Below are 57,671 nucleotides of genomic sequence, written 5' to 3'. Positions count from 1 at the left end.
GATCGATACAGGAAGACATATATTCCACAAGCACGTACTCCAGCGAAACCATCTGCTCCTGCAGTGAATGTTGGTAAAGCTCATCTAGATTCATACAGGCATACATATGTTATACCACCAGGTACTCCAGCGAAACCACCTGCTCCTGCAGTGAATGTTGGTAACCCTCATCTAGATTTATTCAGGCATACATATGTTACACTACCACGTACTCCATCGAAATCACCTGCTTCACCGAAATCACCTGCTACACCAGCAGAATATCTGGAGCTTATTAAGCTATTAAAAAAAGAGGAAATTATTGAGCTCTTAACAAAACAGCTTGAGNATAATTACACACAACGTACTTTACTTTATGTTCAAAATAATAATAATGACAACAAATATCAGGATGTATATAACAATAAAAAAGAGTTATATTAAAATGAAGTCGATCATTCTTATAATTTTGATTGCAAACNTATTCTTGTAATTTTGATTGCAAACCTTTTATCGGCTTGTGCATTAGCACCAAAGCTAAAACAGCCAAATGATAGGAACCGGGTGCCTATTAATAAAACAATCCCTGCCGAAATTAAGCGAGGAGACAGATGAAAAAGCGATTTATTATAACAGGAATGATTACCCTTTGGGGAATGCTGAATCTAGCTCCAGCATATGCAAATAGCAAAGATGTGGTGTATGATAGAAATAACGCAGACACCTACCGAACAAAAGACGGTCGAATGTATACTACATATCATGGCTTGTCAGATTCAACACGCACTAGAGATGTTAAAATTAGACGTAAAACAAAGCCAAAATCACCTAAAAAGTCGCGACCTGCTTCACCGCCACAACCTGCTTCACCGCCACAACCTGCTTCAACGCCACAACCTGCTCTATCAGCAGAATATTCGGAAATCCTTCAGCTTTTAAAAAAAGAGGAAATTATTGAGCTCTTAACAAAACAGCTTGAGTTGAAAAAAAAACAAGTTTCACAAATAGAAAAAGCCTATCAAGCTATAACAAAGAATCAGAAAACTGAACCTAAAAAAATTGAATTTTCTAGTTTTTTTCTCAAAGAACCAGAATCGCTCTATAAGAAAGATAAGCTTTCAAGNTCATTCTTGTAATTTTGATTGCAAACCTTTTATCGGCTTGTGCATTAGCACCAAAGCTAAAACAGCCAAATGATAGGAACCGAGTGCCTATTAATAAAACAATCCCTGCCGAAATCAAGCGAGGAGACAGATGAAAAAGCGATTTATTATAACAGGAATGATCACCCTTTTGGGAATGATAAATTTAACTCTAACGTCTAACTTTAGTTGGGGTTCTGGAACTCAAGGTTCAACTGTCCAAACTCCTCCCCCTTTTCCAGAAGCAGAATATTTGAAAATTATTAATTTGTTAAAACAACAAATTAAAGCAAACGAAGACCAGATCGAAAACACGAAAAAAGTCTATCAGTCTATAACAGGAAATAAACAAATAACAAAAGAAAAGTTATCGAAATTTTTATTAAAATATTCGCCTTTTTACCCATCTACCCACAAAACATACAAGGGTTTATATGAGAAAAACTTCGAAGGTCATATTTATTTCGAACGGCTTATAACTCAAATTAAAGGAGAGGAGTGGAGAGCCCTCCTCCCGGAGACACAACATAAGATAATATACGATATACTTAATGCGCGTCTTCAATATAGTGGAGTTATCGATAAAGCTGTAAGTTTGCAAGCTTTCCAAGATGCAGAGAACCGCTTTACACAAATTGCCGATTTCTTAAAAGATATAGATAAAACAAAAGATCTGAGAGAAGTTTTCGAGCTGCAAACACGTATCAGAAACATGTCAGCGGTACTCCAAAATGAATATACAAAGCTACAAATGGTCAGAAATTTAAGCAGTAATGAAGAGTTTCTTATCGAAATGCAAAAACGTATATTGTATAAAAGAGTTATGAACAATGCCCTCAAAAATGTGCCTCAAATAAGATTTTAGCCACTAAAGCTCTTTACAAGATTTGCTTTTTTTTCATGAAAACAAAAGCCAATGTAGAAGGTTCAGTACTATCCGAACAATTCAAAGAGGCACAGAGATTTTATCAAAGCCAAGATATCGTAATNGCTAAAACAGCCAAATGATAGGAACCGTGTGCCTATTAATAAAACAATCCCTGCCGAAATTAAGCGAGGAGACAGATGAAAAAGCGATTTATTATAACAGGAATGATTACCCTTTTGGGAATGCAGAATCTAGCTCCAGCAAATGCAAATCAAACAGGTACAAGCGTATCTTTCGAACCCTCATCACCAGCTGCAGTCTCACCACCTGCTCCACCAGCAGAATATCTGGAGCTTATTAAGCTTTTAAAAAAAGGAGAAATTATTGAGCTCTTAACAAAACAGCTTGAATTGAAAAAAAAACAACTTTCGCAAACAGAAACAACCTATCAAGCTATAACAAAGAATCAGAAAACTGAACCTAAAACAATTGACGTTTCTAGTTTTTTTCTCAAAGAGCCTGAACTGCTCTATAAGAAAGATAAGCTTTCAAAGGAATCATATCAAAAGGTATTAGAGGAAGAAAACAAAATTTCTGGGACTTTTGATCAAGTAGGTAACTCTATTTTTGCCCGTTTAGAATTTATATCGGTTCTAGATAAAGCTATAACTTTAAGAACTTTTGAAAACGTAGAAGATCGTTTTAAATACCTCCAATATCTATTCGATAAACTTCAAACAAAAGAAAACCTGAAAGAAATTGCAGATCTTCAAGCACATATCGATGGTTCATTAGCCATGATCCAAAATGAATCTATAAAGATGCAAATGGTAGCGCATTTACGTAATGCCGAGCGNGCGTTTACAATTTGCATCGATACAAGATAAAGCTGTAAGTTTAGAAACTTTTGAAAACGTAGAAAATCGTTTTAAATACCTCCAACATCTATTAGATGAAATTCAAACAAAAGAAAACCTGAAAGATATTGCAGATCTTCAAGCACATATCGATGGTTCGNGCGTTTACAATTTGCATCGATACAAGATAAAGCTGTAAGTTTAGAAACTTTTGAAAACGTAGAAAATCGTTTTAAATACCTCGAACATCTATTAGATGAAATTCAAAAAAAAGAAAACCTGAAAGAAATTGCAGATCTTCAAGCACATATCGATGGTTCATTAGCCATGATCCAAAATGAATTTATAAAGATGGAAATGGTAGCGCATTTACGTAATGCTGAGCAATCACTTATCAAAAGGAAAAGACGCGAACTTGATATGAAAATTTTTGACCATGAAAAAAACGGGATGCCTACCATACGATAAAAACAAAAGCCAATGTAGAAGGTTCAGTACTATCCGAACAATTCAGAGANGATGGAAATGGTAGCGCATTTACGTAATGCTGAGCAATCACTTATCAAAAGGAAAAGACGCGAACTTGATATGAAAATTTTTAACCATGAAACAAACGGGATGCCTACCATACGATAAAAACAAAAGCCAATGTAGAAGGTTCAGTACTCTCTGAACAATTAAGAGGNTAGCCATGATCCAAAATGAATTTATAAAGATGGAAATGGTAGCGCATTTACGTAATGCTGAGCAATCACTTATCAAAAGGAAAAGACGCGAACTTGATATGAAAATTTTTGACCATGAAAAAAACGGGATGCCTACCATACGATAAAAACAAAAGCCAATGTAGAAGGTTCAGTACTATCCGAACAATTCAGAGAGGCAGAAAGCTTTTATCAAAGCCAAGATATCGTAATGAAAACACTTAGGTAATGTATAAATGCGAATAACGCGTTTAGCATGTATCTATGTTTCAAGGTGATAAAAAGTTGAAAATTCGTTAAAGAGGAATTCCATGGACTTTACAGTGTTCACGCAACTTTTCAATAAAATTGATCAGATAACAAAAACATATGTCACGGATCTTTCCTCAAAAACAATAGCTACAATTACACCCTTTGTTTCAATCGGTATCACAATCGCTTTCATCATCTATGGTTGGCTCATCATTCGGGGCGCTATAGATATGCCTCTCTCCGGATTTGTAAATCGTTTCCTACGGATAAGTATTATTACTTCAATAGCTCTTACCACAGGACTTTATCAAAATGAAATTGCGAGTTTGATAACACAAATGCCCTATGAGTTATCAAAAGCGCTCATAACAAATCCACTCGATAATACACAATTAATGAAATTACTGGACACAACAGCAACCAAAGGATTTNCATTCGGGGCGCTATAGATATGCCTCTCTCCGGATTTGTAAATCGTTTCCTACGGATAAGTATTATTACTTCAATAGCTCTTACCACAGGACTTTATCAAAATGAAATTGCGGATTTGATAACACAAATGCCCTATGAGTTATCAAAAGCACTCATAACAAATCCACTCAATGATACACAATTAATGAATTTACTGGATAANAGGACTTTATCAAAATGAAATTGCGAGTTTGATAACACAAATGCCCTATGAGTTATCAAAAGCGCTCATAACAAATCCACTCAATGATACACAATTAATGAATTTACTTGATACAGCAGCAACCAAAGGATTCCAATATGCAGGACGTCTTTTCCAAGAAACCGTCTTCTTCGAAGGCAATGGTCTGCTTTACAGTCTCTTAGGCATCATCATCTTGCTGGCAACAAGCCTCGTAGTCGCAATCGGTGGTGGTCTCGTGCTCCTAACAAAAATCGCTATTACACTTCTCGTAGGATGGGGACCTCTCTTCATCATTGCTTTGCTCTGGCAACCAACTCATCGCCTTTTCGAGCAATGGATAATCCAAGTCGTCAATTATATAATCCTCTTTCTACTCTTAGCAACTGTATTTAATCTGATGATGAATATCTTTGCAAACTATTTGAGCGATATGAAACTCGATTACGACCAGAATATAAGCTTCATGTTTGGGGGAGCTCTCATCTTGTCCATTATATCCATCATGCTGTTACTCAAACTATCAAGCGTTGCCAATTCTCTCGCAAAAGGCATTACATTTGGACATCTATGGAGACATAGAAACTAGATGAGATAAAAAGCAATGGTTCCCGTAACAAACGCCCTTAATACCCATATGACAAAATAACAAGAATATCCAATCCTACAGTAAAAAATATTCGCACTGAAATTGAGCTGTTTTTATAAATTAAAATGGAATAAAAAAGTAAAATAATTACACACAACGTACTTTACTTTATGTTCAAAATAATAATAATGACAACAAATATCAGGATGTATATAACAATAAAAAGAGTCATATTAAAATGAAGTCGATCATTCTTGTAATTTTGATTGCAAATCTTTTATCGGCTTGTGCATTAGCACCAAAGCTAAAACAGCCAAATGATAGGAACCGTGTGCCTATTAATAAAACAATCCCTGCCGAAATTAAGCGAGGAGACAGATGAAAACAAAACAAGCAAAACCAGTGAAAGCCGAACAACTTAGAAGTTATTATGAAGAAAGCCGTGGCTTAGAACGTGATCTTATCAATGAATTTATAAGGTCGCGCAGAACGGCATGGCGTGTCGCGAGTACTGTGGGTCTTTTTGGCTTATTCGGTATGATATGTGGAGTTGTTGGATTTTCTCAACCAGCTCCAACTCCCTTAGTATTGCGCGTTGATAATACGACGGGTGCAGTTGATGTTATCTCAATCATGCGTGAACACGAAGAAAGCTATGGTGAAGTTGTAGATAGGTATTGGCTAAACCAATATGTGCTTAACCGCGAAACTTACGACTACGATACCATTCAACTGAACTATGACACAACCGCACTTTTAAGTGCGGCATCTGTTCAACAAGAATATTATAAAATCTATGATGGAGAAAATGCACGGGACAAAGTGCTTTCCAACAAAGCACGTATCACAGTTAAAGTACGATCAATCCAGCCTAATGGACTCGGTCAAGCAACTGTACGTTTTACGACTCAGCAACTTGACAGCAACGGTGCTGCTACTGGACCAAAACAGCACCAGATTGCAACAATTGGTTACACCTATATCGGTGCACCCATGAAATCATCTGATCGATTGCTTAACCCCCTTGGTTTTCAAGTAACAAGTTACCGTTCTGACCCAGAAATACTGTTGAATGATTAAGGAATTGATTGTTATGAAAAAACTTGCGTTCGTTGTTCTATTGTCTTCGTTTTCTTCTCTTTATACGGTACCTGTGCAGGCGCTCAAAAGTCCATCAAATTCACAATATGATCACCGCATTCGCTATATAACATATAACGAAGCCGATGTGGTTCAAATTGAAACAGTTCTTGGTGTGGCAACACATATTATTCTTGAAGAAGGTGAACAGTACATAACTCATGCCTTTGGCGATTCTGAAGCCTATGCCTTTGCTCATAAAGGGCGGCATATTTTTATTAAACCAAAAGCAGAGCTTGCCAATACCAATCTCATCGTTGTAACTGACAAACGGAGTTACAAATTCCGACTACAGTTTCGGAATGACCGTGCGGGATCAACTTATGAATTGGCTTTCCATTATCCCGATTCAAACGATGAAAAGTCAGAAGAAAACAATCGACGCCTTGCGATTGAACGTGGTTTTCACCAAAGCGTCAACGGCTATAATCTCAGTTATACCATGAGCGGTCACCAAGATATTGCTCCGATAAATGCTTGGGACAATGGGCGTATTACTTATTTCAAATTTCCCGCTAACATGGATATGCCATCGATTTATGTCGTAGATGCTGAAGGAAATGAAAGCTTAATACCACGCACCGTTATCGGCAGTTCTAATGATATTATCGCCGTTCATAAGGTCAATCCTAAATGGCTCATACGGCTTGGTAAACGCGCTCTAGCTGTTTTTAATGAAGCCTATGACCCCAATGGCGGCGTACCAAACACAACAGGGACAGTATCTTCGGTGGTTTATCGTATCAATAAAGGAGGAAAATGATGTTTGACAATAAGGAAGGAGAGGGAAAAGGTACAAAACTGGATAACGTCGAGCAAAAACATATTGAAGGTACCTATGGAGGGTCGGAACTAGGTTCTGAACGTCGTCCGACAGTTCCAGGTACCCGTGCATTGTTAATGGTAGGACTTGTTGTCATAGTAGCGATACCGATTGCCTTGACTTGGAAAGCTTTTAAAATGCGTAATACCGTGGAAGTTGAGGAAGAAAAACCACAACAAATAGTACAGCAAATTATACCAAACTATGTCCCTCGGATTATAGAAGAGCCAAAAATTGTAGAAGAAGCAGAAAAATCAACACAAATAGAAGATTCAAGCCTAGATATTCCACCGGCCTTGAGTAAACTTCTTCAAACAGCCATTCCTCCACATATGCTCCAAGATTCTGAAGAATTAGCACGCAAACGTATGCTCAGTTCTAGCCTTAACAACGGTGGTAGCGAAGGATCTACAGATACCAATAATAAAGCATCGAATAATGATACAGGTAATGGCGCATTATTCGATAACCTTCAGCCCGTGCGTTTAGGTCAATCACATGCGATGCAACTTCGTAACCGTGACTTTTTGATTACACAAGGAACGCAAATAGATTGTACGTTAGAAACAAAGATCATTACATCACAACCCGGAATGACGACGTGCTATTTAACACGCGATATTTATTCCACAAGTGGACGTGTTGTTTTGCTTGACCGTGGTTCTAAAGTCGTTGGTTTTTACCAAAGTGGCATACAACAAGGACAAACGCGCGTGTTTGTCCAATGGTTACGCATCGAAACGCCTTCTGGTGTTGTTGTCAATCTTGACTCACCAGGCACAGGTCCTCTGGGTGAAGCGGGTATTGGTGGCTGGGTTGACAGACATTTTTGGGAGAGATTTGGTAGTGCAATTATGGTAAGCATTATCGGTGATTTAGGAGAATGGGTAAGAGGAAAAGTTAATAAAAGCAGTAAAGAAAATAAAGAGAATTCACAAAATAAAGATGCTCAGAATGCTGAATCTATAGCAATCGATGTTCTTCAAAATTCCATCAATATCACACCAACACTTTACAAAAACCAAGGCGAACGAGTAAATATTTTTGTTGCTCGTGATCTGGATTTCAGCAATGTCTACAGTCTCGTCACACGTTAACCCGATACAGAAAGATCAAGCAGTTTTTCAGCTTCTGCAACCGCTTGATTGTTTCTTAGAAGATCCCACGATCACTGAATTATCGATTTGCCGCCCCTGTGAAGTATGGACGAAAAGCTTTAAGGGTTGGCAAGTACATAGCGTACCAGAGTTAACAACCACTTTTTTGCAAACGCTTATTACAGCTATTATCGTTTATAACGATATGGCTCCCAGAAGTATTAATTATGTGCTCTTGCCTGGTGGACAACGTGGTACAATTATACAAACACCAGCTGTTGTTGATGGTGCTCTTTCCTTTGTAATTCGTAAACATTCTCTTATAGTTAAGACGTTAGAAGAACTCAAAGAAGAAGGGGCATTTGACGATTTTTCTGATGTAAGTTTTAATAAGCCTTCAGCAAAAGAAGCCAATAACTTGTTATCGAAGCAGGACTTCACACGGTTGGAACCATTTGAAATTCAACTTTTGCAACATAAACGTGATGGAAAAATTCTTGAATTTTTACAAGAATGCGTCCTTCACAAACGCAACATTATTATTGCGGGTAAAACAGGATCTGGTAAAACAACATTTGCCCGCTCTTTAATTGAAAAGGTTCCTGTAGAGGAGCGTATTATCACAATTGAAGATGTTCATGAGCTTTTTCTACCCAATCATCCCAATCATGTACATATGATTTATGGTAACAATGTAGGCCGTGTTTCAGCTGAAGAGTGTCTAGATGCGTGTATGCGTCAGTCGCCCGACCGAATTTTTCTCGCTGAATTGCGAGGCAATGAAGCATGGGAATATCTCAATTCGCTCAACACTGGCCATCCCGGATCGATTACAACGACGCATGCCAACAGCGCTTTGCAGACATTTGAACGATGTGCCACCTTGATTAAGAGATCAGAAGTTGGCCGGCAACTCGAGTTAGAAATGATAAAAATCGTTCTCTATACAACAGTTGACGTAGTGTTGTTCTTTAAAGATAGAAAACTCTCTGAAGTCTTTTACGACCCAATTTTTGCTAAATCAAAAATCGCTTAAGGGGAGCTTCCTCTCTCGGTAATATGATACAAACAAACAATAGCCGTAACTAATTGTTACGGCTATTTATTTAACTTTTCCTATTCTCTTTTCTTTTCCAATGGATCTTCTACACTCTTCATGAATAAAAGAAGAAAAAAGTTAATAGACAACAACTCTACGAGAAAACCAAATTATACATAAGGCTCTCTCTATTCTCTTACCTTTGATCATTCTTCCCATTTATCTTTTGAAAAAGTATGTTTAATGCAAAAAAAATAGCTATAAAATACATATTTCAACAAAAGAAAAGAAGAAATTTTGATTCGCATATCAATGAAAGCTTCGTAAAACAGGTCCTTTCAATCATCATAAATAATTATCGTCATCAAGACCAAAACTTACCGTTTAAAAATTCTAAGTGCTATTTTCAAGTGATTAATAAATATGTTTTTTCACCAAACAATCTCCAGATACGGAAAACCTCATACGAAATAAACTATCATTTCGATTTAGCATCCATAAACCACATTCTATTTGGTAATAAAAAGTATAGTCGCATATCGACGTCTTCTTCGGACGAAGAAAGATTCTTAACCTGCGGCTGTTCGTAAACAACTAAATTTCTCTTAAGCAAGCTTTGCTAACCATATCACGTGGCTTATGTCCCCATCCTAAAGAGGATATCCATAGACTACACAGGTAAGCTCTACTCTCTGAATATTCCTGCTCTCTTCTCTGCACCTCAAAAGCAAAAATTCCTAAAAGCACAGATATACAATCCCTCTTCTTAAGCCACGTCACATTGATTTATAAAGAGTGTTCATTATTTTGCGTGTTGGATAAAAGATCTTAGTACCGTAAGATTCTCTCATTTCAAAGCTGTCTACTAACCAAAACCATGCTCTTGCACATTACAAGCGAATAAAGCCGTATAGAATGAAACTGTACAAAAAAGCACTAAAAATACCTTTTATAAACCATCCACAATGCCAAAAACTGTCGCAACATTGGGAGTTTGCAAAGTGTCTAATGGCACCCAACTTGCTCTTTTATGAAGTGTAAAAATGGAGATGCTCTATAAATTTTATATTATTCATCGGAGCTTTACCATTATACCATCCACGAGCACTGTCGCGAAATGAGCTGGGGCTCCTTAAAGAAAGGTTTCTTTAAAACAAGCGCATAAATTGACAAGCCAGGTGTATTTGGGTTGGGGCGTTCTGTTTTGTATAAGGATTGTGATCTTATTAAAAAACGAGAGAAACAAAAGCGTGAAGCAATGCATAATCTCTATTATTTAAAAGACATTACTCTAGATACTTTTGAAAGTCATAAAACTGAACTAAAAAATGACGGCAAAATAGAAACTGGTTTGCACCTTTACAGCTTCATATTCTCCTCAAATTAGGAGGCTGTATACCGATTTCAAAGATTACGCCAACGAGAGATACGTAATACTCTTAACTCCCATCTGGTAAGTAAAAGCTGCAACAGCAAAAGCTTTTTTAGAAAAACAACGCCATAAAGTCATTAATGAACAGGCAATGAATTGGAGAAATGTTCCAGATTTTTATCAAACACTCTGCAAAGCAACAATAATGATACAACTGGCTTTGCGTCTGCTTATTCTTACAGAGGTTTCTACCATCCCTTGCATCAATTCGTGAAAATCAGATTGAAGGGGATATATGGACAATTCTTGGCTTGAGAATATAAAAGGTCTGCGTAATACTACAGGAGATTTCAGCATACCCTTATGATCAGAAGCATTAAAAATTTTAAAACAAGCGTGCTTGTTTTTTCGCAATGATTTCTTTTTTCTGCAACCGGTCGTGGTCCTTATTAATGTGAGTTTCCTATCACAATATATAAGAGAGATTAGTCTGAAAACCTGTCCACGTAAATTTCGCTCTAGTTTACGTAATTGGCTAACAGACTCCACCTATCACACCTCAAAGGGCGAAGCTTTTTACATGCACTGATCTGCAAATTATCCGCCTCCTCGCCTAGCAGATTTCACCTTCTAACCACTTTAATTACCACATCCTAAATAAGATAGTGTTTTACAGCACAACAGAATAAATATCAAAACAATGACCGATTATACCGTTAATACTTGGACACCTCTCTTTCATGTTAAGAAATATCTTTTATGCTAAAAAATAAAATAAAAAACACTTTTACTGCTTAAATAACTTTCTTCAGCATATATACAAGAAAAAATGAAATCCCCTAACATAATAAATGAGACCTAAACCTAGAAACCTCTATTTTTTATAGATAAAAACATATAAAATCAAAACCTATGAAACTCATAAAAACACAACATGTTTTCTTTGATGATTGAATTCATTCAACTCAAACGAACCTATAAACATCCCTATTCCACATTCGCAACACGTGTTCTTAGAATTCTCACTAGCGTTTTCTAAATTTTTGGAAAAAACTATAAATTTGATATTTTTTAAAAACGTCTTATTTTCTCTTTAATGAATTTAAATCTATGACGTTACAATAGTTTTAAATTACAGCCCCCTTGACTGTATGATTATCTCTACACAAAAGAGAGGGATTTTACGTTCTCCATTTTGAGAACTATAAATTTTGTTTTTTAATGCGATTAACAATAAAATCTTTAAAATAAAAAATATGACCTTTATATATAATGCTTTTATCAAAAATTCCTAATCCATGAATATTAGCAATGTTTTCGATATTATAATAAATGTGTCGTAAAATGACGAACTGTCATAATAATCACTCCTGTGTATTTCATTTAAATAATTTACATGCGTTTAATATTTGTATCAGCATTTATTTTTTGTTCTATATTTATACAGAGTTATCATTTTTTATAAAAAATGATTAATTGAATCTGCATCAAAATATAAATTATGATAATAATTTAATAAAAATAAAAACACATAGCATATTGATTTTATTGTTTTTACATAGAACGCTATTTAAAGTATAGTCTACCCAAAAGACTATTGCCTTTTTAAAGGCAATAATAACTATGCTAACCGCCTCATAGAAGCCAATAAATTTTTAGATATTAAGCCTCAAAGAGGCACAAAAAACACGCACAATTTTCTATTTTTCTTTTTACTGTTCGTTAAAAGGTCAGTTTTCAAAGATAATATTCAACTATGAGTTTTCTGCTCAGCCATTGCAAGAATTGCTTAACTTTTTAGGGATTACTTCACTTTTAGAATGATTATAGCTACTGCGCCCCCATAAGCAGCCGATCTTCTTTTAGAGATTTAATTGCTAAAAGGAGATACAATTTTCCACCTTGCGCTTTATTTTCATCAATCAGTAAATTTTCAAAGGCGGCGTTCAACCATGAGTTTTTTAATTTCAGCAATCGCTTTCGCTGGATTTAATCCCTTTGGACAAGTTTGCGCACAATTCATAATCGTATGGCAACGATAAAGGCGGAAAGGATCTTCTAAATTATCAAGACGTTCACCACACATCTCATCACGTGAATCCGCAATCCAGCGATAAGCTTGAAGCAAAACAGCGGGACCCAAATAACGATCACCGTTCCACCAATAACTTGGACATGAAGTCTGACAACACGCACACAAAATACACTCATAAAGACCATCGATTTTTTGGCGATCGGAGTGACTTTGTAACCATTCTTTTGCAGGTTCAGGAGAAACTGTTTGTAACCAAGGCTCAATAACTCGGTGTTGCGCATAAAAGCGATTCAAGTCAGGAACCAAATCTTTAACAACCGGCATGGAAGGCAAAGGATAGACTTTAATGGGGTGTTTTACATCATCCATACCTTTGGTACAAGCCAATGTATTGGTTCCATCAATATTCATCGCACATGAACCACAGATGCCTTCACGGCAAGATCGACGAAGTGTCAAAGTTGGATCAATGTGGTTTTTAATAAACAAAAGCCCATCAAGAATCATAGGACCACAAGCAGAACGATCCACATAATAAGTATCTAGATGAGGATTTTCCTCATCATCAGGCGACCAACGATACACGTGAAATTCCGTCAGCTTTGTAGCACCTTCAGGTTTAGGCCAAACCTTTCCCGGTTTTACTTGAGAGTTTTTGGGAAGCTTAATTTGTACCATATTTCATTCTCCCCTTAATAAACCCGTTTTTTAGGTGCAATGCGCTTTAAATCGATCCCACCATCAGCTTCAGATGTTAATGGGTCCACATGGACAGGTCGATATGATAATGTCACCTTACCCTCTTTTGACAAATGTGAAAGCGTATGTTTACGCCAGTTTTTATCATCACGCTCTGGATAATCTTCACGAGCATGAGCGCCACGGCTTTCTAAACGTGCTTCGGCAGAATGAACAGTCATGATTGCATTCGCCATGAGATTTTCAAGCTCTAATGTTTCAACCAAATCAGAATTCCATATCAGAGAACGATCTGTGACTTTGAGATCCGACAATTCCCCCCAGATTTTATTCATCCGCTGACATCCTTGTTGCAAAGAATCTTCTGTACGGAATACTGCCGCATCTTCTTGCATCGTGCGCTGCATTTTTTCACGCAATAGAGCTGTTGGTATCGCCCCTTGTGCAAAACGTAAACGATCAAAACGCGCTATAATTTCGTCAACAGCTTCTTCATTGAGGGGTGGAATTTCTGCATTCCGATCAATAACTTCCCCCGCGCGAATGGCAGCAGCACGACCAAACACCACAAGATCAATTAATGAATTTGACCCCAAGCGATTAGCCCCATGAACAGAAGCACATCCTGCTTCTCCTACCGCCATCAGCCCTGGTTGAATACGATCAGGCGAATCAGCCGTTGGATTGAGAACTTCCCCGTAGTAATTGGTAGGAATCCCACCCATATTATAATGGACCGTTGGCAAGATGGGGATAGGCTCTTTTGTTACATCCACACCTGCAAAAATCCGAGCTGATTCCGAAATTCCCGGTAAACGCTCGTGCAAGATTGCAGGATCAATATGGTTGAGAACCAAATGAATATGGTCCTTCTTAGGTCCAACACCACGTCCTTCACGAATTTCAAGTGTGATACAACGCGAAACCAAATCACGTGAAGCCAAATCCTTAAAGGAAGGTGCATAGCGCTCCATAAAGCGTTCGCCTTCAGAATTGATTAAATAGCCTCCTTCACCACGAGCTCCTTCTGTAATTAAGCAGCCAGAACCGTAAATCCCTGTCGGATGGAATTGCACAAACTCCATATCCTGAAGTGGCAATCCAGCACGTGCGATCATTCCACCACCATCACCCGTACAGGTATGCGCCGATGTCGCGGAAAAATAAGCGCGTCCATAACCACCGGTTGCAAGAACAACCATTTTAGCAGAAAAACGATGTATTGTACCATCATCGAGATTCCATGCCACAACCCCCGTACAAACCCCATCCGTCATGATGAGATCGAGTGCAAAATATTCAATAAAAAATTGCGCATTATGCTTTAAGCTTTGTCCATAAAGCGTATGCAAAATGGCGTGGCCTGTACGATCAGCGGCTGCGCAAGTACGCTGAACAGGTGGACCTTCACCAAATTGTGTCGTATGTCCACCAAAAGGACGCTGATAAATTTTGCCTTCTTGCGTCCGCGAAAAAGGAACGCCATAATGTTCTAATTCATACACAGCAGCAGGAGCATTACGCACCAAATATTCCATTGCATCGGTATCACCCAACCAATCAGAACCTTTCACGGTATCATATAAATGCCACTGCCAATTATCAGGTCCCATATTTGAAAGCGATGCAGCAATTCCCCCTTGTGCTGCAACCGTGTGTGAGCGCGTTGGAAAAACCTTCGTAATACAAGCTGTCTTTAATCCTTGTTCCGCCATACCCAATGTTGCACGTAATCCTGCACCACCTGCCCCAACAACAACAACATCAAATTTATGATCTACAGTGCGATAAGGGGCGTTACCTGCTTTAGCGCCCAGAGATGATCCTGTACCCGCCATATTTGTTTAACCCCCTAATGCAATTTTCAAAAGAGAAAAAATAATGATACCACCTATGAGAAAACAAAATAAAATATTTAACGTCAAAAAGAATATCCGGAAACCTTCACGTGGAATATAATCTTCAATCACCACTTGCATACCAAGTTTCATATAATAAAGGACCGAAAAAGTCATCAATCCCATCAAAATAGCAACAATAGGATGTGCAAGTCTTGCACGCACAATGCTATAGTCCTTTCCCACAAGCGAAAGAATAAGAACAATAAAAAATATCAAAAGTGGTAGATTGATAAACCCTGTCAAACGTTCTAGCCAAAAATGCTCTGTTCCTTCATGAGCACTGCCACGCCCCCGTACTTTTCCAAGTTCCGTTCGAAAATCTTTTTTCATATCTCTTTTCACCCCCAGCTAAACAACGGTATATCCAATAATCCAAATCGCAAAAGTAACAATAAGAGAAATAAACACTGTCGCCCAAGCAGTGACTGTTGCCTTTTCTTTTGCCAAAAGGCAAGGTTTCAGATCCCAAACAATGTGGCGAACACCACCAACCATGTGATGAACCCCTGCCAAAGTATAAAGAAACAAAATACACAATCCAAACCAAGAACTATAAATCTCGTGAACCGTTCTGAATGCCTCCTCCCCGCACGCAATAGCAATTAACCAAACAGCAAGAAAAACCGTTCCAACATAAAGTGCCATACCCGTAATGCGGTGTGCAATGGACATAGCCATAGTAATTGTCCAACGATAAATACTTATATGAGGGGAACGAGGGCGCTCTTTTATCCTAGTTGTCTCTGTCATAAAATATCCTGACCTGGTTTTTACTGCAACCGCAATGAACGAGAAAGTTCGCGCAAAACGACTAAATATATTCTCTCGTTTTCACTTGTTTGGCATCTCAAGATACCGATACTACAGGTCGGTTGTCTCAAATAACGGATTAAAGGTCACGCATAAAAAAACCGATTACTCCACGGATATGATCCGCAAAACTTGCTTTAATCTAATACAATTTTATCTTCACGTCAAAGGTCTAACATCTTTTCTCAAATATAAACAGGCATTTTTTCAGATTAAACTTATCCTTTTGAGCATCCATGATATATGCAATGGTATCTTAAATTGCACCCATGATTAAGGATAAAAAGAGGAAAAAATTGATAGATTAAACATTTTTATGTCCCCTCCAAGCCTTTTAAAAGGCAAAACGAATCACGAAAGACACAAATAAGCGGCATAAAAGCCGCTTTTGCATAAAGTTTAGCCGATATAATCTTTACTCAGCAACTTTCTTTTCAACATCTGTGCTGACAGATGCTGCTTCTACTTTCTCAATAACCTTTTCAGCTTTTTTCCGATAATCTCTCTTTTCAGCGATACGCGCAGCTTTACCTCTCAAACCACGAAGATAATAGAGTTTTGCACGGCGCACTTTACCACGGCGCACCAGCTCAACACCTTCAATCAACGGAGAATAAACAGGAAACACCCGTTCCACCCCTTCACCATAAGAAATCTTGCGCACTGTAAAGGTCTCATTCAACCCACCGCCTGAACGTGCAATACAAACACCTTCATAAGCCTGAACACGCGTCCGCGTACCCTCCGTCACACGCACCATGACACGAACTGTATCTCCTGGCTTAAAGGCTGGAAATTGGCGCTTTTCTTCAATTTTTGCACATTGTTCAGCTTCAAGTTGTGCGATAATATTCATTTCTTTTATCCTTCATGTTCTTTATCGAACAGTCAGAGCGCTCAACTCTTACCAAAAAAGCCTTTATTAAGAATAAGGAGCTCTCTAGGCTATGTCTTACACAGGAGCGAATACACCATTCCTTCATTTTAATTTTGGAACTACAGAAAACCTTTTATAAAAAACTCTCTAAAAAGAGAGCCATGCAATACACTACCTTATCATATGAATCAAGTTTTCTGATGATTTTTATCATAACGCGCATAAAGATCAGGGCGACGTTGACGTGTTAACAATTCGGCTTGGCTTTGACGCCAATCTGCGATCGCTTTGTGATGACCTGAGAGCAATACAGGCGGAATACCCCGCCCTTCGAAAAGAGAAGGGCGTGTATATTGCGGATGTTCCAGCAAGCCATTTTCAAAACTTTCACACCTTGCAGAAGCTGCATTCCCCATCACTCCAGGCAGAAGACGTATAATAGCATCTAAGATAACCAATGCGGCTGTTTCACCCCCTGAAAGAATATAATCACCAATAGAAACTTCTTCTAATTCTCGTGCTTCTATGACTCGCTCATCAACCCCTTCAAAACGTCCACAAACTAACGTTACACCCGTATCACGAGCCAAGCTATGCGCGTAAGCTTGGTCAAAAGGGCGCCCACGTGGACTCATCAACAATCTTGGCGAATCCTGTGGACAACAATCAAGAGCCGCCGCCAATACATCCGCCCGCATTACCATACCCGCCCCCCCACCAGCAGGTTTATCATCAACGCTATGGTGTTTGTCTAAAGCAAAATCCCTAATCTGCACCGTCTCCAGTGACCAAATTCCGCGCTCTAAAGCTTGCCCTGCTAAAGAATACCCTAAAAAACCAGGAAACATTTCAGGATAAAGGGTTAAAACGCGCGCCTGAAACTTCATTTTATTTCTCATCCTTATTTTCTTAAACAGACTCTTAATAGCAAAAATAGCACAAACAAGATTTTTAACGCTATAGCGTTAAATTGAATCTCCTTGATCTGCGCTTTATTCAATACGATCCTTCTAAATACTTGCACTAAAAAAGACTCTAAAAATTCAGAACTATTTCGAGATAAAGTGCTTACAATATCTGCTCAAAAGTGCATTTTTAATATTTCCACACATTCCACTTTTTATTGACGAAATTTATCTGTTATTTTTTCCTTCATCTTTATTTTTAGATTCAAGCTATTTCCTTTTTATCATTGTCTCCCCCATCACTTAAACCAGCTGCCATGGGATCAACAACAAGAAAACCAGAATTCATACAAACTTCTGGTACCGCCGCCTTACTAAAGGGAATAAGGACTCTTTTACCCGTATTCAAACGTATTTCAAGCAAATCACCAGCCCCGAAATTAAAAAAACCACACACTTCACCTAAGATTTTTCCCCCACAATCTTGGACACACAAGCCTATTAAATCGACTTGATAAAACTCATCCTCCATCAAATCATCAATTAATTGATCACGCGTCACATAAAGGCGAATACCTTTTAAAGACTCAGCCGCATTACGATTTTCTATCCCTTTAAAACGTACAATCGCCTTATTTTTTTGTATGCGAAGAGTTACAATTTCATAAGAACGCCCCATATCATCATAAAGAGTGCTGTAAAACTTGAAACGCTGTGGCTCAGCACTTAGAATTTTAACAAAAACATCTCCTTTTATACCATGAGGCATACCAATAATGGCAAGATAGACTTTATTTTTAAGCTTTTCTTTATTATACTTCATACGAAAATATTATCTCTCAAAAATGAACCCTTCAATCTTATAGTTTTCTATTCAATCTTGTTGCCATATGAGACAATCTTCTAAAAGACCTTTCTTGGTAACAAAAACAAATTAATAAAGGAGAAAGTCTTATGGCAAATATTATGCTATTTTACAAAGATATCACGCCAATCAACAAAGTTTCCCATAAAAATCTAAAATTTGCTCCTCCAAGTGATATGTCTTTTGCCAAGGATACTCACTGGGTTCCTTTAGCAAGTACTGAATATTTTCAAGCAGCACTAGACTATCCTATTTTATTTATGTGCGCCGAAGATGAACAAAAAAAACGGCACTACACATCCGCAGCTCTTGTCGGCCTTTCTAATGACGAAAATGACTATATCGCTTCTGATAAAAGTTGGAAAAATAATACTTATGTTCCTGCTTTTGTCCGTCGCTATCCTTTTGTTTTGGCACAAATTAGCAATGAAAAAGAACTTTCTGTTTGCTTTGATCAACAGTCAGGTATGTTTAATGAAGTTGCAGGAACAGAACTTTTTAATTCCGACGGCTCTATTTCTCCTTTTATGGAAGAACGTATTCGTTTTCTTGAAAGTTTTAAAATCGCTATGGAAAAAACCTCTGAGTTTATTGATGCTCTTGTAGAAATGGATCTTCTAAGCCAAAAATCTATCAATGTGAAAAACGATAAAGGTCTCTCAGCTCAATTAGAACATTTTTGGGTTGTTGATGAAGAAAAATTGAATAAATTATCAGCAAGCCAACTTGCCAAACTTCATAAAAATGGCTTTTTAGGATTAATTTTTGCGCATTTGATGTCAACGCACAATCTTGTGAAAATACTCTCTCTCAAAGGTGAAAAGCAACTTATCAATCGTGAAGAGCAACCCCAAAACAAGAATGGTCATTCTAACGATGAAAAATCTAAAAAGAAAGAAACTCTCAACTAGATAATGCCTATCAAAAACGACAAGAGAAAAGATGAAAATATTCCTCTCATTCCAGCAGACCATGCAATTTTAAACGCAAGGAAAAATTGGTTAGAGTGTCTTACCCAAACACGTCGTATGTCAGCACAAACAGTGCAAGCCTATGAACGTGATACGCGGCAATTTTTGTCTTTTCTCTGTCAACACTTAAGTCATACACCAACCCTTACAGATCTTGCTCATTTACGCATCAGTGACTTGCGTGCTTATCTTGCTTATCGGCGTACAAACAATGTAAGTGCTCGTTCTTTAAGCCGCGGAGTAGCAGGCATCCGTTCTTTTTTCAAGTACCTATCACGTGAAGGAATCGTCAATGTTCCGGCGGCTCAACTTATCCGAAGCCCCAAACACCCAAGATCGCTCCCAAAACCTTTAGCGATCAAATCAGCACTTCACATAGTCAAACAAGAAAACCAGCTAGAAAATGAACCTTGGATTAGCGCTCGTAATGCGGCTGTCCTCATGCTTCTCTATGGCTGTGGAATGCGAATATCAGAAGCCTTAAGCCTCACACCAGAACAATTTTCTGATCCTGAAAAAACAAGTTTATTTATAACAGGAAAAGGTGGAAAAACACGCCTTGTTCCTCTCATCAAAATTGTTTACGAAGCTGTACAAAATTATCTCAAATGTTGCCCATATCCTTTAGTGGATAACCAACCCATATTTCGCGGGGCACGAGGCGGTCCCCTACAGCCCGCCATTATTCAGAAAACTGTACGCAACTTACGAGCAAGCCTTGGTTTACCAGAAACTGCAACGCCCCATACACTGCGCCATTCTTTTGCCACCCATCTTTTATCACGGGGGGGAGATTTGCGCACGATTCAAGAACTTCTTGGGCACGCTAGTCTTTCCACCACACAAATCTATACCCATGTCGATACAGACCATTTGTTAAAAATTTATCAAAAGGCCCATCCCCGTTCCTAAAAGTGTCTCATCAAAAAATTAGAGTGTTTCAACCTCAAGTGCCAAAGCATGAACACAAGTAGCTAACTCTTCTTGTAAAACTTTATAAATCGCTCGATGTATTTCTACGCGTGTCATATTAGAAAAAGAAGAAGATAAAATTTTCACTCGAAAATGTGTTTCTCCTTTACCATCAAAAGCATGTTCATTATGAGAATGCCCCTCATGAAGATGACTTTCGTTAATCACTTCAAGCTTTTGCGGATGAAAAGCATCCTGAAGCTTTCTCTGGATTATTGTTTCTATAAACATTTTTCATTCCTCAAACAAAATGAACGTGCAAAAATACACCTTTTTCATAATAGAATAAGTGTGAAAACAAATTTTTCAAAAGTCAATTCTTGTAAAATTAATCAATTTTGCATAAACCAATAATATGACAATAACATCTAAATTATTCGATTCAATTCGCATAAGCTCAAATAAAAAACAAAACGCTGAGCCAGAAGCACAACAGTGTCAGTGGGAAGGTTGTGAAAAAACAGGGGCCCATAAAGCACCAGCAGGTCGAAATCACGAAGGACAATATTTATATTTTTGTATTGAACACGTACGTGCCTATAATAAAAATTTTAATTACTTCTCTGGTCTTAGCAATAAAGATATCGCAAAATTTCAAAAGGATGCTCTCACAGGACATCGTCCGACATGGCCTACAGATCTGAGCAATGGTACATCGAAAAAAACAGCCGCTAATTATGCAAAGATTCGCTCTGGAACAGCTGCCTATCAAAATCGTATGCGCGATCCCTTCACGCTTTTTACTGGGCAGCATTCAAGCAATAAATTCTCACGAAAATTAAAGCCCTTAGAAGCAAAAGCTTTTGATACACTGGGACTACAGGCAAACGCTTCAGCAGAAGACATCAAAATGAAATATAAAGAATTGGTAAAAAAGCACCATCCTGATTCCAATGGTGGTAATCGTGCTTCAGAAGAGCGCTTTCGTGATGTTTTACATGCTTACAATTTGCTAAAAAAGTCTGGTTTGTGCTGAAAACATGCGCTTATATGAGTCTATTTTCATTTAGACCATCATTATTTGCGCAAAATGTTATTTTTTTTGCAAAACATTATAGAATACGTAAAAAATCTTTCTTCAATATCTAAGGCTCTCATTATAGAGCATTGCATAAATACTCTAACTCTTGTATCGTTTCTAATGAATAAATAGCATCCTCTCCCTTCCAGAAACACAATGACAAATCTTACCGTTGAAAATTTGCCCGATATTACACTTTGTGCTCGCGATCTATTTCATATTGAAACAGATCTGAAAGTCCCTGCTTTTAGCACAAAAAGTTCCCATGTTCCTGATATCGATTCTGATTATCTTTTTGATCAGCAAACAACTTTAGCGATTCTCGCAGGTTTTACCTTCAACCGCCGTGTAATGGTTTCTGGCTATCACGGTACAGGGAAATCAACGCATATTGAACAAATTGCTGCACGTCTCAATTGGCCTTGTCTTCGAATTAATCTCGATAGTCATGTAAGTCGTATCGATCTTGTAGGAAAAGACGCTATCGTTTTAAAAGATGGCTTACAAATCACTGAATTTAAAGAAGGCATTTTGCCATGGGCTTATCAAAATAATATTGCTCTTGTTTTCGACGAATATGATGCGGGGCGTCCCGATGTTATGTTTGTCATCCAACGCGTTCTTGAAACCTCTGGAAAACTAAGCTTACTTGATCAAAGCCGAGTCATCTCTCCACACCCAGCCTTTCGTCTTTTTGCAACAGCAAACACCATTGGTCTTGGTGATACAACTGGTCTCTATCATGGTACCCAACAGATCAATCAAGCTCAAATGGACCGCTGGTCTATTGTTACGATACTCAATTATTTACCCCATGATAAAGAGGTTAATATCATTTGTTCAAAGGTCAAATCCTTTCAAACGACTGAAGGAAAAAAGATAATTTCACAAATGGTTCATGTTGCTGATATGGTACGCCAATCTTTTATCAATGGAGATCTTTCAACTGTCATGAGTCCACGTACCGTCATTACTTGGGCAGAAAATACAACGATTTTTCAAGATGTCGGCTTTGCCTTCCGATTAACCTTTCTCAATAAATGTGATGAACTCGAACGTGCCACTGTTGCAGAATTTTATCAACGCGCCTTTGGACAAGAGCTTCCCGAATCACTTATTCATGGTGTTTCGCCTTAAGGAATCTGTCACTCATGGCTACCGATATTGGCGACAACAAAAATCCGGCAAAAGATTCTTCCAACAACACTCTTAATATTGAAGCTTTTAAAAAAGCACTTTCCACCTGTATGCGTGCAATTGCAGGCACAAACAACCTTGAAGTTTCCTTTAGTCATAACCGACCATCTTTAAGCGAAAGTTGCGCGCGTTTACCAGAATTACCTCAATACGCAACGAATAAAGACATCACCATTACCCGCGGATTAGGTGATTCCATGGCTCTGCGCAAAGCATGGCATGATAACCGCATTCACATGCAATTTTCTCCACTAGAATCAGAAGCACGTGCTGTCTTTGATGCCTTAGAACAAACACGTGTTGAAGCAATTGGTACTTTAGCCATGGAGGGGCTTGCAAAAAATCTTGATATCATGCTCGCCGATAAATACAAAAGAGCCCATTATCATAAGATTAGCAACCAAAGTGAAGCCCCCATCCAAGAAGCAATTGCACTTTTATTGCGTGAAAAAATAACAAAGCGCGCAGCTCCAAGAGAAGCCGGTCCTGTCTTAGAACTGTGGCGTCAAGAACTCGAACAAAAAGCAGCAGCAGAACTCAATGAACTCCCACATCATATTTACAACCAACAAGATTTTGCACAGATTGTTCGCCAAATGCTTGTTACACTCAAAATGACAGTGCAACAAGCTGAAGCTTCTAACAGTGAAAACAATAAAAAATTAAAAAATGCGTGTGAACCTCAAGACCAAGGAGAAGAAGAGAGTAAAAACAAAAAACACGCTCAAAGTGAAGAACAAACCAGCACTGAACAAGAAAGTGATGTGCAAGATGACGGAAAAACACAAGCGACACAATCAAACAACAATGATCAAGCTGACGGCGAGCAAAAAAATGGACCTTGGCAAGAAAAGCCGAGCAAACCCAAACACCTTTTTTCTGATTCGGAACAAATGGAAAGACTTGGCAATTATAAAATCTTCACCCGTCAATTTGATGAAATTTTGGAAGCAACAGATTTTTGTTCTGAAAACGAGTTAGATCACTTACGCCGTTATCTTGATAAGCAAATCAATCATCTCCAAAACATCGTTGGACGTTTAGCAAACCGTCTCCAGCGCCGCTTGATGGCGCAACAAAATCGCAACTGGAACTTTGACCTTGAAGAAGGATATCTTGATACAGCACGGCTTCCACGTCTAATTATTGACCCCATGCAACCCCTTTCTTTTAAAATGGAAAGCAACACCCAATTTCGGGACACAGTTGTTTCACTTCTCATTGATAATTCTGGCTCAATGCGCGGACGCCCCATTAGCGTTGCTGCAAGTTGTGCTGATATTTTGGCACAAACTCTTGAGCGTTGTGGTGTCAAAGTTGAAATTTTAGGTTTTACCACCAAAACTTGGAAAGGGGGCAAATCGCGCGAACAATGGCTTACCCAAAACAAACTCCATAATCCTGGACGCCTCAATGATTTATGCCATATCATCTATAAAAGTGCTGATACCCCATGGCGTCGCGCACGACGCAATTTAGGTTTGATGATGCAAGAAGGATTATTAAAAGAAAATATCGACGGAGAAGCTTTGATTTGGGCTCATCAACGCCTTTTATCACGGCGTGAACAACGTCGCATCCTCATGGTCATTTCTGATGGCGCTCCTGTTGACGATTCGACATTATCGGTCAACGCCAGCAATTATTTAGAAAAACACTTACGCGCAGTGATTCAAGAAATCCAAACACACTCCCCTATCGAACTCATTGCCATTGGAATTGGTCATGACGTCACACGTTATTATCAACGTGCTGTAACAATTATGAATGCTGAAGAACTCGCCGACGCCATAACAAAACAATTAGAAATACTTTTTAGTGATAAAAGGACTCATTTTCATAAGAAATAAACCTGCCTTAAATCAGCAACGATTACATTTAAAACATTATCTCTATCATTAAACCATCGGAATTTGATGACTAACAACCTGAGAAGATAATCCCACAAATTGAATAGCGAACTTTAAAGAAACTTCTACTTTACTGGATGCATTATAAATTCTAAAAGAAATGCTCCAACCATCTTCAAAAATTATAATGAGTTTGTTTTTACTTTCTGGTTTTAGTGCAACTGATAAAACTTTTCTTGGAATTTTTCATTTACGTCCATATCCCAGAGTGCCATTCAAATTAAAAGACTGAATAATTACCCGTTTTGGTCTCGATCTTGTGTTATTTCATTATATTTAAATATTGAAATACACGTATATAGAAAAATATCTCCACTAGACATAGCTCTAAAGTGCTGCTCTCACAGAAAATATAATGCATAGACTTTCACCTTCAGTAAAACAAAAAGATAAAAGTTGTATTTATTATACGCAAAAGAAGAATCATCCAAAGAGGATATTTTAAACACTAAGAATTATTTTATAAAAGAATCAGCATAAATGGATTCATAGCGATTTTTGCCGAAAAATCGCTAAAGCAAGCGAGAGCCAACCTGTTCCTAACCTTCCCAAAACAGTACTCACCACGGGTGATCTATCAACATAAGCTCCCATCTCCTAGATAAAAGAAAAAATCTTTACTCACATAAAATATAAGAAAAACACGAAAAAAAGAATATTACTTCATTCACGAAAAAGAACACACCATTATATATCTTATCCGCACTCCTACTTTAAAGAAACATTCTTCCTTGCTTCCAAGCTTATTTCACGACAGCGCCCATATATGGCATAATGCAAAATCCAGAATCATCCTTTACTTTACAAGCTACAAGCCAAAAGCAAAATCCTACTTTCAAGCTTCCAATGTTTTTAAGATAAATCAATATACTTCCAGCGCCTAATATTGCACTTCTATTACATTAAAGCTCTTCATAAGAGTATTGCTTTCTCAAATGACGTTGTCCGCACGCCAATTCCTCTTATAACATAGGCAAGCAAATGATTTTTATTAACTCAATATAAGAGTATTTAAAACGCGTAAAATTTTATGATATTGAGCTCTTTCACTCAAATGAAAAATATAAGTTATCATTTTAAATCAATCTATTAATAAACATCAGTTGCAATTTCTGTCACATTTAATCATTTGTAAAAAGTATATTAGCCCCTTCTCAAACAAATGACTTTATCTTTTCCTCACAAGAGAATTTTGAAATAAAAAACGCGTTTTGTGTTGGAACTCTTACTTAAGTTGGCAAATGATAAAGTATCCATTATAAATAACGTGCCACACCAAGCATAGCGTACAATTTTCTTGGCTTCATGAAAAAAAGACAAAAATCATTATTTATGACAAACAAAAGAAGAATCATCCTTTGAATGACTTTGATAAAGAGGAAGCTTTACAATATTAAGAATTGTCCCATAAGGAATCAACATCAACAGGCTCATAATAATTTTTACCGAAAAATCACCAAAAGCAAGCGATAGCCAAACTGGCATGCCTATCCCTCCCAAAACAGTACTCTCCACCAGTGAACTATCAGCATACCCTGTTATCTTATCAAGAACAGAAAACGAGCTAGAAAAAGCAAGAGCAAAAAACAGCACTGTATCCAAAGCTGAACCAACCAACGCTGCTGCTAAAGGTGCTTTCCACCATGTTTTACGTCGTAAAGGAGTAAAAACAACAATATCAAGGAGTTGCCCAAATAAAAATGCAAAACTAGAAGCAAGGGCAAGCCGTGGTGTCGCCAATATCCAAGAAACAAAGACCCCCGCAAAAAAACCAGCATAAACCACACGCCGCGCCGCAGATGGACCATAAAAACGATTGGTTAAATCATTGATCAGAAAAGCAAATGGATAGGTAAAAGCCCCATAAGTCAACAGCTCATTTAAATCAAACCAATAGACAGGATATTGAACCAAAATATTAGAAGCCGTAACAGCAAGGCACATTGCAAAAATAGAAAAAACAACATACCTTTTCTTTTGCTGTTCTAATAAAGGACCGCTTGAAGACATTTTTTTTAACCTGGGATATGGAACCAAATAAAATGAAACGATCAACCTGCAAAAAACTTAACTTCTAGAACAGAAAACCGAAATCAAAGCGTTAATAAACCAAAAAGAATGGCGCTAACAATTACGCTGCCTGTTCAGCCTTTTGCTCACCTTCTTGCTCAGCTTTTTTCTTAATGATTTGGCGTTTTAGCAAACGCGCACGTTGCGACAACTCTTTATCATCTGCTTTGACTAAAAAACCATCAAGGCCACCACGATGCTCAACAGAACGCAATGCACTTGCTGAAATACGCAAGCGATAACTTTGCTGTAACACCTCTGAAATCAATGTCACATTGCAAAGATTTGGTAAAAAACGACGCCGTGTCTTATTATTCGCATGGCTAACATTATTACCATACAGAACCGTCTTCCCTGTCAATTCACATGCACGAGACATAAACTTCACCCTTAAACTCTAAGAAACTTTCAAATCCCCATACCCAAAGGACACAATGAACGCAAAACACGCGCAATGCAACCTTGAACGGGCATCATTGGGAAGTTTCTTTCTAATAGGGGGTCGACAACAAAAGGTCAAGTCTTTTATAAAACCTTTTTCATCTCTTGTTGGCTCATTTTTCATCTTTTTCCTCAATAAGACGTGCAAATTCTGCCAAAAAGCGTACAAAATGTTTTTTTTAAATACATACCATGTTAGAATAAAAGCCTATTGTCCCGAAAGGAAGCATAAATCATGAGCAAAAAAGGGCCCCCCATGACAAAGCTTCAGGGAAATTCTTGCCGTTTTTCTTCTTTTTTATTTGGAACTTTATGTATTTGTTTTTTTCTTCTCTTCAGTGCATTAGGTATATGGCAAGTACAACGGTTAAACTGGAAAACAAATCTTATCACCAGTGCTAATCAGCGCATTCATTTACCCCCCATAAAAGCCCCCAAAAAAAATCAATGGTCAGATGTTACTTTTGAAAAATATGAATATCAACCTGTTGTTATCACAGGAAAATTTTTAACAGATAAAAATATCTTAGTCACTGCTGCCGCTCAAAATACTACAGGCTATTGGGTTTTGACTCCTTTACAAACTGCTGATAATACACTGATCTTTATCAACCGTGGCTTTATCCCCATGGATGAACGTAATAATTTTCAAAACTCAGAGAAATCGCATACAAATGCCTCATCTCAGCAAAATTCTACCACGGACACAGAACAAACAATGATTATAGGTTTATTACGCATGAGTGAAAAAAATGGATTTTTCCCGCGTAAAAATAATCCTGACAAAAATTTATGGTATACGCGCGATCTCCCCGCTATGGCACAAAAACTTGGTTTGTCCACTGTTGCTCCTTATTTCATTGATGCCAGAAAAACATCTCCACAAGCAAATCTTCCCGTCGTTGGTCTTACGATTATTCATTTTCGAAATAATCATCTCGTTTATGCAATCACGTGGTTTATTTTAGCTGCTGGTGTGTTAGGAGGTTTTCTTTTTCTGCTACGGCAAAAAAACTAAAAAAATACCTTTTCCATCTCAAGTAACAAAAATTTTTAGAATCTTGAAAACTGATAAAGAGAATAGAATCTACCAACTTGCGCCTTTGTTAAATAAAGATCATAGGCATACAATAGATCTTTATACCATTCACAAAAGATTTACGCGACACTCTTTAAAAAATCATCATAAAATGAGGGTTTATTCATTAAAAATGTAATGCCCAAAAATGTGAAGCAATGCATTATCTCCACTCTATAAAAAATTCACTCTTAAAAAACATTGTCATAAACGCTTTTGAAAAACATAAAGCCAAATTTAAAAATGATAGGAAAGATAGGCACTCATTTTTGCCTTTATAATTTTATATTCTTGCTTCATTAGATTGTTTCCCATTTCAGAGATTATTCCAATTGATATACGTAATACTTTCGCCTTCATATAGTATAAAAGCTAATATAGCAGAGAACATACGGAGGCATTTTTTGTTTCACAACTGCTATGAAGATGAGATGTTGAGTTATAAGCAACAAAAAAACATTTAATTTCTCAACGCGACTTTTATACCTATCACCACACCTCAAATGAGAGGTTTTTACAGGATAATAGAAAAAGGTGAGCATCCTATATTCTAAAAAGACAGTTTATCCTTTCAGTGTATTTTGCTAAAGGCTTATGCTATAAACGTATAAGCGTGTTTTACTAGAATTTTAACTCTTTCATTTTTAAGGCTTCTGTTATGGGTGTTGTTGCCAAAAATTTTCCCATACCTGATCTTCATCGGGTTCGTCGTGTTCTCTTTTCTGTGTCTGATAAAACGGGTGTGGTTGCTTTTGCACAAGCCCTTCATGCTACTTACAATGTTGAATTAATTTCAACAGGAGGAACAGCAAAAACCCTCATAGCAGCTGGTTTACCCGTAAAAGATGTTGCTGAAGTTACCGGATTTCCTGAAATAATGGATGGGCGTGTAAAAACACTCCATCCTTTGATTCATGGTGCTTTGTTAGGGGTAAGAGAAGATCCTAGCCATAGGGAAGCTATGGAAAAGAACAGCATTCATGGAATTGATCTTTTGGTGGTGAATCTTTACCCTTTTGAAGAGACGATCCTATCGGGAGCCGATGGGCAAACGATTCTTGAAAATATTGATATCGGTGGACCGGCGATGATTCGCGCCGCGGCAAAAAATTATGCTTATACCGGTGTTGTAACAGCGATAAAAGATTATGATTCGATTCTAGCTGAATTAAAGCAGCATAATGGATGTTTAAGCTTATCTATGCGTCATCAGCTAGCAATGCGCGCTTATGCACACACCGCTGCTTATGATACGGCAATAGCAACGTGGTTTGCACGGGATTTAAAAATTGAAATTCCATCATGGCAGAGTTTTTCCGGTCATCTTGAAAGTGTTATGCGCTATGGGGAAAATCCACATCAACAGGCAGCATTTTATCGCAATAATGAAAAACGTTTTGGTATTGCAACAGCAAAACTTTTACAAGGCAAAGCGCTTTCTTATAACAATCTGAATGATACAGATGCAGCCTTTGAGCTTGTGGCAGAATTTGATCCGCAAAAAACCGCTGCTGTCGCTCTTATTAAACATGCCAATCCTTGTGGTGTTGCGGAAGGAGAAAATTTGAAAGAAGCTTATTTGAAAGCTCTTATGTGTGATAATGTATCGGCATTTGGTGGAATTGTTGCTTTAAATCAAACCCTTGATGAGGAATGTGCTGAAGAAATTGTTAAAATTTTCACAGAAGTGATTATTGCTCCTGATGCCACAATGGCGGCACGTGAAATTATTGCCCAGAAAAGAAATCTTCGTTTGCTCATTACAGGTGGAGTTCCTGATCCACGCTGTGGAGGACTTCTTGCGAAAACACTTGCAGGAGGCATTTTAGTGCAATCACGTGATAACGTGGTGGTGGATGATCTTAAATTGCAAGTAGTGACAAAGCGGGCACCAACTCAAGATGAAATGCGTGATCTTCAATTTGCTTTTCGTGTAGCAAAACACGTTAAATCAAATGCTATTGTGTACGCGAAAAATAGCGCAACAGTTGGAATTGGAGCCGGACAAATGAGCCGCATCGATTCAGCAAAAATTGCTGCAAGTAAAGCAGCAGAAAGTGCGCAAAGAGCAGGCTTAACAGAAACTCTCACAAAAGGATCTGTTGTTGCATCAGATGCATTTTTTCCTTTTGCAGATGGTTTATTAGCAGCAGCTGAAGCAGGGGCAACAGCAATTATTCAACCAGGAGGCTCCATGCGTGATGAAGAAGTTATCGCCGCTGCTGATGCACAGGGTTTAGCAATGGTTTTTACAGGAACACGACACTTCCGCCATTAATAATTTTGCTGATTCCCTCTTCGTATGAGACAAATGTTTCAAGGAATTTTTCATAATCATCGTATAACTATTGATAACTATTGAAATGGAAGCAGTTATTCAATCCAAAGAATCTACACGTGAAGAAGTTTATCACCGAAGAAAATGCACATAATTTAGCCATTGTTTAGGGAAAGAATATTGTTCTTGTTGATATTTTTAATGGTTGCCCTTTCACATGAGGAAAATGTTAAAGGGATGTTATCTTGTATGTAGATGCATACCTGTTATGATATTATAACACAACTCTTTTTAGTAATATGCTCTATTCTTAAACTAAAGAGTGTAATGAAAAGTTTGAGTAGAGGATATGAATATTCTACGTTTTTATAGTAATTGGCGCCGTTATCGTCGAACCGTTAATGCGTTAAGTCGTCTTTCAACATATGAACTCAGCGATCTTGGAATTTGTCGAGGTGATATTGATTCAATTGCACGACGTTATTCGCGTAAATCTTTATGAAAGTTGTTTGAGATATTTGAGAGAATGCTTTGCTCTGAAAAAGCGTGCATTTTGTGATTTGTTATTACGCCTTCATTTTTAAGAGCAGAAGAGTTGTTTTTCTCAGCCATTGCTGTGTATTGTTTCTCAAATTTTCAGTGTTTCTGTGATATACAACATTTGATTTATAATGATAATTTAGCGTTATTCATATTGAATTAGAACTCCGAATACCGTGAGATTCTTCCATTTCAAATCTATGTATGTTGAATCAACCAAAACCATTCGCCTGCACGTTACAAGCGGGGAGAGCTGTATGGATAAAAACTATTAAGAAAAGGCTAAAAATGCCTCTTATGAACCATCTCTAGTGCCAAGAGTTGTTACAAACATTGGGCACTGATAAATAGTGTGATAGTGCCGAACTGCTCCTTCATAAGCATAAAGATGGGGGGTGCTTAATGGATTTACCGTTATACCCATCACGGGCATCGTCGCAAAATAGGCTTGGAAGCATTAAGGAATTTTTCTTTAAAATAAGTCCGTGAATATACAATACAATAGCGCTCTGTTTTTCGTGAGGAGTGTAGCCCTATTAATGCAACTCTCTCAGAGATAAATATTGATCCCAACAGCACACTTAAAAACTTATCGAAGATAAGCAACGGCTTAATTTTCTCTCCATATCTTTAAAGATATGAAGATCCTTAACCAGTACTCATCTGTCAACAATGGTCTTTCCAAAAACTTTTTTTCTGGAGCCAATCCCTTTTAGCATCACCTCATGAGATTCTATGAGCAAACCTTGCCTAAAAACATCCAACCCATACTCTAACAAAACTCTTCATGTATAAAATTGATATGATCTTCAAATTTTGAGAATATTACCACAATAAACGATAATGTTTTGCGACACGCAAGATAAAACGCAATATACTATGGGTTGGAATAATGTTCTAATTTTTTATCAAACGCTTTACGGATAAAACGCCAACGAACTTTTTCCTGAAATGCTGGACGAAAATATAAAACAATCTGTTGTGTCCGTTGTGGACCTGTTAATTCTGCAAAATCAATCGAATCTTCAAGACAAATATCTGCGTCAGGCGATATAAAATACCATACTTGTTCGCTCTTCACGTTCTCATTCTTTACGGTTAAACATACACGTTTGCCATCATAGTTAACTTCAACTTGTGGATGAAGATGAAACCGAACAGCAACATGATTTTTTTCATTTTGCACACTCTTGTGTCTCTTTCCCCCTTTATTGGGCATAAAAAAGCGATCAAAACCCTCAATCATATCTCCATTTGTCGCCAAAATAAGACCACGCTCATGAATAAGATTAAAGGGTCGCATATAACCATTATGACTCGCAATAAAACCCGTCTTCTCTGAATCCTCTATACGGCACACTTGAACATCTGTTGGTCCATCAAACAAAAATGGCGCGCCATTTTTCTTTTTATGATAAAAAGCACCTACTGAACAATCATTAAGCGTAGCTGTTGAATGTGCTGCAGTAACACGCCCTAAATGTCGATAATCTTCCCGCCCATCAGGATTAACACCGGTATTGATAATAAAACGGTGCCCTTGTGAAGACATTTCAAAAGACAAACACCCCGAACAAGCCTGCTGTGCTACAGAGCGGGGTGGAAACTTTCCTGTATCTGCAAGCACTGTTGTTTGATTGGCTTTTAAGCGCTGAAATCCTGAATAACGGGCATAACTAAAAGGATGGCCTCCTGTTTCATCAAGCTCCAAAAGTGATGATAACCGTTCCGATACAAGGGGACCAACCCCATTAAAATGGGCCAACGTTTGATCCTCATGGATAAAGAATCGTAAAGCTGGCAACATACGCTCAACAGAATCAATCAAAATACGGGGTGCTGTTTCATTGCTACGCATAAAAAGATGCCGTAACGACAATAAATCCGATAACAAATTCAGCAAAATAACAGGACTACGGGAAATATGCCCACCATCAACTAGGATTTGACGGGAAAGCTCCTCTATAAGTGTGGTTTGTACCTTTTTTTTCACTGCCGCTGAAACAGGCAAAGCAAGAGATGCGAATGTCAAAGCCACTGCTGCTTGTAAACGTTGATCATTGTGCTCCATACTACAAATTGTTACGCGCAAATAACGAAATTGCAAACCAAGTGCACGTAAAAAGCGTTTTTCAAACCGTTCACTTGCCCCTTCTAACAACATTTTCGAATGACAAATCCATGAAATCAAGCGCCGCGCCACAACAGGATCACTCCAAGCAAGCCCTTTTACCTTCTTACCAGCATGGTCAAACCAGTCTTCTAAAAGAGAGCGTGCATGTGCAGAAGCTAAATCACTTCCTGCTGCCTCCATATGGCGCAACCAATGAAAATCATGTAGAGCCGCTTCCCATTCTAGCGTTGGTGGAACCAATGAAAACGGAGAAACAGCACCAGAATGAACAATGTGACCAGCAAAAGCAAAACGACCATGATAAAATTCATGCGCCATCATCGGATCAGCTACATGCAAATCCATGGGATGCGCTAAAATTTTATGAGGACGAAACCCTGAAAACCGCCAACGAAACAATGGTCCAACCCATAAACGCCGCATAACATTCTGTATCGTATCGATACAGGCTGCCACTTTTACCTGAGGAGCTTTTACCGCAACCGCCAAAATTTTATCTCCATTTATGCTGAATCAAATACAATTTCGACCATTTTTGTAAATGAAGCGTTAATTAAGCAATTTTTCGTAAGCGCGCAGCAAAAAAACCATCCATTCCTAAAAATACGGTTTTCTCAGCATCAAAATTTTTATGACAAAAATCCGCAGGCGTTGTCCGTAACATCCCCCCACAAAGCAAATGTTCCAGTGCTCCCATTTCCTCTGGATAAATAGGGTCTAAAACAATGTCATTGCGTGTCGATAAAATTTTTTCAATAAGATCTTCACCTTCTTCTCTTGCCAATGAACAATTGGAAAAAACAATCCGTCCCCCCTCCTTTACCAAAGAAATTGCTGCGACAAGCAAATCATATTGCAACGCCACTAACTTGACGATATCTTCCCTCGATTTCGTCCATAAAATATCCGGATGACGACGGATTGTTCCTGTAGAAGAACAAGGAGCATCAAGAAGAACTGCATCAAAAAGCTGTGTGGGATAGAAATTTCTCACATCGCCCTGCCAAATGTGAACTGAAAAATGAAGCCGTTCCATATTTTCTTTTAAACGCTTTACGCGGTTAGCAGAAAGCTCAATTGCTGTCACCTCTGCCCCTTGCAAAGCCAATTGTGCTGTTTTTCCCCCAGGGCTCGCACAAAGATCAGCAACGCGTTTACCCTCAATACTCCCAAGTAAACAAGCAGGCAAAGCTGCTGCAAAATCTTGGACCCACCAAGACCCTTCACGATAGCCTGGTAAATCAGAAACAGAACACTCCAGACGCTTCAATCGAACAGAACCATTGGGCAATACCACACCGCCAAGCCTTTCAGCCCATCCACCACTATCAGATTTCACTGTCAAATCGAAAGGAGGTTCCACACTTTGAATTGCGATAATCTGATGTGCCTTTTCTGTTCCATAAGCTGATATTAAAAGCTGTCCAAACCACGCTGGCACACCTTCAATGGTAGGAACTTGTTGACGTAAAGGCTCTGCCTCACGTGCAACATTGCGCAAAAGAGCATTCACCACCCCTGAAAAACGGCGCATTCGAGGATCAAGTTTCGCCACACGCACAGCTAAATCAATAGCCGCATGATCGGGAATATCAAGATAAAGAATTTGTGCAACACTGATATGCAAAAGATGCTGAAGTGAAAGTGCTTGTGAAGGCAAAGGACGCGCCAAAAAGCGTGAGAGAGCCGCCATAATCTGCCTTCGATGACGCAATGAAGCTGTTAAAATAGCCCGACATAACAAACGATCTCGTTGTGAAAGCTTCAAATATTGTGGATGTCCGTGTTCATTATCCGTCAAACCAGACAGAGGCGTGTACTTATCAACTACCGCCCCCAAAAGACGCACACACACCTGTCGAACAGCTAATCCTGGAACATTTTTTTCAGACACATGCCCCGCTTTTTTGTGTTTCAAACCACCACCTTTATATCACAGTTTTCTCAAGAGCTCCCTCAATAATTCTATGAACGAGATCTTTTTGAATTTTCATAACGAAGCCAAGAAGGACGTTTTGTAACACGCTGAAAAGAACTATTTTCTTTCTCACCTAATGCATGAGTCTGACCACTATGAAAATCTCCATAGTTCATCCCGCTGCTTTTTTCATGTATAGCGTCTTCTTTATTCCATCCCACACTTTTGGCAAGAGCCCCTTTCATCTCTTCTGCTTGCTGATAAAGAGCAGCAATACGATTTGCAGTTGCTGGATGTGTCGAAAAAAGACTATCCGCTCCCTCACCGCTCAAAGGATTAATAATAAACAGATGCGCGGTTGCTGGATTATGCTCTGCTTCTTCATTATATACCCCACGTCCCCCATCAGCAATCTTACGCAATGCCGAAGCCAACCATAAAGGATTACCACATATTTCAGCCCCTCTCCGATCCGCAGCATATTCCCGTGTACGGCTAATCGCCGTTTGCACCAGCATCGCTGCAAAAGGCGCCACGAGCAATGCAATAAATCCTCCAATTGCCCCAGCGCCATGAGAATCTTCTGAAGAGTTACGCTGTCCTCCCATAAAGAAAGCAAAATTACCAAGCATTGAAATTGCCCCTGCAATCGTTGCGGTTAGAGTCATTGTTAACGTATCACGATGCTCAATATGTGCGAGCTCATGCGCCATAACGCCGGCAATTTCCTCAGCGCTTAACCGCTCTAACAACCCAGTACTTGCAGCAACAGCTGCATTTTGCGGATTACGTCCCGTTGCAAAAGCATTTGGCTGTGCATTCTCAATAACATAAACCTTTGGTTGAGGAAGAGAAGCCTTTTGTGCTAAATCGCTTACAATCTTATAATAAACTGGTGCTGAATGCTGATCAACTTCACGCGCCCCGTACATGCGTAAAACGATTTTATCTGAATTCCAATAAGAAAAAAAGTTTAAACCACTTGCCATCAAAAGAGCAATGACCATGCCACCGCCCCCTCCAACAAGATAACCAACTCCCATAAAGAGAGCAGTTAAAAAAGCCAAAAGCATAGCTGTACGCATTATATTCATTACTCAAAAAACTCCATGATAAAAGTCAATCAATACTATATGATGGTGTTTTCTTTCTGCTTCTTCAATGGAATAGGTGTAAAATGAATAAAAAAGATGAGAAAACAAGCAAAAAAAATGCAACTGTCGTTAAACAGCAATCTCTTTCTCCCGCAGCACAACGCGCCCTTAAAGAAGCTGAAGAAAGACGAAAACGCGCAGCAAAAAAAGAACAACCTTTAGAAAACGGCGGACGCGGCGGCAAAGACCCTTCCCGCTATGGAGACTGGGAAATTAAAGGCCGCGCCATTGATTTTTAAAACCATTGATTTAAAAAAAAACGGCGCAATTTAAACAAGCAGCTTTTTAATGAAAATCCGTTTTTGATAGACAAAAACGGATAATATTTATTTTTCTAAAGCTTTTAAAAACACATTGATTAAACAATCATGCTTCTTATGCTGAAGCAGATTCTGCTTCAGCCGCTGCCGCTGCTTCTTCTGCTGCTTGCTTTGCTGCTGCTATACGTTCTTGTGCTTTTTTACCCGGTTCACCTTTATGTGGATTATTACGAGTTGGACGCTTTTTCAAGCCAGCTGCATCTAAAAACCGTAAAACGCGATCTGTTGGTTGAGCCCCTTGCCCAAGCCAATATTGGATACGTTCTTCATTAAGTTTCACCCTCGGTCCATCTTTAGGCAACATTGGATCCCATGCACCAACACGTTCAAGAAACCGCCCATCGCGCGGACTACGAACATCTGCAACGACGATATGATAGTAAGGACGTTTTTTTGAACCTCCACGGGACAAACGAATTTTCAATGCCATATTTTATCTCCTATTGTCAGCTCTGGCTTTCGTTTAAATTGACTTTTTTTGTTTTTTGCTCTTCAGCAATAACTTCATGATGACTCACAACTTCTTTAATAATAAATTTTAAAAATCTTTCAGCAAAATCAGGATCAAGATCACTATCCATAGCCAATTGCCGCAAACGCGCTACCTGATATTGCTCACGCAGAGGATCTACTTTAGGCAAATCATAACGGGCTTTTAAGCGCCCAACAGCTTTCGTACAACGAAACCGCTCTGCTAAGATATGAATCAAAGTTGCATCAAAATTATCAATGGATGCTCGTAAATGTGCCAATTCGTTTAATACTGTTTCCTGCATTATATTCCTTTCCCTCTTTACATCTTATTTTTTCTTAGGATGCTGAGGAAAATTTCCCCCATCGACAATGCCATTGGAAAGACCAGGAAAAGTAGGTCCACGCTTGGGAAGTCCGGGCAAAAGCTTCCCTCCATTACCATTTTCAATTTGCTTTTGAAGCGTTGAGAATTGCTTTGGATCCAATCCCGACAAATCCGGCATAGCTGGAGAATCCCCTCCCAAGTTTCCCATACCACCAAAACCCATTTTGGAACCAAGGCCTCCCAACATCTTTCCCATAAAACCACTTTTTCCTTTACCACCCATGGCTTTCATCATATCAGCCATTTGGCGATACATCTTCAAAAGTTTATTAATATCAGCCGCCGTCGTACCAGACCCCTTAGCAATTCGTTGTTTGCGGCTATGTTTTAAAAGCTCTGGATTCGCCCGCTCTTTGGGTGTCATAGATGAAATAATGGCCAATTGACGATCAAACAAACGATCATCAAACCCCGCAGCCGCAATCTGCTCTTTGACCTTCCCCATTCCTGGCAACATGCCCATAATACCGCCCATTCCACCCAGTTTTTTCATTTTCTGCAACTGTTCTGCAAGATCATTCAGATCAAATTTTCCGGCTTGCATTTTTTTTGCAAAAGCAGCAGCTTTCTCATGATCCATTGTTTCAGCAGCTTTTTCAACCAAAGAAACAATATCCCCCATTCCGAGAATACGATCAGCAATACGACTGGGATGAAATTCTTCTAAAGCATCTATTTTTTCACCAGTTCCAATTGCTTTAATTGGTTTACCTGTAACAGCACGCATAGAAAGAGCAGCGCCACCACGCCCATCACTATCCATACGTGTTAAAATAATCCCCGTAATCCCTACACGCTCATCAAAAGAACGAGCAAGATGAACGGCATCTTGCCCCGTCAAACTATCAGCCACCAACATAATCTCATGAGGAAGGGAACATGCTTTAATTTCAGCCAATTCGAGCATCAAAGCTTCATCAATATGATTACGTCCTGCTGTGTCAAGAAGAAGCACGTCATAACCACCTAATTTAGCAGCCTGCACGGCACGTGATGCAATATCAACGGGCAGCTGACCCGCAATAATAGGCAAGCTTGCAAGTTTTGCCTGCTCTCCCAATTGGCGCAATTGCTCCTGTGCAGCGGGACGGCGTGTATCTAATGACGCCATGAGAACTTTTTTATTGTGCTTATCAGTAAAACGTTTTGCAAGCTTTGCTGTTGTAGTTGTTTTTCCGGAACCTTGCAAACCAGTCATCATGATAACAACTGGAGCTGGTGCATTTAAATCACTCAGAACGCTTTCATTTCCAAGAATATGAACCAATTCATCATGAACAATTTTAACCACCATTTGGCCTGGTTTAATTGATTTAACGATTTCGGCCCCAACAGCTTTTTCCCGAACTCTATCGGTAAAAGAGCGCACAACATCAAGAGCAACATCAGCTTCCAATAAAGCGCGACGAATTTCACGCAGCGCCTCTACAACATCCTGATCCGATAAAGCGCCACGTCCCGTCAAATGAGACAGGATAGAACCAAGTCGCTCTTGCAAGGATTCAAACATCATTTACCTCATTGTTGCATAACAAACAAACCAAAATAGCATCCGAGAACGCATCGCGCCGTCGGATGTTGACCTCTGAGATCTCTTTATACCCTTAAACTGGGGTCTCAGTCGGTGGCTCCAAGTTAATTTTGTCACTGAAAGCTTGCTCCTTCAAACAATAAAACCCCAGCTTTGTCAAGTTTTATCATAAAATATCTTTTTATACGAAGAAATAAAAACAACAAATACTATACTTCAAAACTTTCAACTTCAACACGCATAAAACAACCTGTTTCCTGTTCCATGCTCCATAATTTTCCGCTAGAGATATCAAACCAAACACCATGCAATGTCAAAAAACCTTGATCTTTGCGAAGCTTAATCCACGGAAACGTCTCTAAATTTCTCAACGAATGGCGAATAGAAAGCTGCTCTAATGCCGTCTGTTTTTCTGGCCAAGACAGCGACTTATTATTCAAAACGATTTCTGCTGCTGGTGCTAAGAGACTTATCCATTGACCGATAAAATCATTTGATAATAAAGATTTATATGTCTCATTAAGAGCAGTACGAATGCCTCCACAATGGGCATGACCAAAAACGACAATATGTCTCACCTCAAGCAATTGCACAGCATATTCAAGAGCTGCTGATGTTGCGTGATATTGGTCATCAGGAGAAAAAGGAGGAACCACATTCGCCACGTTGCGCAGGGTGAAAATTTCCCCTGGCTTAGCATCAAAAATCATTTCTGGTACTGCACGCGAATCACAACAAGCAATGACCAAAACTTCAGGTTTCTGCCCCTCAATCGCCAATTGCTGATAATCTGCTATTTTATATAAAAAATGATTGTTTATAAAGTTTTGGTAACCACTTAAAAGTCTTTCTGGTAAACGCGCCATTCTCTCTTTACTTTTGCTTCTTTTTTTACTTTTATTTTGTATATTTTAAAAAACAAACTATTAACATACAAAAATACTAAAAGTGCCCTTTCCTTGAAGCAAAATATTTCTTTAAAGTGCAAAATATTACTAAAAAATAGCAAAAACAAACTCATTCTTTCCAAATAAAGAGCTATTTTCTTTAGAAAGAAGGTGTTACAGTATATAAAAAATATAATGGTCTGCTTTTAATTAAAGACCCCTTAAGAGCAAAAAGGGAGAGTGAATGTGTTGCAACAAAAAAAAACAGAGACAAAAAACACCCAAGATAAAATAGAACAAATCCTTTTTGCCCAAACCGATAAAGAAGATATTGCTTATTACGAAAATGAAGAACTTCAAAAAGCCACAGCCATCGCGGTAAAAGCTTTTAATCTCCATCAGACGGGAAAAAATACCATCTGCTTTGAGCAAAATTTAACCCGTAGTAACAGACCTATAACCGTTATCACGCTTGTCAATGATAACAAACCCTTTCTTCTCGATTCTATTTTAAATGTTTTTAATCAACACAAAAACCATATCTATTTGATTGCACACCCCATTATTGATTGTGCTTCTGGAAAACGCATCAGTCTGATGCAAATTCACATCGAGTCATTAAACAAACAGCAAATACAAAAACTTGAAAATGAACTCACCTTAGTTCTTGAACAGGTTAATGCTGCTGTACAAGACTGGAAACCTATGCTTGAAGAAGTTGAAAAGCAGATTCATGCCTACCAAATAAGTCTTCCCCCACACTACAAACAAGAAGGCGAAAAAGCTATTGAATTTCTTCACTGGCTAATGGACGATAATTTCATTTTCCTTGGTATGCGCACTTACAACTTCATCAAAGACCAAAAACCCCTAAAATCCTTTACAGCCAGTAATATTGAACTTGGTATACTCACGGATGCTTCTATTCATATTGTTGACGATAAAAGCATGAAAGAACCTCCTCAAGAAGTTTTATCCTTCATGGAAAGCGATAATCTGTTTATCGTGACAAAAGCGAACAGCCGCTCCAAAATTCACCGTTCTGTTTGGCTCGATTATATTGGTCTTAAAATCTTTGATAAAGAAAACCAACTCTGTGGAGAATTACGCATTGTAGGGCTTTTTACCTCCTCAGCTTATACACGTTCTATTTTGCAAATTCCTTTCTTAAAAGAAAAAGCCCGAACTATTATTCAACGACTTGGACACAATCACGCCGATTATTCAGGAAAAGCACTCATCAGTGCTTTAGAAACCTATCCAAGAGATGAAATGTTTCGCTCTGATGTTGATACATTGACAGAAAACACTAAGCTTATTCTACAATTAGATGAGCGCCCACGTTTACGGGTTCTTGCCCACACTGATTCTTTTGGACGCTTTGTTTCTATCCTTGTCTACGTACCGCGTGACCAATATAGCAGCAGCTTGCGTGAAAAAGTTGGCGAACATTTTGTTGAGCTTTATAAAGGTGACTTTTTTGAATCTTATCCGCTATTTTTGGAAAGCACCCTTATACGTGTCTATTATATCATCCATCGCAAAGGAAACGAAACTGTTCCCCTTCATGAGCGCTCCACACTTGAACAACATGTACGTTCGATTGCACGAAGTTGGGAAGACAGGGTTCAAGCCATCGCTCTTACCCAGAAAATAACAGAGCAACAAACACGTCTAGCCAGTGAATTCCCCAACAGCTATCGTGATTTATTTTCAGCTGAAGACGCTATTAACGATGCCGGACATATTCTAAGTCTTCATGATGAAAAGCCCCTTTTCGTGATCTTTTATCACGCACAAAACAAAGAAAAACAGTACATTTCTCTTCGGCTTTTTCACCGCCATGAAGCTCTTGCCCTTTCCAAACGTGTACCACTCCTTGAAAATATGGGGTTTCGCGTTATTGCTGAACAAACCCTTGAATTACCAGATGGCAATGGGCGCTCTGTGTATCTTCATGATATGCAGCTGGAAAGTACTTTCCAGCGCTGTATCGATTTTGAAAAAGACGGGCAAAAACACGCCGAAACCTTTGAAGCCATTTGGGCACAAAATGCTGATAATGACGGCTTTAATGCTCTCACACAAACAGCTGAGCTTGATTGGCATGAAATTGTTATTTTGCGCCATTATGGGCGCTATCTCCAACAAGCTGGAATTCCTTATTCGCAAGATCGCGTTGCCCAAACTTTAAATGCTTATCCTGACATTACCCAAGATCTTTATGCTTTATTTCATTTAAAATTTCATCAAAGCCATACAGAAAAAGAACGGGAAAAAAACCAACAAGTTATTCAAAAGCGCATTGAAGAAAAATTACGGAAAGTCTCTGGTTTAGATGATGACCTGATCTTACGCCGTTATTGTAACCTTATCGAGGCGAGTTTACGAACGAATGCCTTTACGCCTCTTTCTGATGGAAATCCACGGCGTATTTTAGCCACCAAATTAAATCCACGCCAGATTGAAGGTTTGCCTGAACCGCGCCCTTACCGAGAAATTTTTGTTTATGGACCAGAAGTTGAAGGGGTCCATTTGCGTTTTGGACCTATCGCTCGTGGCGGCATTCGTTGGTCTGACCGTGCATTAGATTATCGTACCGAAGTGCTTAGCTTAGTCAAAGCCCAACAAGTTAAAAATGCAGTTATCGTTCCTGCAGGTGCAAAAGGTGGATTCTATCCCCATCGGCTTCCCCAAACAAATGACCGTGCTGTCATCATAGAAGCAGCACGACAAGCTTATACAGACTTTATCACAGCTTTGCTCTCCATCACAGACAATCTGATTAACGGCAAAATAAGTTCTCCCCATAATGTCATCTGTCATGATGACCCTGACCCCTATTTTGTTGTCGCGGCAGACAAAGGAACAGCAACTTTTTCTGATACAGCCAACGCCATCAGCCAAGCAAATCACTTTTGGCTCGATGATGCTTTTGCCTCTGGAGGCTCAGCAGGTTACGACCACAAAGACATTGGTATTACAGCTAAAGGTGCATGGGAAGCCGTCAAAAGACATTTTAGAGAATCATTTAATCACGATATTCAAACAACGCCCTTCACCTGTGTCGGTGTTGGCGATATGTCTGGTGATGTCTTTGGCAATGGAATGCTGCTTTCCAAACAAACAAAATTGATTGCCGCTTTTGATCACCGCGATATTTTTATTGATCCAGATCCGAACATAGACGAAAGCTATGCAGAGCGTACGCGTCTCTTCAAACTGCCTCGCTCAAGCTGGCAGGATTACGACCAAAGCAAATTATCAAAGGGCGGTGGTATCTTCTCACGAAAAGAAAAAACCATTACTCTCTCACCTGAAGCATCACAAGCCATTGGTTTCGAAAAACAAACAGGAACACCCTTTGAAATTATCTCTGCTCTTCTCAAAGCCCCTGTTGATCTTTTATGGTTCGGTGGCATTGGTACTTATATCCGTGCTGCAACAGAAAACGATGCCCAAGTAGGTGATCGTGCAAATGATGCAATACGCATTACCGGAGAACAAGTGCGTGCAAAAATTATTGGCGAAGGGGCTAATCTTGGTGTTACACAACGTGGACGAATTGAATATGTCTCAAATGGTGGTCGATGCAATACGGATGCCATTGACAATTCTGCTGGTGTTAATTGTTCTGATATTGAGGTCAATCTCAAAATTGTTCTTGCATCAGCACTACGTGCCAAAACGTTAACCCGCGAAGATCGCAATAAGCTCTTGAAAAAAATGACGCCTCAAGTCGAGCAACTCGTCTTGCGCAACAATTATCTACAACCTCTTGCGCTTTCTTTGGCGGAAAACCAGAGCACTGCTGATTTGCCCTATCAAATACGCTTTATGCACGACTTGGAACAAAAAAAGCTTCTAGATCGCAGAGTTGAAATACTCCCTGATGAGCAAATTTTACGACAAAGAACAACCCAAGGCAAAGGTCTTCTCCGTCCAGAACTCGCCGTTATTTTTGCCTATGCTAAATTGACCTTAAAAGAAGAAATTGCTAATAGCCCCATTGTTGATGATCACTATTTCAATACAACCTTGCTGAACTATTTTCCAACCCAAATTCAAGAAAATTTTAAGAAGGAAGTTATTAACCATCAATTGCGTCGTAATATTATCGCAACGCTGATTGCCAACGATATTGTAAATCGTGGAGGCCCCACTTTTGTTAATAGACTACACGATGCAACAGAACAAAAGACTGAAAATATTATTCGCGTTTTCATTGCCATCCGCGATGGTTTCGAAATTCCTCAATTATCTGAGCAAATTGATAAGCTTGATAATAAAATACCCGGTCTTGTCCAAAATAAATTCTACGCAGCAATGACCCCAATGCTCTTTGAAACAACCAATTGGGGTTTGCACAACATAGATCTCTCACGTCCATTAGAAGAAATTGTAAAAACAATAAAGCAAGCCCGTAGCGTTATTGAAAAAGAGCTTATGCATTCTCACGACAACGATATTAAGCAAAAGATTGAAGAAAAAGCATTACACTACAGCGAAGAGGGAGCACCAAAAGCATTAGCAAAACAATTAGCTCTCTTGGAAGCTGCTTCAACAATATGTGATATTTCTTTAATTGCAAAAAAAAGCAACAGTGATCTTATTAAAACCGCAGAGATCTACTTTTCACTTGCGCAAATCATTCGTATAAACCGCATTAACGAAGCAAGTCGTATAATTCCTGTAGTAGATTATTATGATAGTATGGCTTTAAGCCAAGCCAAAGAAAATGTTTCTGAAAGCTTTCGGCAAATCGTTATGAAAATCCTCAAAAATTATGGAAAGAAAAAAGATCCTTTTGACACTTGGAAAAAAACAGAAGAAGATCATATTCACAGCATTACAAACCGCATTAGCGCCCTTATTGAAAATGATCTCAATATTTCTCGTTTTACTTTTGCAGCAGGATTGATTTCTCAACTTCAAAATATTGGCTTTCAAACCTAAAGCAAATACAAAACGACCCACTCAATCTCCCGTTCTATCCCACCACCACGACAAACCAACTAAGACAGAGCAGAAGTTTGCATTTTAGACATAACACCAACAATAAAAATCTCGCTATTTATCACAATAGAATTGTTTGCAACAATTTCAAAAAAAACACCAGGATTGATTTCTCTCCCTAAAAACATAAACTTTCAGACTTAAAAGCAGTACAAAACAGCTAAGCTTTTGCTCCGTTCTATCCCCCCATGACTAATCAGCAAGGGAAGAACGAAAGCCCTATCCCGCATTTTTAGACAGAGCACTCAAAATAAAAAATAAATTCAGATTTTACTGTCAAATATCCTTCATCATAAAAATATAATATATTGATTTACAATCATAATTTTATCATTTTTATGATAACTGATAACCCGATATTCTAAAATTGTCTCATTTAAAATCTGTTTATATTCAATCAATTAACCCCATTTCCCCTTGCATATTGCAAATGGGAAAGCCGAATAGATAAAAACAGTAAAGAAAAGACTAAAAATGCCCCTCATAAACCGCCTCAAATGCCAAAATCCGCAGTAACATTGGGAGTTAGCAAATATAATATGATGGTGTTGCCCCAGCTTATTACTCCATAACCGAAAAGATGGTAGCCCTTAATGGCTCTATCGTTATACCATTCATAGGCGGCATCGTAAAATAAGAAGCACTGAGAAATATTTTTTTAAACAAATACGTAAATATGCAATACAAATATATTCTGTTTTACGTGGAAGACACATGGCTTCATTAAAAAACATCAGAAATAAAAGGATAAGCTTAATCTATCATTTAAAATGATATAACTGTAACTGCTTTTGAAATGCGTAAAATCGAATAAAAAATGACAGTAAAGATGGATGTTGATTTTTCCCTTTACAACTTCATATTCTCCTCCAACTAGGCTATTTACTGGTTTTAAGAGGTTACTCCCAAACAGATATATGCAATATACTCATTCCATATATAAAGAAAAAGGTTCCTAACAAGCACCACACCACCTGTATAAAAAGGCAATTCAGCATACTTTAAAATGCCACTTTTTCCATACAAACACTGTTACTATATGTAGTTTGATATAAGATTTTGTACTAAGTGAAAAGAGGTTGGACGAATTAGGAGTAGGTGGTAATTTTTTATTTTTATAGCTATTTTTTTTTACCATTAAATACGCATTTTGTTAAAATAGATTTTGACACTCTAAAATTGCAAAAAAGTATGAAAATCAGAAAAAATCGAAATTTTGTGGTAAAAATTAAAAAAGGCTTTGGTACAACACCTAAAGCGGAGCAAGACGACCAAGTTTTAAAAAGCCTAATTTTACCCACCCATTGTTAATGAGCAAGGAAAGAACGGGAGCGCCGTCCGCATTTTTAGGCAAAGCACCTAAAATAAAAAATAACGCTTGAAGATTATTGGTTTGCGCGGGAAATAAGCGCTGCAGAGTGTCAAGAAGCTTCATAGACTGAATAAGGACAAGTTCAAATTTTGCTGTCAAATATCCTTCATCATCAAAAGAAAAAGGTCCACTAATACGCACTGCACCACCTGTATGAAAAGTCAATTCACCTTGCTTTAAAAGTCCACTTTTTCCATACAATCGCTGTTGCCAATTTTTTTCTTCATTTTCAAACAGAAGAGAGGCATCATTTAAAATCCATTTCAAATTGCCATCAATTTTAGGAATATCAACAAAAGAAGATTTTAAAAAGGGAGAAGCATCAAAACCGTCAAAAGTTATATGTCCCGATAAATCATTCTTTTCATGTTTAAGATCAAGTCGAAAAAATTCTGCCGTTATTTTTGGGGAAGCTTCTTTTGGCTCTAACGGCTGAATAATCACGTTATGCGTATTTTGCAAAGATGCCTGATCTTCAATATTTTCTTGTGTCGTTTTTTTATCTGTCGTTTGTGCTCCTAACGCTTCTTGAAGCTTTTGACCTTCAAGGGAAGAAGAAAAAGGTGAAATCTCAAGCCCTTCAGCTATAAACTTCAATGTCTTACCCGTTTTCCAATAAGGTTCTGTTTCAATCATCAAATTGCGCCAACTGGATACTATGGAAGTTTTTCCAGAAAAAACAATTAATGCAGGGGAATGAACATTAAACTCGACCAAATGAGGTGCATAAATTGGTGCACCAGCTGTCAAACGCCCCGTCGATAAAGAAACCCCATGTAAAGGCCAAGAAAATTGAAACTTGTCACAAACAACACCGACACGTAAAGGATAACCATCCTTGTGCACATTCTCACATACCGCCGCCATATTATGGGAAGATATTTTTGTGAATATATCAGAAACATAGTCTTCTATTTTACGTGAAAAAAAAACCAGAACGCGCTATAAATAAATACCAAAGCAAGACAAAAGAGCCCACAAATTAAATAACTCAAAAAAAAACTTTTTTGTGATGATGGTATTTGAAAGGATTTAGACAATATTCAAACTTTCTTTATCTCTTAACTTCCTCCCCACCCTAAAAAGGATAAAGATTCCCAACCACGGTCAGTTTATACACAATCCAACTTCTTAATCGACCGGATTTTATCTACTGGTCACTTCAAGAAGTCCCTATACATCGTTCTAAAGTACAGTATCTCATAAGCTCAACAAACAAGATTTTCTTAAAAAACCCTTTACACCCTTTAACAAAAAACACCTCATGTGTAAAGTTTTACATAGATTTTCTACCTCTGCCTTAAACCATACTGTTTTACAGCACAAAAAAAATGATAATGAATAGTGTTTCTTAACGATAAAACCATTGAGCACCCCCATCTTTACGCTTATTGAGGAGCAAAGCCAGCACCATCATTATATTTGGCTACCCCCACAATTTTGCGATAGCCCTTGGCACTTAAGACAGTTCATAAGAAGCATTTTTAGTCTTTTCTTATACAGTTTTTGCCCACACGCCAGCCCTACTTGTGACAGCAAGCAAGAGGTTTTTATTGAGTCAACATACACAGGTTTGGAATGAGAAAACCTTACGATATTCGGGGTTCTCATTCAATATGCAAAACAGTGAATTACCTATATAAATCAATGCGTTGCCAATAATCACACAAGTACGGGCGGTGTACAAAAAATCTGGTGTAATGCGCTTTCAAACCATTGGCTCAAAGCTCGATCATAGATTAAACGACCTTTCAAATGTGCACAAGCAGGTTGAGCACCTTTTTCAGTCAATTTATGTGCCGAACGCACGACCAAACGCCGCATCATAGCGCGTGTAAACTCAGCATGAAACTGCAAGCCCCATGCATTGTTTCCATAACGAAAAGCTTGTGTAGGATATGTATTCCCTGTTGCCAAAAGCATTGCCTCTTTCGGTAAATCATAAATACCTTCATCATGGAAATGGTAGACCATTTCTGGCCAATTCATCAATTCCTTCCCTTGTGGGGTTGCTTCTAGTGGATACCAGCCGACTTCAACAGTCCCATCACTTCTTGTACCAACGCGCCCCCCTAGATTTCGCGCTAACATTTGTGCTCCAAGACAAATACCCAAAAAAGGCTTATTTTCCTTTAGTGATAACGAAATCCAATCAATTTCCTCACCAATATAAGCTTCGCTGTCATTCACACTCATCGGCCCCCCTAAAATAACAACGCCGGCATAATGCTCTAATGTATCAGGGAGTTTTTGTCCAAAAATAGGACGATAAATATCAAGAACAAAACCTTTTTGTTGTAAAAATTTTCCCAAACGACCAGTATAGGTAGACCGCCGATGAATAACGACAGCAATCCTTGGTTTGTTATTTTTTTGTTTTTTATCAAGACATCTCTGATTTAAAAACATTTTTTAACCAATCACCTCTGCTACCAAGCAAAACTTTATTTTTAAAGCATAAGAGAATAATTTTATTGGAAAAGACTAACGATATTTTTTCTTCTAGGTCAATTGTTTCTTCTGAGAAAACATTCGTATTATCACATTGGTGCAATTTAAAATAAACGAAACTTTTTCCTCGATAAAGATGTTTCTTCTTCTGTTTTAACCCCTGGATCATCAACATTTAAATGAATTTGACTGAACATTTTTACATCTTGTTCTTTTATATCTTGTTTCTCCACCTGCACATTATGCAAAAGAGAATTATCTATAGGTGTTAATTTTTCCAGCTTCTTATCTTCAACATCATCACTTTTTCCCATAACATACTCTTTGTCTTGCTTTTTCGGCACAATATTGTCCGCCTCTAATGTGAGAGAAGGCATACAGGGAGGCGCCTTCCATTCAAAACAGCCCAAACGTCCACTGATTGGAGAAACCGCTGACCAAGAAGAAAAAATGGACCCATCACACATCCATACTGGATCACGTTCAGCACGAAGTGCTAAAGAAAGCCATTGACGCACAGCACCTTGATTGTTTCCCTGTGCCTCTTCAATATCTGCCAACAATAAATAAACACTTTCCCGTGGATGACATTGTAATGCTTTTTGTGCCTTCTCTCTTGCTAATGCTGTTTCACCAGCATCCAAAGCTGCTTTAGCAATAAGGAAAGCCGACTCAAATGCATCTTTATTATAAGAAGCAAGTGTCTTAGCCCTTTTCAATCGCCCAATGGCTCCTTCTTCTCTTTCAAGATAAAGCGTCCCCAAATCAGGATGAGGATTCTTTTGCCAAGCCGCTATAATCATTTTATCCGCTTTACGCGTTTCATTTAACTTATAAAGAATATCAGCAGCAATAACTATTATTGGAACAAAATCAGGCGCCAATTTATGGGCTTTCAAAATAGCTTCACGTGCTTGTACAGGATGTGTATCAAACAAAGAAAGTGCCTGCCCACTTAGTAGTAAAACCTGTATATGCTGCCGCTCTGGAGTCGCGCGAACAGAACGCGGGAGAGCTTTTTGCGTTCTTTCAAAAACAGTAAGTGCCTTATCCCATTTACCTTCAGCACTTAACCGATCAAGCACCGCCTTATGCGCCCATAAAAGTGCTGGCGATAAGGTCAGTGCCTCTTCGGCATATTGTTGCGCTGCCTCATAAGCTTTACTCTTCATTGCTTCACGAAACAAACCATAAAGTCCAACCAGTTTTGTCGGATCTTCCTTTCTCATCTCCTCATAAAGACCGATGGCGCGAACAGAGTCATTTTGTAAAGACAAGGTTTGCGCTTGTAAGAGTTTTACCAATGGCTCTCGTTTTCCTGCAAGATATTTAGCAACCCGTGCTTCCATTTTTTGCGCAACCATACTATCACCAGCAAAAGTTGCAAGAATCCCCTTTGAAAGAGCTTCGTAACCACGCTTTTGGTGGCGTTTATAAAAATAATTGGAAAGAGCACTCGGTATGGAAAAAAAGAAAGATAATAACCACCATAAAAGCACCAGCGTTATAAAAAACAAAATAAGCACACTTAACACTGTAAGAAATGAAGCAGAAAATCTGAAATGCAAAAATGTGAGAACAAAAATACCATTGTGATTAGCAACCCACGTGAAAGCTAAACCGAGGATACAAACAACAAAAATATAAATAAAAACACGTATCATCTTGGGCCTATTTACATCTTTGTTGCTTTAAAAGATCCTTGTTGCACAGACAATAACAATTGCTGCAACAACTGTTGAATAGCAATATGTCTTTCAAGCTGCTTAACAAAATCCATTGAAACATCTTTTGCACTTTGAGGCAATGATTGCCATTCGCTCAAAGCCTTTTCGTAATCACCAGCTTGAATGGCAACTTCCATGCGTGCCGCAATAGCCTCCAGCGTTGTCCCTTCAACATTTCCAATCGGTCGCGAAACAATGAGCCCTTTTATCCACGCTAAAATTCGGTCAAAAAAACCAGCATCTGACGCAACAAGATTTTGCGTACCAACAATTGCATCGGCAACATGAGCAAAATTAACTGAAAGTTGTGCTGAACTTGGAAGACCCACAGTAGCTGTTTTTTGCAACACATCAAGTCCATTAATTGAAGGCGATAATTGTTGTAATAGCTTTAATTCATTATTATAAGATCCACCACGCTCTACAGCATTTTTTAATGAACTAATTGCAGTAAAAAGCGCGGTATCTATTTCTCTTTTCTCACTATTTTTAACAGCAGTTTCTTCCTGTAGTGCTTCTAACTGTTGTTTTAACGCAGCAAGATCATTTGCATTGCTCTGCCCAACAGACAAAGCCGTCTCTATATCTTTCGACTTTCTAACAAAAGTTTGTACAATTTCTTCAAGAGCTTTTACTTTTTCCTCTAAAATCGCAAAAGCTTTTTTGCTTTCTTCTTTCGATAGTTCATCATTTTTCGTTGTTTTAAACTGTTGTGATGAAAAAGAAGACAACTCTGTTTTTAACGCATCGATTTCTTGAAAGACCCGCCTCAATTGTTCCTTTGTGTCTTCACCTTGACTTTTTGCGGCTTCAGCAATCTGCAAAGCTTTTTCTCCTCCAGCAGAATTTTCCACAAAAGGAGAAGGAAAAAAACCAACCCATTGAAGCCCCATAAAAATTCCCAAAGCAATGAATCCTCCCAAAATCCCAGAAAGCGACAAGAAAAGCCAAGTTGTACTAGAGGTACTTTTATCCTGACCTTGCATATTCTGTTTTTCTCGCGCATGAGCTTCTACAGAATTGTGGATTTTTCCCTCTGAATCATGGGGAACAGCTTCATGTTCAATAACTGGTTTCTTACGGCGCGTACCAGCATAATGTGGTTTAACTTTTGGTTTTGAAGAATCGACCATCTCTGTCACTTTTCGTGCACACTTTTTTTAATGATAAAATAATAAAATGAAAAAAGTTTTAAAAACGCAGCTTTTCTCAATAATATTTACAAGTATCGCCTTTAATAGACAAGTTTTTAAAAAAACATTTGCATTTTATACTCGAAAATACAGCTTTATTTTTTAATCAACGATATCATAAAATTCAAAGAAATAGAAAAAACAATTCTAAGAGAAATACTTTCCATCTTTTTCTGTTCATGGTACGCACGCAAGAAAGAAGCTTCAATATAAGGTTTTGTTTAAAATGCGTCTGCTGGGAATAGAAACAAGTTGTGATGAAACGGCAGCGGCTGTCATTGAATATAACAATGAATCAAACAGCCGAATTCTTTCCAATGTTGTTTGGAGTCAAATTGATCACCATGCACCTTACGGCGGTGTTGTTCCTGAAATTGCTGCTCGTGCCCATGTTGAAGTTCTTGATCATTTAATTCTGCAAGCACTAACAGAAGCAAACACAAAATTAAAAGATATTGATGGCATTGCAGCCACCAGTGGTCCTGGTTTGATAGGAGGATTGTTAGTAGGCGTTATGAGCGCAAAAGCACTCTCTCTTGCCACTGGCAAACCATTTATTGCGGTAAATCACTTAGAGGGACATGCTTTAACAGCTGTGTTAACGCACAACGTCAGCTTTCCTTATTTATTACTTTTAGTTTCAGGAGGTCATACACAAACAATCATTGTTCATGGAGTAGGTAACTACCAACGTTTAGGAACCACTATTGATGATGCATTAGGAGAAGCCTTTGATAAAACAGCAAAACTTTTAGGTCTTCCTTATCCTGGTGGACCAGCACTTGAAAAAGCAGCTTTATTTGGTGATAAAAATCGCATCCCTCTTCCACGACCTTTAAAAGGTGAAAAACGGTTAGACTTTTCTTTTTCAGGACTCAAAACTGCTGTTCGACAAGCCGCAACAGCCATAGCTCCCCTTACAGAAAATGATATTGCTGACATTGCCGCAAGTTTTCAAGCCGCTGTGACCGATACAGTACATGATCGTATTCACCTAGCCCTACAACACTTTACCCACCAATATCCTCTCTCTCATGATCAAGAAAAGCGTTCTCCTGCTTTGGTTGTCGCAGGCGGTGTTGCCGCAAACCAAGCCATTCGCTCTACGTTGCAAGAACTTGCCCATCAACATGGTTTTGAATTTATAGCCCCTCCTCTTTCCTTGTGTACCGATAATGCTGCAATGATTGCTTTTGCCGGTGCACAAAAACTCGCACGAGGAGAAACAAGCTCTCTTGACATTGCACCCCGCTCACGCTGGCCATTAGATGAAAAAGCCGCGCCCTTGATCGGGATGGGACGCCGTGGAACAAAAGCATAATAAAATTGACGTCCCACACACACCTTAAAGAACGAAGATTTCTACTCAATCCGGTTTATAGATAGCCCGAATTCTCTATCGAGCAGATTCCAACCTGCTTCCCATTCACACAATTCACTTAACCCAAAGCTCGACACGTAAACCTAAATATTCACCACATATTCTGAAAACCTTCATGTTTCAAAAAACTGCCTTATATCATTACATTTCAAATGACGGTATTTTACAGCATAATAAGATCTACTCTCTCCCACGAAGCATAGATATGAATGCCATTCGTTGACCTCTTCATCTTTGACCATTCATTCGTTTCATTATCATTGTAATCTTAAAGCTTTTTAGAACCAATTTTCTTCATTTTTTCCCAAAAACTCTTATAGTGACCGCATTTCAAACCATAGCTGAAAAGATAAGAAAAGAGCAAAATACCTTTATACAACATGAAATATCAATGGAGCGCGTCTCTCTATTTTGAAACAAGAAAAAAAAGATAATAGCCGTTCTTTACCCCATTTTAAAAATCATCGTTGATGGTATTACAAAGATACTTATAAAAATGCATAACAATCTATGAAAAAGGAGAACTCATGGCTTATTGGCTTTTTAAATCTGAACCCCATAAATGGTCATGGGAGATGCAAAAGAAAAAAGGAGTTAATGGCGAACAATGGGATGGTGTACGCAATTATCAAGCCCGTAATAATATGCGTGCTATGAAATATGGCGATAAAGGTTTTTTTTATCATTCAAATAAAGGTTTAGAAATTGTAGGAATTGTAGAAATATGTGCTGAAGCGCACCCTGATTCTACAAGCTCTGATCCACGCTGGGAATGTGTGGACATCCGTGCACTTTGTGACATGCCAACACCTGTTTCATTAAAACAAATTAAAGCCAATCCCAAACTAGCAAATATGGTGCTGGTCAAAGCCAGCCGCTTATCAGTGCAACCCGTAACAGAAGATGAATGGAAAGAAGTCTGTTTGATGGGCAACCTTAAGGAGGAAATGCTTTTATCTTAAAACAATAGTTTTTTATTCATTAACTCATATAAAAAGATGCTTCGTAGCGCAGAAGAATAAGCTCAACACATCCTTCTGTTGAGGTATTCTTATGCTAAATGCATAAATATGATATTTTTTTGTCATTTTTTATCCTGCACTCTTTCTCAATACAGTCTCCTTCCAAATTACACAAAAAACCTCTTTATGATGCATCTTTTCGGCATTGCTAAAGGCAAAGCTTGCTCAACGATTATAATAAGCACCACCACGAACATAACACACAATCCCCTTCACACACAAATGCAACAAAAAAACAAAACTGAACGTGGATAAAAACAATAAAAACGATCGTGAAGTTCTCCTAAACAGTGCATATGTGCTAGGTGTTGCACAATTCTCTTCACGCTTAAAAAACGCATCATATTGCGTGTTCATTGTTTTGCATGTTGGACGAGTGCGCCTCATGCCGCAGGATTCTCTCATTCCCAACCTGTTTATATTGAATCAATCAAAAGCTATTTGCTTGCACATTACAAGCGGAGAAAGTCCCATATGGATAAAAACCGTGAAAGAAAGGACTAAAAATTCCTCCTATGAATCGTCTCAAGTGCCAAGGACTATCCGCAACACCCACGAGCTGGCAAAGTGAATGATAGTGCTAGCTTGTTTCTCCATAAAGCGTAAAGATGATGACACTCAATAGCTAAAACACGTTCTAGAACATAAAAAACGCTTCCAACCAATACGTAAAATACTCTGCAGACGGAATACCTTCTTTTCAGCAAGCAACCATTAGAAATTATAAAAGTTTATTTTTTAGAAACGCTCTTTTTTAATTTTTCTCTTTTAATTTTTCTTGCATGAAATCTCATTTTTCATGAAACTATACCAATCAGTGCATCAACATGCCTATAAGGAACAACATGAACCACTATACTCTTTTAATCGTTGAAGATGATGATCTACGCCCCATTTTAGTAGAACAATTGCAAATGCATCAAGAGTTTAAAATTTTCCAAGCAAAAACAGCAGAAGCGGGAATGAAAATAATCCAAGAAGAAAATATTGATCTCACTATTTTGGGACTTCAACTTCCTGATCTTGATGGTTGCAAAGCAGTTAAACAATTACGCTCCCAAGGATTTCGTGCCCCCATTATCATGATAACGAATTATGATACAGACTGCGATAATATTTTAGATCTTGAAACAGGCGCCAATGATTATGTGACAAAACCCTTTCGCTTTGCGGTGTTATTAGCGAGAATTCGAGCACAGTTGCGCCAATATGAACAAAATGAAGACGCAACCTTTCATATTGGTCCCTATACTTTTAAACTAAGACAAAAACTTCTTCTTGATCAATGCAACAATAAAATCTGTCTCACAGAAAAAGAAGCAGCGATCCTTAAATGTCTCTATTATGCCAATGATAAAATTGTCAGCCGTGAAACATTGTTAGAACAAGTTTGGGGATATAATGAAAATATTGTCACCCATACTTTAGAAACCCACATCTATCGTTTGCGACAAAAAATCGAAAACGATCCCTCCAATGCACAAATTCTCATGACAGATCAAAATGGTTACCGTTTAAATCTTTAATTCGAGATTTACTGTTTCAAAAATAATTTTAATATCCTAAATGAAAACAGAAACGAGATGAAAAAAACTTCGCGTATAATTCAAATGCTATTACATAAAACTTACTCTTATCTGTACTCTTATAACAAAATATATAACATTATGAATAAAAAACGAAATATTCAACATGAGAACCAGAAACAAAAATGCTTTCAAACCTCACGATATACTTTGTAACTTCTGTTTCACATGCTTTTGTTCTTTCTAAAATTTTTAATATGTTCTGCATATAAATAATCGTGATATCTTTTAGCAACATTCTTGATCATAACTATCATCTTTAGATGAGTGCTATTTATGATTATTTTTTTCAGAAAAACCGCTCCACGCAATGCTTTATCTCATATTCACTAGCCTAAATTGAGAGATGTTTTTTATCTTTATAGTTTTCCTCCATTCTTTATGATTTTATCTCCTCTTAAGAGGTTGTATAATTAATGATATAACGCTAAATGTTTATCCTAACGATAAAGCCACTGAGCACCACCATCTTTACCCTTATAAAAGAACAAGCCGGCACCATCACACACTTTGTTAGATTTCAATGTTGCAGAGGAGCCCTTGACACTTGAGAGATGGTTCATAAGAAGCATTTTAATCCTTCCTTGTACAGTTTTTAACCACCATGAACCATATTATGCAAGATCCCTTGGACTCTGCTATTTTTATGCTTACGAAGATACCAGCATTTTTTCTTTTAAAATGTTTCCACTATTCATGAAATATGGTTCAGTATATAGATACTTGAGATTTTTTATTCACATGCCAATTCCACATATAATGTACAAAAGAATATTTTTTAATTGTAAATGCAAAAAATTGAAATAAGAGAATCCTTCTATATTTGCGGTTCTTATGCCAAAGGCAAAATGATTAATTATCTTTATAAATTAAAATATTCCGCACTTGTGGTGATAACGCAGGAATAAAAATACGTCGCGACTGACGACGCTGTACGAGCAAACCCTGATAAACACGTTTTTGTGCCTGACACATTAAGAGTCCACCAAAATAAGGCAAAAGATAGCGTGCAAATGGCTCATAAAAAAATGAGAACAACCGCGAAACATAACCCGTAGAGGGCATATAATGTACAATTTCTTGTATTGGCCCAGAAACAAAATTTGTTTTTTCAAACAAACGAGTAATTTGTTGCCGACTATAGGGTTCGCCATAACCAAAGGGCGTAGTAATATTGCGCGCCCAAAAGCCAGAGCGATTAGGTACAATAACGATCAAGTGGCCATTGGGTGCTAAAACACGCCATATTTCATTCAACGTTTCAAACGAATTTTCTGTATATTCTAATGCATGTACCAATAAAATACAGTCAACTGACGCATCAGGAAGTGGCAAATCTTCTTCAAAAACAAGCGCTGTAGCAACTTGCTCAGCACAAGGCCAAGGCGAAGCACCCTGAGAAGCTGGCATAAAAGCAAAACATTGTTGGGCACGTTCACGCAATGTAGAAAGATAAGGAAGCGCATAACCCAACCCCATAATCCGTTTATCCGTAAGATCAGGCCACCATAAATTCAATTGGTCACACAGCGTCTTTTGCACACGCAGCCCAAGTGCAGAAGCATAAAAATCTTTCAGCGTAACGATATCCAACTCAACATACCATGTAGAAACAAATTTCAAACATTACAGATTTTCATATACCAAACTTATATGGACTTCTGCTCTTTTTCCGCAATAGCGAACATTTTAATATTTCATATTTTAAACTTAAATGATCAAAAAATCAGTACAGCAGGATAATTATTGCCTTACAAGCACTTTAATCATTTTTTGGGAGATGAACTCCATAGAGGTTCTTCATACACTGTTTTTGACATCAATTAAGAAAAAAGCCAACATTGGTTAATTAAAATGAAGCAATCTTTCAAGATAGTTTTTTTCTTCTTCTGAAAGATGCTCTTTACCAAGACGTTTGCGAATTTCATCCAAAATCTGCCGCGTACGCATTTGATCACTTTCTTGTGGTAGTGCCTCGCCTTCTTGTTCTTCATCTGTTTTTGAAGAAAGTGGACGTCCTAACGGATCTTTAGGAC

Annotated in this window: 49 protein-coding genes and 4 pseudogenes (1 of these 53 cut by a window edge); 28 read left to right on the top strand and 25 right to left on the bottom strand. The window is 38.2% G+C overall.

All coding sequences use genetic code 11. The features are described from left to right. Window positions 1-462: 462 nt before the first annotated feature. The 15 genes and pseudogenes from ACFIKN_RS05275 (at window position 463) to virB11 (ending at window position 9,139) form a co-directional block, all read left to right on the top strand. Window positions 463-594, top strand: coding sequence for a TrwH protein (locus ACFIKN_RS05275; protein ID WP_375658049.1), 132 nt, complete (start codon window positions 463-465; stop codon window positions 592-594). A 511-nt stretch (window positions 595-1,105) separates the two neighbouring features. Continuing rightward, a complete protein-coding gene (locus ACFIKN_RS05270) occupies window positions 1,106-1,237 on the top strand; it encodes a TrwH protein (protein WP_375658049.1) in 132 nt (43 codons plus the stop codon). Then, window positions 1,234-1,986 (top strand): type IV secretion system protein, encoded by a 753-nt coding sequence (locus ACFIKN_RS05265; RefSeq protein WP_375658013.1) that lies wholly within the window; start codon window positions 1,234-1,236, stop codon window positions 1,984-1,986. Before ACFIKN_RS05270 ends, ACFIKN_RS05265 begins: the two co-directional genes overlap by 4 nt. 126 nt (window positions 1,987-2,112) lie before the next feature. Further along, window positions 2,113-2,190: pseudogene (locus ACFIKN_RS05260) on the top strand (TrwH protein); the annotation flags it as partial. Then, on the top strand, window positions 2,187-2,876 hold the full coding sequence (locus ACFIKN_RS05255) for a type IV secretion system protein (protein ID WP_375658012.1): 690 nt from the start codon (window positions 2,187-2,189) through the stop codon (window positions 2,874-2,876). The pseudogene ACFIKN_RS05260 and the gene ACFIKN_RS05255, both read left to right, overlap by 4 nt. Further along, on the top strand, window positions 2,836-3,045 hold the full coding sequence (locus tag ACFIKN_RS05250) for a type IV secretion system protein (protein WP_375658011.1): 210 nt from the start codon (window positions 2,836-2,838) through the stop codon (window positions 3,043-3,045). Before ACFIKN_RS05255 ends, ACFIKN_RS05250 begins: the two co-directional genes overlap by 41 nt. Further along, window positions 3,012-3,314, top strand: a pseudogene (locus tag ACFIKN_RS05245) (type IV secretion system protein); the annotation flags it as partial. The gene ACFIKN_RS05250 and the pseudogene ACFIKN_RS05245, both read left to right, overlap by 34 nt. 223 nt (window positions 3,315-3,537) lie before the next feature. Next, on the top strand, window positions 3,538-3,678 hold the full coding sequence (locus ACFIKN_RS05240; RefSeq protein ID WP_375658010.1) for a hypothetical protein: 141 nt from the start codon (window positions 3,538-3,540) through the stop codon (window positions 3,676-3,678). A gap of 183 nt (window positions 3,679-3,861) precedes the next feature. Continuing rightward, window positions 3,862-4,239: pseudogene (locus ACFIKN_RS05235) on the top strand (type IV secretion system protein); the annotation flags it as partial. A gap of 14 nt (window positions 4,240-4,253) precedes the next feature. Further along, window positions 4,254-5,043: pseudogene (locus tag ACFIKN_RS05230) on the top strand (type IV secretion system protein). A gap of 238 nt (window positions 5,044-5,281) precedes the next feature. Beyond that, window positions 5,282-5,425 carry a TrwH protein gene (locus tag ACFIKN_RS05225; RefSeq protein WP_273791747.1) on the top strand — a complete coding sequence of 48 codons (144 nt, stop codon included), beginning with the start codon at window positions 5,282-5,284 and terminating at the stop codon, window positions 5,423-5,425. After that, a complete protein-coding gene (locus tag ACFIKN_RS05220; protein WP_273790051.1) occupies window positions 5,422-6,123 on the top strand; it encodes a virB8 family protein in 702 nt (233 codons plus the stop codon). Before ACFIKN_RS05225 ends, ACFIKN_RS05220 begins: the two co-directional genes overlap by 4 nt. Before the next feature lie 13 nt (window positions 6,124-6,136). Beyond that, on the top strand, window positions 6,137-6,946 hold the full coding sequence (virB9, locus tag ACFIKN_RS05215; protein WP_273790052.1) for a P-type conjugative transfer protein VirB9: 810 nt from the start codon (window positions 6,137-6,139) through the stop codon (window positions 6,944-6,946). Beyond that, window positions 6,946-8,103: a type IV secretion system protein VirB10 gene (gene virB10 / locus ACFIKN_RS05210; RefSeq protein ID WP_375658009.1), complete on the top strand. Its 1,158-nt coding sequence runs from the start codon at window positions 6,946-6,948 to the stop codon at window positions 8,101-8,103. The genes virB9 and virB10 overlap by 1 nt, the downstream gene beginning before the upstream one ends. Beyond that, entirely contained in the window at window positions 8,078-9,139 is a 1,062-nt protein-coding gene (gene virB11 / locus ACFIKN_RS05205; protein ID WP_375658008.1) for a P-type DNA transfer ATPase VirB11, read from the top strand. Before virB10 ends, virB11 begins: the two co-directional genes overlap by 26 nt. Window positions 9,140-12,447: 3,308 nt before the next feature. Here the strand turns inward: virB11 and ACFIKN_RS05200 are convergent. The 7 genes from ACFIKN_RS05200 to rimM all read right to left on the bottom strand — a co-directional run bounded on the left by ACFIKN_RS05200 (window position 12,448) and on the right by rimM (window position 18,564). After that, on the bottom strand, window positions 12,448-13,227 hold the full coding sequence (locus ACFIKN_RS05200; protein ID WP_273790055.1) for a succinate dehydrogenase iron-sulfur subunit: 780 nt from the start codon (window positions 13,225-13,227) through the stop codon (window positions 12,448-12,450). A 14-nt stretch (window positions 13,228-13,241) separates the two neighbouring features. Further along, a complete protein-coding gene (gene sdhA, locus ACFIKN_RS05195; RefSeq protein WP_273790056.1) occupies window positions 13,242-15,086 on the bottom strand; it encodes a succinate dehydrogenase flavoprotein subunit in 1,845 nt (614 codons plus the stop codon). Between the two features lie 6 nt (window positions 15,087-15,092). Beyond that, window positions 15,093-15,479 (bottom strand): succinate dehydrogenase, hydrophobic membrane anchor protein, encoded by a 387-nt coding sequence (sdhD, locus tag ACFIKN_RS05190; protein ID WP_273790057.1) that lies wholly within the window; start codon window positions 15,477-15,479, stop codon window positions 15,093-15,095. Window positions 15,480-15,497: 18 nt separating this feature from the next. Beyond that, window positions 15,498-15,899, bottom strand: coding sequence for a succinate dehydrogenase, cytochrome b556 subunit (sdhC, locus tag ACFIKN_RS05185; RefSeq protein WP_254492571.1), 402 nt, complete (start codon window positions 15,897-15,899; stop codon window positions 15,498-15,500). Between the two features lie 475 nt (window positions 15,900-16,374). Next, window positions 16,375-16,815: a 50S ribosomal protein L19 gene (gene rplS / locus ACFIKN_RS05180; RefSeq protein ID WP_273790058.1), complete on the bottom strand. Its 441-nt coding sequence runs from the start codon at window positions 16,813-16,815 to the stop codon at window positions 16,375-16,377. A 209-nt stretch (window positions 16,816-17,024) separates the two neighbouring features. Further along, window positions 17,025-17,723: a tRNA (guanosine(37)-N1)-methyltransferase TrmD gene (gene trmD / locus ACFIKN_RS05175; protein ID WP_273790059.1), complete on the bottom strand. Its 699-nt coding sequence runs from the start codon at window positions 17,721-17,723 to the stop codon at window positions 17,025-17,027. Between the two features lie 283 nt (window positions 17,724-18,006). Then, a complete protein-coding gene (rimM, locus tag ACFIKN_RS05170; RefSeq protein WP_375658007.1) occupies window positions 18,007-18,564 on the bottom strand; it encodes a ribosome maturation factor RimM in 558 nt (185 codons plus the stop codon). Between the two features lie 131 nt (window positions 18,565-18,695). On the opposite strand from rimM, the gene ACFIKN_RS05165 reads away from it, so the two are divergent. Both ACFIKN_RS05165 and ACFIKN_RS05160 read left to right on the top strand, forming a co-directional pair. Further along, window positions 18,696-19,517 carry a SapC family protein gene (locus ACFIKN_RS05165; RefSeq protein ID WP_375630713.1) on the top strand — a complete coding sequence of 274 codons (822 nt, stop codon included), beginning with the start codon at window positions 18,696-18,698 and terminating at the stop codon, window positions 19,515-19,517. A gap of 3 nt (window positions 19,518-19,520) precedes the next feature. Next, entirely contained in the window at window positions 19,521-20,489 is a 969-nt protein-coding gene (locus ACFIKN_RS05160) for a tyrosine recombinase XerC (RefSeq protein WP_375630711.1), read from the top strand. Between the two features lie 18 nt (window positions 20,490-20,507). Here the strand turns inward: ACFIKN_RS05160 and ACFIKN_RS05155 are convergent, their stop codons facing one another. Continuing rightward, entirely contained in the window at window positions 20,508-20,780 is a 273-nt protein-coding gene (locus tag ACFIKN_RS05155) for a BolA family protein (RefSeq protein WP_375622119.1), read from the bottom strand. Window positions 20,781-20,904: 124 nt separating this feature from the next. Here ACFIKN_RS05155 and ACFIKN_RS05150 point away from each other — a divergent pair, with 124 nt between their 5' ends. The 3 genes from ACFIKN_RS05150 (at window position 20,905) to cobT (ending at window position 24,617) form a co-directional block, all read left to right on the top strand. Continuing rightward, window positions 20,905-21,525, top strand: a complete 621-nt coding sequence (locus ACFIKN_RS05150) for a J domain-containing protein (RefSeq protein ID WP_273790064.1) — start codon at window positions 20,905-20,907, stop codon at window positions 21,523-21,525. A 201-nt stretch (window positions 21,526-21,726) separates the two neighbouring features. After that, window positions 21,727-22,707: a cobaltochelatase subunit CobS gene (gene cobS / locus ACFIKN_RS05145; RefSeq protein WP_273790065.1), complete on the top strand. Its 981-nt coding sequence runs from the start codon at window positions 21,727-21,729 to the stop codon at window positions 22,705-22,707. A gap of 14 nt (window positions 22,708-22,721) precedes the next feature. Then, window positions 22,722-24,617, top strand: coding sequence for a cobaltochelatase subunit CobT (cobT, locus tag ACFIKN_RS05140; RefSeq protein ID WP_375630708.1), 1,896 nt, complete (start codon window positions 22,722-22,724; stop codon window positions 24,615-24,617). A gap of 48 nt (window positions 24,618-24,665) precedes the next feature. Here the strand turns inward: cobT and ACFIKN_RS05135 are convergent, their stop codons facing one another. The 3 genes from ACFIKN_RS05135 to rpmB all read right to left on the bottom strand — a co-directional run bounded on the left by ACFIKN_RS05135 (window position 24,666) and on the right by rpmB (window position 27,126). After that, window positions 24,666-24,860, bottom strand: coding sequence for a HaeIII family restriction endonuclease (locus tag ACFIKN_RS05135; RefSeq protein WP_375658048.1), 195 nt, complete (start codon window positions 24,858-24,860; stop codon window positions 24,666-24,668). Window positions 24,861-26,003: 1,143 nt separating this feature from the next. Beyond that, a complete protein-coding gene (locus tag ACFIKN_RS05130) occupies window positions 26,004-26,687 on the bottom strand; it encodes a VUT family protein (protein ID WP_375637337.1) in 684 nt (227 codons plus the stop codon). Window positions 26,688-26,808: 121 nt separating this feature from the next. After that, on the bottom strand, window positions 26,809-27,126 hold the full coding sequence (gene rpmB / locus ACFIKN_RS05125) for a 50S ribosomal protein L28 (RefSeq protein WP_273787609.1): 318 nt from the start codon (window positions 27,124-27,126) through the stop codon (window positions 26,809-26,811). A gap of 297 nt (window positions 27,127-27,423) precedes the next feature. Between rpmB and ACFIKN_RS05120 the strand changes: the two genes are divergently transcribed. The 3 genes from ACFIKN_RS05120 to ACFIKN_RS05110 all read left to right on the top strand — a co-directional run bounded on the left by ACFIKN_RS05120 (window position 27,424) and on the right by ACFIKN_RS05110 (window position 31,046). Next, on the top strand, window positions 27,424-28,206 hold the full coding sequence (locus ACFIKN_RS05120; protein WP_375630704.1) for an SURF1 family protein: 783 nt from the start codon (window positions 27,424-27,426) through the stop codon (window positions 28,204-28,206). Between the two features lie 718 nt (window positions 28,207-28,924). Further along, window positions 28,925-30,544 (top strand): bifunctional phosphoribosylaminoimidazolecarboxamide formyltransferase/IMP cyclohydrolase, encoded by a 1,620-nt coding sequence (purH, locus tag ACFIKN_RS05115; RefSeq protein ID WP_375658006.1) that lies wholly within the window; start codon window positions 28,925-28,927, stop codon window positions 30,542-30,544. Window positions 30,545-30,893: 349 nt separating this feature from the next. Then, window positions 30,894-31,046 carry a DUF1127 domain-containing protein gene (locus ACFIKN_RS05110; RefSeq protein WP_273790070.1) on the top strand — a complete coding sequence of 51 codons (153 nt, stop codon included), beginning with the start codon at window positions 30,894-30,896 and terminating at the stop codon, window positions 31,044-31,046. 915 nt (window positions 31,047-31,961) lie between these two features. On the opposite strand, the gene ACFIKN_RS05105 is transcribed toward ACFIKN_RS05110, so the two are convergent. The 3 genes from ACFIKN_RS05105 to htpX form a co-directional block, all read right to left on the bottom strand. Then, a complete protein-coding gene (locus ACFIKN_RS05105) occupies window positions 31,962-33,707 on the bottom strand; it encodes a heparinase II/III family protein (RefSeq protein WP_375658005.1) in 1,746 nt (581 codons plus the stop codon). Window positions 33,708-33,771: 64 nt separating this feature from the next. Continuing rightward, window positions 33,772-35,136 carry an RsmB/NOP family class I SAM-dependent RNA methyltransferase gene (locus ACFIKN_RS05100; protein WP_375630698.1) on the bottom strand — a complete coding sequence of 455 codons (1,365 nt, stop codon included), beginning with the start codon at window positions 35,134-35,136 and terminating at the stop codon, window positions 33,772-33,774. Between the two features lie 47 nt (window positions 35,137-35,183). After that, window positions 35,184-36,230 carry a zinc metalloprotease HtpX gene (gene htpX, locus ACFIKN_RS05095; protein ID WP_375658004.1) on the bottom strand — a complete coding sequence of 349 codons (1,047 nt, stop codon included), beginning with the start codon at window positions 36,228-36,230 and terminating at the stop codon, window positions 35,184-35,186. Window positions 36,231-36,313: 83 nt separating this feature from the next. On the opposite strand from htpX, the gene ACFIKN_RS05090 reads away from it, so the two are divergent. After that, window positions 36,314-36,529, top strand: a complete 216-nt coding sequence (locus ACFIKN_RS05090; protein ID WP_273790074.1) for a DUF1674 domain-containing protein — start codon at window positions 36,314-36,316, stop codon at window positions 36,527-36,529. Between the two features lie 136 nt (window positions 36,530-36,665). Here ACFIKN_RS05090 and rpsP read toward each other — a convergent pair whose 3' ends face one another. The 4 genes from rpsP to ACFIKN_RS05070 form a co-directional block, all read right to left on the bottom strand. Next, the gene (rpsP, locus tag ACFIKN_RS05085) at window positions 36,666-37,040 is read right to left on the bottom strand and encodes a 30S ribosomal protein S16 (protein WP_273787601.1); all 375 of its coding nucleotides are present in this window, start codon (window positions 37,038-37,040) and stop codon (window positions 36,666-36,668) included. Window positions 37,041-37,056: 16 nt separating this feature from the next. Further along, the gene (locus tag ACFIKN_RS05080; protein ID WP_273790075.1) at window positions 37,057-37,386 is read right to left on the bottom strand and encodes a chorismate mutase; all 330 of its coding nucleotides are present in this window, start codon (window positions 37,384-37,386) and stop codon (window positions 37,057-37,059) included. Window positions 37,387-37,410: 24 nt separating this feature from the next. After that, a complete protein-coding gene (gene ffh / locus ACFIKN_RS05075) occupies window positions 37,411-38,979 on the bottom strand; it encodes a signal recognition particle protein (RefSeq protein WP_273790300.1) in 1,569 nt (522 codons plus the stop codon). Window positions 38,980-39,209: 230 nt separating this feature from the next. After that, a complete protein-coding gene (locus ACFIKN_RS05070; protein WP_273790076.1) occupies window positions 39,210-39,866 on the bottom strand; it encodes a carbonic anhydrase in 657 nt (218 codons plus the stop codon). A 267-nt stretch (window positions 39,867-40,133) separates the two neighbouring features. On the opposite strand from ACFIKN_RS05070, the gene ACFIKN_RS05065 reads away from it, so the two are divergent. Then, window positions 40,134-44,843 carry an NAD-glutamate dehydrogenase gene (locus ACFIKN_RS05065; protein ID WP_375658003.1) on the top strand — a complete coding sequence of 1,570 codons (4,710 nt, stop codon included), beginning with the start codon at window positions 40,134-40,136 and terminating at the stop codon, window positions 44,841-44,843. 1,312 nt (window positions 44,844-46,155) lie between these two features. On the opposite strand, the gene ACFIKN_RS05060 is transcribed toward ACFIKN_RS05065, so the two are convergent. The 4 genes from ACFIKN_RS05060 to ACFIKN_RS05045 all read right to left on the bottom strand — a co-directional run bounded on the left by ACFIKN_RS05060 (window position 46,156) and on the right by ACFIKN_RS05045 (window position 51,586). Next, window positions 46,156-47,142, bottom strand: coding sequence for a DUF2125 domain-containing protein (locus tag ACFIKN_RS05060; RefSeq protein WP_375658002.1), 987 nt, complete (start codon window positions 47,140-47,142; stop codon window positions 46,156-46,158). A 795-nt stretch (window positions 47,143-47,937) separates the two neighbouring features. Beyond that, window positions 47,938-48,684: a glutamine amidotransferase gene (locus tag ACFIKN_RS05055; RefSeq protein ID WP_273790078.1), complete on the bottom strand. Its 747-nt coding sequence runs from the start codon at window positions 48,682-48,684 to the stop codon at window positions 47,938-47,940. A gap of 146 nt (window positions 48,685-48,830) precedes the next feature. Next, a complete protein-coding gene (locus ACFIKN_RS05050) occupies window positions 48,831-50,390 on the bottom strand; it encodes a heme biosynthesis protein HemY (RefSeq protein ID WP_375658001.1) in 1,560 nt (519 codons plus the stop codon). 11 nt (window positions 50,391-50,401) lie between these two features. Beyond that, entirely contained in the window at window positions 50,402-51,586 is a 1,185-nt protein-coding gene (locus ACFIKN_RS05045; protein WP_375658000.1) for a COG4223 family protein, read from the bottom strand. Window positions 51,587-51,872: 286 nt separating this feature from the next. On the opposite strand from ACFIKN_RS05045, the gene tsaD reads away from it, so the two are divergent. From tsaD to ACFIKN_RS05030, 3 genes are all read left to right on the top strand, one after another. Continuing rightward, the gene (tsaD, locus tag ACFIKN_RS05040) at window positions 51,873-52,967 is read left to right on the top strand and encodes a tRNA (adenosine(37)-N6)-threonylcarbamoyltransferase complex transferase subunit TsaD (protein WP_375637323.1); all 1,095 of its coding nucleotides are present in this window, start codon (window positions 51,873-51,875) and stop codon (window positions 52,965-52,967) included. A gap of 587 nt (window positions 52,968-53,554) precedes the next feature. Further along, window positions 53,555-53,989 (top strand): EVE domain-containing protein, encoded by a 435-nt coding sequence (locus ACFIKN_RS05035; RefSeq protein ID WP_273790082.1) that lies wholly within the window; start codon window positions 53,555-53,557, stop codon window positions 53,987-53,989. A 905-nt stretch (window positions 53,990-54,894) separates the two neighbouring features. Then, window positions 54,895-55,575: a response regulator transcription factor gene (locus tag ACFIKN_RS05030; RefSeq protein WP_375630684.1), complete on the top strand. Its 681-nt coding sequence runs from the start codon at window positions 54,895-54,897 to the stop codon at window positions 55,573-55,575. Window positions 55,576-56,075: 500 nt separating this feature from the next. Here ACFIKN_RS05030 and ACFIKN_RS05025 read toward each other — a convergent pair whose 3' ends face one another. The 3 genes from ACFIKN_RS05025 to ACFIKN_RS05015 form a co-directional block, all read right to left on the bottom strand. Next, the gene (locus ACFIKN_RS05025) at window positions 56,076-56,207 is read right to left on the bottom strand and encodes a DUF4102 domain-containing protein (RefSeq protein ID WP_375630682.1); all 132 of its coding nucleotides are present in this window, start codon (window positions 56,205-56,207) and stop codon (window positions 56,076-56,078) included. Between the two features lie 280 nt (window positions 56,208-56,487). After that, on the bottom strand, window positions 56,488-57,258 hold the full coding sequence (locus tag ACFIKN_RS05020) for a class I SAM-dependent methyltransferase (RefSeq protein WP_273790085.1): 771 nt from the start codon (window positions 57,256-57,258) through the stop codon (window positions 56,488-56,490). A gap of 222 nt (window positions 57,259-57,480) precedes the next feature. Further along, a protein-coding gene (locus tag ACFIKN_RS05015; protein ID WP_375657999.1) for a TIGR02302 family protein crosses the window boundary here: on the bottom strand, window positions 57,481-57,671 show its end. Its footprint extends 2,239 nt past the window's final position; 191 of the gene's 2,430 nt are visible here — the last part of the coding sequence; its start codon lies off the right edge, out of view; it ends in the stop codon at window positions 57,481-57,483.

The organism is Bartonella sp. CL436QHHD (genome assembly GCF_042195105.1).
GTDB lineage: Bacteria > Pseudomonadota > Alphaproteobacteria > Rhizobiales > Rhizobiaceae > Bartonella.
This window is presented reverse-complemented; position numbering and strand designations above follow the sequence as displayed.

What these genes read in the sequence shown, in the direction of transcription:
- rplS (WP_273790058.1), bottom strand. Translation starts at nt 16,815, where the DNA reads ATGAATATTATCGCACAACTTGAAGCTGAACAATGTGCAAAAATTGAA.
- ACFIKN_RS05225 (WP_273791747.1), top strand. Translation starts at nt 5,282, where the DNA reads ATGAAGTCGATCATTCTTGTAATTTTGATTGCAAATCTTTTATCGGCT.
- virB9 (WP_273790052.1), top strand. Translation starts at nt 6,137, where the DNA reads ATGAAAAAACTTGCGTTCGTTGTTCTATTGTCTTCGTTTTCTTCTCTT.
- ACFIKN_RS05045 (WP_375658000.1), bottom strand. Translation starts at nt 51,586, where the DNA reads ATGGTCGATTCTTCAAAACCAAAAGTTAAACCACATTATGCTGGTACG.
- trmD (WP_273790059.1), bottom strand. Translation starts at nt 17,723, where the DNA reads ATGAAGTTTCAGGCGCGCGTTTTAACCCTTTATCCTGAAATGTTTCCT.
- ACFIKN_RS05110 (WP_273790070.1), top strand. Translation starts at nt 30,894, where the DNA reads ATGAATATTCTACGTTTTTATAGTAATTGGCGCCGTTATCGTCGAACC.
- ACFIKN_RS05030 (WP_375630684.1), top strand. Translation starts at nt 54,895, where the DNA reads ATGAACCACTATACTCTTTTAATCGTTGAAGATGATGATCTACGCCCC.
- ACFIKN_RS05240 (WP_375658010.1), top strand. Translation starts at nt 3,538, where the DNA reads ATGATCCAAAATGAATTTATAAAGATGGAAATGGTAGCGCATTTACGT.
- ACFIKN_RS05060 (WP_375658002.1), bottom strand. Translation starts at nt 47,142, where the DNA reads ATGGCGGCGGTATGTGAGAATGTGCACAAGGATGGTTATCCTTTACGT.
- ACFIKN_RS05155 (WP_375622119.1), bottom strand. Translation starts at nt 20,780, where the DNA reads ATGTTTATAGAAACAATAATCCAGAGAAAGCTTCAGGATGCTTTTCAT.
- ACFIKN_RS05025 (WP_375630682.1), bottom strand. Translation starts at nt 56,207, where the DNA reads ATGCTTCTTATGAACCATCTCTCAAGTGTCAAGGGCTCCTCTGCAACA.
- ACFIKN_RS05130 (WP_375637337.1), bottom strand. Translation starts at nt 26,687, where the DNA reads ATGTCTTCAAGCGGTCCTTTATTAGAACAGCAAAAGAAAAGGTATGTT.
- ACFIKN_RS05080 (WP_273790075.1), bottom strand. Translation starts at nt 37,386, where the DNA reads ATGCAGGAAACAGTATTAAACGAATTGGCACATTTACGAGCATCCATT.
- ACFIKN_RS05165 (WP_375630713.1), top strand. Translation starts at nt 18,696, where the DNA reads ATGGCAAATATTATGCTATTTTACAAAGATATCACGCCAATCAACAAA.
- ACFIKN_RS05220 (WP_273790051.1), top strand. Translation starts at nt 5,422, where the DNA reads ATGAAAACAAAACAAGCAAAACCAGTGAAAGCCGAACAACTTAGAAGT.
- ACFIKN_RS05200 (WP_273790055.1), bottom strand. Translation starts at nt 13,227, where the DNA reads ATGGTACAAATTAAGCTTCCCAAAAACTCTCAAGTAAAACCGGGAAAG.
- ACFIKN_RS05070 (WP_273790076.1), bottom strand. Translation starts at nt 39,866, where the DNA reads ATGGCGCGTTTACCAGAAAGACTTTTAAGTGGTTACCAAAACTTTATA.
- ACFIKN_RS05055 (WP_273790078.1), bottom strand. Translation starts at nt 48,684, where the DNA reads ATGTTTTTAAATCAGAGATGTCTTGATAAAAAACAAAAAAATAACAAA.
- rimM (WP_375658007.1), bottom strand. Translation starts at nt 18,564, where the DNA reads ATGAAGTATAATAAAGAAAAGCTTAAAAATAAAGTCTATCTTGCCATT.
- cobS (WP_273790065.1), top strand. Translation starts at nt 21,727, where the DNA reads ATGACAAATCTTACCGTTGAAAATTTGCCCGATATTACACTTTGTGCT.
- sdhA (WP_273790056.1), bottom strand. Translation starts at nt 15,086, where the DNA reads ATGGCGGGTACAGGATCATCTCTGGGCGCTAAAGCAGGTAACGCCCCT.
- sdhC (WP_254492571.1), bottom strand. Translation starts at nt 15,899, where the DNA reads ATGACAGAGACAACTAGGATAAAAGAGCGCCCTCGTTCCCCTCATATA.
- cobT (WP_375630708.1), top strand. Translation starts at nt 22,722, where the DNA reads ATGGCTACCGATATTGGCGACAACAAAAATCCGGCAAAAGATTCTTCC.
- ACFIKN_RS05150 (WP_273790064.1), top strand. Translation starts at nt 20,905, where the DNA reads ATGACAATAACATCTAAATTATTCGATTCAATTCGCATAAGCTCAAAT.
- ACFIKN_RS05050 (WP_375658001.1), bottom strand. Translation starts at nt 50,390, where the DNA reads ATGATACGTGTTTTTATTTATATTTTTGTTGTTTGTATCCTCGGTTTA.
- ACFIKN_RS05120 (WP_375630704.1), top strand. Translation starts at nt 27,424, where the DNA reads ATGAGCAAAAAAGGGCCCCCCATGACAAAGCTTCAGGGAAATTCTTGC.
- virB10 (WP_375658009.1), top strand. Translation starts at nt 6,946, where the DNA reads ATGTTTGACAATAAGGAAGGAGAGGGAAAAGGTACAAAACTGGATAAC.
- sdhD (WP_273790057.1), bottom strand. Translation starts at nt 15,479, where the DNA reads ATGAAAAAAGATTTTCGAACGGAACTTGGAAAAGTACGGGGGCGTGGC.
- purH (WP_375658006.1), top strand. Translation starts at nt 28,925, where the DNA reads ATGGGTGTTGTTGCCAAAAATTTTCCCATACCTGATCTTCATCGGGTT.
- rpmB (WP_273787609.1), bottom strand. Translation starts at nt 27,126, where the DNA reads ATGTCTCGTGCATGTGAATTGACAGGGAAGACGGTTCTGTATGGTAAT.
- ACFIKN_RS05035 (WP_273790082.1), top strand. Translation starts at nt 53,555, where the DNA reads ATGGCTTATTGGCTTTTTAAATCTGAACCCCATAAATGGTCATGGGAG.
- ffh (WP_273790300.1), bottom strand. Translation starts at nt 38,979, where the DNA reads ATGTTTGAATCCTTGCAAGAGCGACTTGGTTCTATCCTGTCTCATTTG.
- ACFIKN_RS05160 (WP_375630711.1), top strand. Translation starts at nt 19,521, where the DNA reads ATGCCTATCAAAAACGACAAGAGAAAAGATGAAAATATTCCTCTCATT.
- htpX (WP_375658004.1), bottom strand. Translation starts at nt 36,230, where the DNA reads ATGAATATAATGCGTACAGCTATGCTTTTGGCTTTTTTAACTGCTCTC.
- rpsP (WP_273787601.1), bottom strand. Translation starts at nt 37,040, where the DNA reads ATGGCATTGAAAATTCGTTTGTCCCGTGGAGGTTCAAAAAAACGTCCT.
- ACFIKN_RS05090 (WP_273790074.1), top strand. Translation starts at nt 36,314, where the DNA reads ATGAATAAAAAAGATGAGAAAACAAGCAAAAAAAATGCAACTGTCGTT.
- tsaD (WP_375637323.1), top strand. Translation starts at nt 51,873, where the DNA reads ATGCGTCTGCTGGGAATAGAAACAAGTTGTGATGAAACGGCAGCGGCT.
- ACFIKN_RS05265 (WP_375658013.1), top strand. Translation starts at nt 1,234, where the DNA reads ATGAAAAAGCGATTTATTATAACAGGAATGATCACCCTTTTGGGAATG.
- virB11 (WP_375658008.1), top strand. Translation starts at nt 8,078, where the DNA reads ATGTCTACAGTCTCGTCACACGTTAACCCGATACAGAAAGATCAAGCA.